Genomic DNA, 48,169 nt, shown 5'->3' on the forward strand with positions numbered 1-48,169 from the left:
CCCGAGGCCGCGTCCATGCACGAGCACAGGTGTTCCTCTCGCTGTGCCTTCGCCTCGTCGTCGCTATCACCAACTACGAACGCGGAGACAATCCGGGAAGCACGATCATCACGGTGTGACAAGAGTTCTATGACACCCTCTTACCTAATTACGCGTCTCTTTCACGCGCTTTCGGATATCGGCGACAAACGGATTGAACTGAGGATTACCATCCTCATGGACCCACCGGTACGTGACAATCCCATCCGAATCGATAATAAATACACTTCGCTGAGCGGATTCAATCGACCCGTACATATTGTTGTAGACGACGTCATACAAGCTGATGACCTCGTGACTCCAGTCTGAGAGCATCGGAACATTGAGTCCTTCCTGAGCTATCCAGACGTTTTGAGCAAATGGGAGGTCTACGCTGATACCGTACACCGAGGCATTAAGCGCCTCGAAAGAATCTAATTCGCTCCCAAAGGAGCACATTTCCTCAGTACAGCCGCTTGTGAACGCGCCTGGAACAAATGCGAGTACGATAGGTCCATCTCCAACCACCTCTGATAATGTGAACTCAGACACATCGTTATAGCTGTTTCCACCAGCCAGCGGGACAGTGAAATCCGGAGCGTAGTCGCCTTTAGAAACCATGGCGAGCTGTACGGCAGAAGGCGTTGTAACGTTGACGGGTTGCTTATCCTCAATAGGCTGTGTTGAATCGCTGTAAGGCGGAGAGATTTATTATTTGACTAAGCGTTTGATGTTATATCGACACACATCAGCGCGATGTCGCGGAACTCACGGAACCACGACCGCGCTCTCATGCCGAAGCGCTCGCTCGGCGATGTCGTGCGAGTGCTGGGCTGATATTGGCAGTTCCGTGAAATCGTCTTGATGTTCGGCATCACCAACATAGACCACTGTGTGAAGCGTTCTAACCGTGACTCAGCACCTATTCAACACGGCAATCCGGACACCGTTGAAGAGACAGTCACAAGTTATTTTACCGTGTATCTTGATAATATAATTGTGCAAGTTTTTCTACTCTCTACCGCGATATTCTGGACGCGAAGTATAGAGTATAGTATAGATGCTTGTGATTGTTTTTCGTGTGATATTCTACATTTGGTAGGCGATTTTAGCGTGATCATCCTTGCTATCAGTTCCGGCCTAATTACAATTGCTACCCTATCATATATACGAGACGCACGTGAGGCGTGCCAGCAAGAGCAAGGCCGAGTGATTGATGAATGCGCTGCATTCACAAAATTTGCCGACCGCATCGAACATCTAGATTCTTGTTCAGGTAAATCGCATTTAGATGAGCCACCTGTTAGCCTTCACCGGAACAGCATGTGCGACCAAGTGACTGATGTCTCAGTACAGCGTATACTCAGATCATACGATGATACAATAATATCTGTTTCTCACTATGATACTGAATACAACGAGGCGATAGCTGAAAATATGTGTAAAGAGTTAGGACCAGATGTCGTTACAGCACTTGGAAGTGACAAGACAGTTTCACCATCTACACAACAGGCTCTCATGCATCGTAGTACTATAATAGCCGTTAGAACTTTTTCACAGAAAATCATACACATAATGGACCACCTCAACAAGATCTCCGTCGAAGAACTTCAAAAAGCGCTTGCTAACGTCGACAGAAACAAGCCGACTCAACGGTTGTTAGCTGCGATTGCGCACAAAACGGCGTCACGCAGACTGAGCTTGCCGAGTGGCACGATACCGGTCTACGAACGATCTACAGTGGGCCCAACAGACTTGATACTGACGAGCCACTGGAAGAGGCTGTAATTGATGCTCATCGGTCTGGTCGAAAGCGAAAATTATCAGTAAAACTGTAGCAATAGTTTGAACAGACAGTTCACAAATCACCCAAAGAGATCGGCTACGACGCGCTGGCGTGGACGCCGGCGCTTGCCAACGAATTTCTCGAAGAAACCTACAATGTCGAGTATTCACTCCCGAGCTGTCGGCGGCTATTGAAAGAGTCAGGATTGAGCTATCAAAACCACGCCGTACAGCGGCCGAGTCCGACAAAAACGAGCAAGAAGCGTTTCACGACAAAATCAAAAAAAAAAACGACCAGAGACGGATGCCACATTAGTCTGTATTGATCAGACAAAGAAATAAATTCAATTTGAGCCGCGTTCTGCATGGTTTCCGCGCGGCACGCGACTATCCGTCGAATTATCTGGCCAATAGAAATAGATATTCTTGTTAGGCGCGATCACCGAGGACGGCGATCGCTTTTCTTTACGACTTACCGAATACATTACCGCTGATCACGCAAAAAATTTCATTTTAGTACTATGTGAAGAATTTGAAGAGGATTTGATTGTCGTGCTTGATAACGCACCGTATTTTCAGGCATCGGCTGTCACGGACCTCGCGGCCCGTGACAACCTCGATTTTGTGACGCTTCCATCGTATCCGCCGGAACTGAATCCTGCCAAGGAATGCTGGAAACAGCTCCAAGCAGCGCTTAGCAACCGCTTTTTCGACTCACTTGACGAACTTACGACGGCGACCGACACCGCTCTTGATCAAATATTTATCCCAAATGTAAGCAATTACTTCTACGTATACTATGTTTAAATATTATTTTTAAAGTTGACAGAATTTGTATTACCTTTCAGCCGATGCAGAGCCCACGGCAACGCTACCGGTTTGACCCACGCGAGGATGGACTCGGCTAGTGGCGCATTCAGGATGAGTGGACTGGGTGCACGTGGCGGCCATTCGGCCGTGAACCGGTCACCGACGTGGCCGTGCACCCACATAATGCGACCCAGTGACCGCCTATCCTCGCCGTAGCCGCACTGACGACGTGCGTGAAGCGTCGACTAAGTCAGTCTTTACTATATCTGCAGCCACCAGCGTGCAGTAGCTCGGTGAGTGGCATACTTGTCCCCACAATATGGATATAACAACTGCGTATTGATGAGCACTTTGTACCCATCGTGATCGAGCTCGTCATTGTTTGATAACGTCGTGAGCGACGTATCAATGACCGAATTTAGCTGTCCTTGGAGACTTTCGATGGCGTTGATCCGCTGTTCGATCTGGTTACCTTCCTCCGTCGGCAGCGTTGCATCGCGAACTTCCGTTAGATACGTGTAAACTATTTGGTGTGTAACAAATTCGGCCTCGACTGTGTCGATACCGTGTCGTTCGAGTGCTCTGCATTCAGCCACCTCGTCGCTGGCGCTGTCACTTCTCAGATCCGCGTACAACCGCTGTATCTCCCGGTCGGTCTGTGACGCGGCCGTATCCTCAAGCGCCGCTGTCAGGGCGGCCTGATTAAACCGGTCGGCGAGATCACGGAGGCTTGTCCGCTCTCCCGCGTCGCCTGCCCACGCTCGTTCAAGCTCCCGTCTGAGTTCGCCCAAATCGTAGGCTGCAATCACTCGCTCAATTTTTTACTTGTAGCGCGGCATTGTTGTTAACTACGATACACGCCATATTACAATAGTACCGATGTAATGCTACGGCGTATGTGATCGACGTGTGCCCGGGCCGGGAACAAATCATATCTGTCCGCCGGCGAGCTGCTACTGACGACGGATGTGCCTCCTCCGCCGGATGGCTGCACGAATTACAGACGAACGAGTGTCAACTATGCTATTGACTCTATGTACTGGTACTCGGCGGGGAGTTCGGCGGCATCCTCTGTGAGTAGCGCCACGACAAGATGCGGGGCCTCAGATTGAAAATGGTCGATCAGGGTGGCAATGCGATCGCGATCGATTGCCTCGAGTGAGTCTAAGATCACAAACGGCACTGTCTCACCGACGTCGTGGACAAGATAGCCGATAAGCGCAAACACTAATCCCGTTACTTCACGTTAACTTTCTGAGACGTGCTCGATCGTGTTTTCGTAGACAGCCTCGGCATCAGTGGCCAGAACCACGTGAAAGTCAAAAGTTGACTCCGATGTCTTTCGGCGTCCCCTGCGTACCTCTGTCTCCTTGCGTTCAATCCAGATACGCTCGAGACTCTCGTAGCCGAGCAACCTGAGTATGGTTCCCATCTGCTCATTAAATTTGGTGACCGCCTCCTGTTCAATCTGGTTGACCCGATTGCGGAGCTCTGTGAGCTGGTCTGTCACTGCCCCCCGCTTTGCCTTCAGATCCGGCAGTGTCGCAAACTTCATGTGGAAAAGAGTACATCTAGAAATGGTCCAGACTACCCTCGTCCATATTCAGTTCAAGCTCTATCAGATTGGCTACGCGAGTGATTTTTTTAGGGAGTTCCTCATTAAATCGCGTTTCTCCAATCAAACTTTTTGGGCCTGATACACTAACAGCTCCAAGCGATCCATCAGCTCTGTCGCGGACGGGTGCACCGACCGCACGAAATCCGACTACCTCCTCTTCATCGTTCTGTGAATACCCTTGTTTCCGGATTTGTTCTAATTCTTTTTTAATCCTGTTTATATCAGTTATTGTGTTCGGTGTTTGTCTTGTTAACTCGTGTTGATCAAGAATAAGTGCAACTTCTTCTTCTGGGAGTGAAGCTAATATCGCTTTTCCCGTAGCGGTAAAGTGAAGTGGCTCCGGATGTCGCACTTTGTTGTTCTGATATTTATATCTGCTAATTTCATTTCCTTTTATTTGACATATATTTATGTTTTTATGATGCTCTTCAACGGACAAGTGTGTGTAAAGACCGGTCTGGTCGGCTAGCTCTTTGAGTTCATCTCTCCCTGCAGTAAACAGCCGACTCTGGTCTTTTACAGACTCTCCAAGCAATGAAACCCGAAACGCGAGACAGTACATTTCATCTTCTCGAACAATATATCCACAGGACACCAGAGTTTTTAGATACGCATGGACAGTGCTTTTTGCCAGGGTCATTTCATTAGCAATCTGTGTAACCCCAAGGCAGCGTTCCCTAGCCAGTAATTCAATTATTTTTATGGATCTCACCACTGTTTGTCTAGTGTCAGTTGAATTGTTATTATTTCCCATAGTAATCGCTTCTAGTTATGTATACTTAATTGTTCCCATATAATGAATATTATACCTTGGTGCTACTAATATCAGCAGGTGTCTATGACAAAGTTTATTGTTTGAATAGAAATTGTTGTCATAAATTTTTTTATTGTATTAAACGACAACATCCTCTGTATTCTATTCAGGATTGCTGAACGATTATTATGCCCTCGTTGCAGGGTTGTTATTAACCGTGAGTTTATAAATTCTGCAACAATTCAAACATTACTTTAAATTCGATACGATTCTTGCTAGTGAATGACTGTGAATTGTATTTATACTTTAGAAATAAAGTTGTTCACGTTAGCTGAACAAAAAGATACATCTTTAGATCAAATTGTTCTCTTATAATACGAGACAAACGCATACTCCGTCCTCAGGCACAGGGGGGTTAACACTCTATTTTGCTGTTTAATATAACTGTGCGCAATAGAATCGTATGAATTTGTAATGATATGCGATAAAACTAAATCATCACGCCCCGATTTCCTCTCATATGGCAGTGCGTCTAGACTCAGACAGACTTGCTAGCACGATGAAAAAGCAGGCAGAATTTGGTCAAACACCAGAAGGGGGATTACAGCGAGTAGCGCTCTCAGATGCAGATATGAAGGTCCGGGATTGGTTTGTTAGTGAGCTGCAGGATCTTGATCTAAATGTCAGAGTTGACAGGATGGGGAACATATTTGCTCGCCGGCATGGGACCGATCCGTCTGTCTCTCCAGTGTTAGCTGGTTCACATCTTGATTCACAGCCAAACGGGGGTATTTACGATGGAGCCCTTGGGGTGGTAGCCGTTCTTGAGCTCTTTCGCACACTTGATGAGAAGGACATTCAAACAGAACACCCGATAGAGATAGTAAATTGGACAAATGAGGAGGGAACTCGATTCCAACCGGGACTTCAAGGTAGTGGAGTCTGGACCGGCCAATTTGATCTGCAACATCAATACACACGTGAAGATGACCATGGTATTTGTTTTGAAAAAGAACTTAAACGCATTGGGTATAAAGGAGATGAGCCTGCAAAACCCACAGAAGAATATGATGCATATTATGAACTCCATATTGAGCAGGGACCGTATCTTGAACAAGAAAAAAAGGACGTGGGGATAGTCAACGGTGTTGTAGCCCGCTCGTGGGGAGAGGTAACTTTTCAGGGAGATGCAAACCACGCGGGAAGCACGCCGATGCATTTACGTGTTGATGCTGGGGTTCCCGCCGCTGACTTTGCACTTTTTGTCAGGCGGCTTTCAAACACACTTGGAGAAAAGACCGTGAGCACAGTCGGATCTATTAATGTACAGCCAGACTCAATTAATATCATCCCAAGCACGGCGACCGTAACCTGGGACATTCGAGACCCCAGTGATGCAGTAATTGAAAGAGCTGTATCCCACCTCCGATCTAAAGCCCGTGCAATATCACAGAGGGAAGGAGCTGAGTACACCCTCAAAGAAACGACGAGGACTGACGGCGTCACATTTGACAGTCGTTGCACCAATAATATCAAAAAAGCTGCGACGACACTTGGGTATGATAATCTCCACTTGTTGAGCGGTGGCAATCATGATGCTTCGCATTTGTCGGACGTTTGTGACGTTGGCATGGTGTTTGCGGTCAGTGAGGATGGTAAGAGCCACTCACCTAAAGAGTACACAAGCTGGAATGACTGCTATCGGGCCGCTAATACGCTTGCCAATGCAGTTATCGCTACGGCAGGAAGATGAACCGCCTCGGGTCAATCCCTGGGGACTCTCCCTGTTTTCTCTGTAGATTTTTATTAAATACCGTTCTTAGTCCTTACCGTACGGCATCACAATGGCATGTGGCTGGTTACTTATTATTCACTGAGTACATCGCTAATATTATGCATCCATCTGATCACGTCTTCATCGGCACCGAATTTTCCGGAACACTGAATCCCAATTGGAAGTCCTTTATCAGATGTAGTTGCCGGCACAGTGACTGTTGGGAGCCCTGAATGTGTCCACGGTAGGTTCATTACTGGATCCCCGGTTGAATCAATCCCTCCAGGCGCTGGGCCAGGGGCTGCGGGGGCAATCCACATATCTACATTGTGTTCATCCATAGTGTGAAAGAGATTTTCTCGAAGTTCTTTGCGGCCTCGCCGCCCAACTGCTATCGTCTTCGCCGTTGACTCCAGCCCCTCCTCTATGAGCTGTTTAGTTTCTTTTGCGTACTTCTCGTTGTGAACTCGATACCAACCCTCGTGAGCAACCGCGGCATCTGCTGCAATCAACTCCTCGTGTCGCGTATTTATGTCTTTGATATTTTCAAGCGTGTTCAACCGTACAATGTCGTACCCTGCTTTAGAAAGGACATCCAGAGCACTCTCGTACGCTTCAAGTCCTACTTCTTCTGCTTGTTCTAAATAGGAGCCCTGTGGGACGCCAAGTCTGGGTTTGTTCGCGGGGGAAGGGAGTGACCTCCATGAATCACATAGTAGAGAAGCAACGAGCTCTGTTCCTTCTGTATCCTGAGTGAATGTTCCAACATGGTCCACAGAGGTTGAAAGAGGAATAACGCCGTTTTTTGAAATCCGTCCATACGTTGGCTTGTACCCTACTATACCACAAAACGAAGCTGGCCTGATCACCGATCCAATCGTCTGCGTTCCGAAAGCCATGGGACATAGTCCAGCCGCTACAGCCGCTGCAGAACCACTACTTGACCCACCCGGGGTGTGGTTTTTATCATGTGGATTGCGCGTAGGGCCGGGTGACATATGAGCAAACTCTGTTGTTACCGTCTTACCAAGTACTACTGCACCTGCGTCCTTCAGCGTTGTAACGGCGGAAGCTTCCGGTCCTGTCAGCAGGTCAGCCGGGAGTCCCGAACCGGCTCGGGTGGACATTCCACTTACATGGAATATATCTTTCACACCAATTGGGACTCCGTACAGCGGTGGTCTACTTTCTACCGTAGGATACTGTTCTTGGAGTAATTCCACTCTTTGATCTATTCGGCCCCACCTATCCTCTTCAGAAACAAACGATTCAAGCGATGGATCTATTGAGCCTATGCGATCCTTTATATTCTTTAGATAGGTGTCTGTATCAATGTGTCCTAATCGCAACTTGTCTGCAGTATCGGCAAGTGGTTCTGTATGTAACACAGAGTGATTTGTATGAGCGCCCAATATATGTGCTTTGATATGGAATGATTTTGCCTAAATATATTTTTGAGGTTGTAATGTGGCCTGTAGTCAGCAGAATAGTGACGATATTTTGCAAACTATTTTATCATACTCTTTTGTACTTGACGTATGGTTCATATTGACCAACAGGAGATACGATTCCTCTCTCAAAATCAAGTGCGAGAGGCTGGAGCACTACATATGCGAGAGTGTATCGATAGAATGGAGCTAGTGTTCGAATTGTATAATCAAAAAAAGGTTGTCATGGGTGAAAATGGGCAGGACCTCCATGGACACATGACCACCTTCCCATCTAATCTATCTGATCCCGAGCGCAGCCGCCTACGATCGGGGAGCCGATTTGGGGCGATGCCTGCTTACGTAGGTGGTAAAATAGATACAGTTGGTGTCAAGTGGTATGGGTCGGTCACGCCTCGGCCTGAAGAATTAAATGCACCTTGGTCAGGCCCACTAATATTACTAAGTGATTCTGATTCTGGTCGGCCAATAGCCATCATGGATGGTGAAATAATAAGCAGTATGCGAACTGGCGCGATGGCTGCGCTTGGTGCCAAGCACATCCATCCAGACCCAGAAGTGGTAACAATACTGGGACCGGGAGCCATTGGTCAAACCTCAGCTATGGCAATGGATACAACATTCAGTTCGCTTAACGAGATGCGTATTTACCACCCAAATATTCAAAAATCTAAATTGTTCAGGAGTAAAATGGACGAGAAACTTGATGTAGATATTAACGAAGATGAGGACTTAGAACGGGCTGTAAAAGACTCAGATATCATTGTAGCCGCTGCATCACGTAATCCCTGTGTGAAAATTGATTCTTCTTGGCTCACATCTCACTCAACAGTTATCCAACTCGGAGACTTACAGATGGACCTGAGCGGTTATGATTCAGATCAGATCATCTGTGACATTCGGCGGCATCCATTACAGTTTCATCGCCAGGTTGGATGGAAATTTACCGAAGCATTTGTGACCAAGTTCAAGAACAGTTCAAATAGCTATATAAGTAACCTAAGAGCACTGCACGAAATTGTGGGTGGTGAAGATCAGGTACCCATTCGTGAGATGACAATTTTTTCATCATTAGGACTGCCAATTGAGGATGTCGCTTGGGCTTCTCACGTATACAATAACGCGATAGCATCTGGAATCGGTCAGCCGATTAAAATAAGTGATGGCCCGTATTTTGAAAAACCTACGCTTGATTGACTTTTGAACTCAGTCAATTGTTCGCGTAGTGTTTAGCACGGCAAAGAGTGTTTGGTCCTATTCTGTCATGTCCGATTACAAGATACACTGGTTAACAGTTTCATAACCCGCTATTCAGCTTATGTGATGATATCCTCGGGCACAATTTATCCAATTAGCCTGGTTGCTCATGTGAGGGTTTGACCGCTAATCCTTCTATAACAGATTGCGCTCTTGTGGCGGAGATTGTTGGTGAGTCATAGCGCAGTTTCGAGGATGGTTTTGAGCGCTTCTTTCCCCGGTTTGCGGAACACTTCTCGACGGAGCTGAAACGCTCGGATATACGGTGTGAGTCTGTCTTTAGAGACACTTCGATGCGGCGAGAGCCACCGTCGCGCCAGCGACGCGTGGCTCTCGCAATTGTTCACGTGCACGTCTCCATCAACGTACTCGCCGTCACTGTGAACGACGCATTCACCCGTGAATGCGTCGTCCTCCTCAAGTGGATCGTATGCCCGAAAGCCGTCTGTGTAGACGGTTAACGACTCCTGCTGGCGGTCGGCCAGCAGGAGTCGAATCTTCGATTCGGTCGCGGCTTTCGCCGGGATCACGTACCGTTTACCACTACTTCGATCTGCGAGAACAAAGACGGGGAGCTTGTCCTCAGCGTATGTTTCACGTCCGCGCGTGGATAGGCCACGCGAGCGCGACCAGCTGTCGCGCTTGCGGTCTCTGAGTCCAGCTTTCATGTAGATTCATCGATCTCAACCGGGCCTTCGACTTGTAGCCGAAGTGCGTCCAGCGCTCGCAGAAAGCGCTGGACGCGCCGGTAGATCGTCTTGTAAGAAACGTCAATCTCTACGTCTAACTGCCTGAGACTCGTGTTGAAACGGATGTACGTGTAGACCGCGAGGAACCATTTTCTGAGTTCCACCGCAGAGTGTTCGAACACCGTGCCTGTTTGATCGTTGAACGTGCGGTCGCAATCCTTACACAGATACCGCTGCAACACCCGATAGCTGCTGTACCGAATCACAGATTCGCGGCCCGACGCTCCGAGACGAACGTCTTGATTGGGAATATCGTTCGTCAGGTGACGCAGTCGCGTCACCCTTGCCCGCTGTGACTTCCAGCTACTGCTGAGAGCTGACCATCAATCCTCTACCCAAGAGCGAACAGTGAATTAATCTAGGCAAAAATAATTGAGGATCTGTCATAGGCTATGTGCACTATGCTGATCATACCAACATAATATAAGGCTATATGATCAAAGAGCTTTTAAATAACAACCACCCTCACGATAGTGATGGAAATCGTCCAAAAAGTGGTGGACAATCCAATTGTTAGAACAATAACTGATCGAGATAAGGGCATGTCAGTACGGGACTCGTACATTCTCAGGAATCTACTGGGAGGTGTCCGTAACATGATAAGCGATCGAATGACCGCAGCGTATTTTGGAATTCTGAGTACAATACTAATGATGGGGTTATTTGGTCCAATGCTGGCCCCGTACGGAATTGAACAAATACACTTTGATAAACAAAGTGGAGAGATGTTGCGAGCGGCCTCTCCATCTCTGGCTCATCCACTTGGAACGACATTTAACGGGTACGATGTGTTGAGCCGCTTACTGGTTGGTGCGCGTCCAACAGTAATTACAGGAATTCTTGGAGGAGGAATGATTCTTTCAATTGGCACTGTCATTGGAGTTACTGCCGGTTACGTTGGGGGACGGACAGAAACCGTTCTTATGCGGTTCACTGATTTTGTCTACGGTGTCCCCCTTATTCCATTCGGTATAGTCCTTATCACCTTCCTGGGTGTGGGATTTATTCCGTCAATTGCAGTAATTGGATTGATACTTTGGCGTGGGGCGGCCCGTGTCATTCGTGCACAGACGCTGAAGGTCAAGCAGTATCCTTTCGTTGAGGTCGCAAAGGCTAGTGGAGCAAGCACTCCAAGAATAATCTTCAAGCACATACTGCCAAACGTGGCGCCGATGGCTATCTTCTTTCTCTCTTTAGGAGTAGGGTACGCGATAATGCTTCAAGCCAGCTTGACCTTTCTTGGAGTCGCTGACCCATTCATTCCCTCATGGGGAGTAATGATACGGAACGCATTCAATTCTGGATATATGTCGACGGCATGGTGGTGGTCAGCCCCTCCAGGATTTCTTATTGCTCTTACCGTATTGGCCACGTTCATGTTCGGCCGGGGTTACGAGGACGGTGACAGTGAAACGGATACAGATGTGATAGCAGCTTAGTATGAGTGATCCATTACTAGAAGTTGACAACCTGACAGTACAGTATGAAACTGAAGAAGGGATGCTTACAGCAGTTTCTAACGCCTCGTTCACGATTTCAGAAGGTGAGTTCTTTGGGCTTGCAGGCGAGTCGGGGTCAGGCAAAAGCACCATGGCTAAATCCATCATCGGTGGCTTAGATGACAACGGGGTCATTTCTGAGGGCTCGATTAAGTACCGTGGAAAAAGAATCGACCAACTATCTGACTCGGAACTGAGTGAACAAATCCGCTGGAAAGAAATTTCATGGATCCCTCAAGGCGCGATGAGCAGCCTAGATCCTCTTCAACGCGTCAGTGAACAGGCGCTTGAGATTGGTCAGGTGCACACCAATCTCCCAGATGGTGAGATACGTGATAAACTTAAGACGACATTCGATATTGTCGGATTACAAAAGAGCAGAATCGATGATTATCCGCATCAGTTTTCAGGTGGCATGCAACAACGCGCTATTATCGCGTTAGCACTATTCCTGGAGCCGGAGCTGGTTATTGCGGATGAACCTACAACGGCCTTGGATGTAATTATGCAAGATCAGATATTTAAGTATATGGATCAATTGAAGACCGAATTAAACGTTAGTCTACTACTCATTACACATGATATTAGTGTTATATTTGAATCATGTGATAGCGTTGCGATAATGCATGCCAGTCAAATTGCTGAGAGAGGAACAACAGAGGCAGTACACGAAAATCCGCGTCATCCGTACGCGTTTATGTTTAAAGAAGCCTTCCCAGATGTTCGTGAACCGAAACGTGACTTAGAAATTATTGAGGGATATCCCCCGGAGCTGATCGGCGAAGTCGACTTCTGTAGCTTTGCTGACCGCTGTCCGTGGGCCGCACCAGAGTGTCGAGCTGGTGAACCCAAAACCGAATCAGTCTCTGATGACGACCCGACTCATAAGGCTGCATGCGTGCGAAAGGAGGAAGCGTACGATATGTATCAGTCTGAGCTGACGGACAGAGAAAACGATCACATGGAGAACGATGTAGCACAAACCGGAGAGGTGGACTAATCATGAGCGAGCAACCCGTACTCGAGATCAAAAACCTGAAGAAATATTTTGAGGGTAACAGAGATATCATTGATGTTATCATGCGGCGAAGTCCGTCGCAGATACAAGCTGTTGATGATGTTTCAATGACCCTGCAAAATAATGAGTCGGTTGCCGTTATTGGGGAAAGTGGATGTGGAAAATCAACCCTTCTCCGCACACTCATTGGACTTGAGGATATCTCTTCGGGCGATGTAATATACAAAGGAAAACCCGTATCTCAGTTTAGCAAAGCCGACTGGAAAGAATACCGTCGTAATGTACAGGTCATCTTTCAAGATCCGTTCAACTCGTTAAATCCGAAGATGACTGTCCGCGAGTCTCTTGCTGAACCGCTCAATATACATGGACTTGATAACAAAGATGAACGAATACGTGAGGTTCTTGAGCAAGTTGAACTGCAACCTGCTGAAAAATACCTAAATCGGAAACCATCCAATCTTAGCGGTGGAGAAAAGCAGCGGGTTTCGATAGGCCGCGCTCTGATACTTGATCCTGACGTAGTGCTTGCAGACGAGCCAGTATCAATGCTTGATGTCTCAACACAGGCAGCGGTGCTGACAAAAATGAAAGAATTAATAAATGACTTTGGCGTATCAATGATTTATATTTCACATGACCTTTCAACTGTTTCATATATTGCCGAATCTGTTAAAGTAATGTATCTTGGAAGGTTTGTTGAGTCTGCTAAGACAGAGCAACTTTTGCAATCCCCGAAGCACCCGTACACCGAGGCCCTTGTTTCCGCTATCCCAGTTCCTGATCCAACATATGACAGAGAGCGAACAGAGATGTCTGGTGCCCCTCGGGATCCCATCGACATTGGTGAGGGTTGTCGGTTCCGCGATCGATGCCCAAGCGTCATACCACCTGAGGATATTGACATCAATCAAACTGTGTATCGTGAAATAATGAGCTTCATGCAGTTATTACAGCGAGAACAAGTAGGACTTGACCGCATTGAGAGTATGATCGGCACCAGCGAACGAACAGCAATGGCTGACGCGATACAAAGTGAGTACTTTTCTGAAGAACTCACTGGGAAAAACGAATCGACCTTACGTGCTGCACTTACATCCCTTGCAGATGATGAACAACAAATTGCTATTGAGACGCTTCAGAACAGGTTTGAGAGCGTCTGTGAAACGACTCCACCAGCCATAGAAGCTGAACTAGAATGGCACGTAGCCTGCCACCACTATGACGAGACGAGCGGCACTGGCAAGCAAGAAGCTCCACTCCAGTACACCGATGATTAGTTACAACACTCCACAGAGCACCACACAGCTGTTTAGTATGGCAGTAGTACACAGTACCAGCGAGAAACGTGAGGGAAGCAAATGAGTTCACTAAGACGATACTTCGCAGCCCGCACCCTTCAGACAGTCTTCATGCTTGCGCTTGTCATGACTGCTCTATTTATCCTTTTCCGATCAATGCCAGGAGACTTTACTGCCCAGATGGCGGCATCGGGGGCCAATGAGGAAGCGTTACAGGAAATTCGTGAGCAGTGGAGACTTGATGAACCGATCTACATACAGTATTACCACTACGTTGCGAATCTTGCTCAGGGGAACCTCGGTGAATCCCCGGTGTACCGCGTTGATGTCTGGGAATTCACCAAAATGAGAATTTTTAACACGTTCATTCTTGTTGCCCCTGCAATGACATTCACCTATATTCTTGGCGTTGTTATCGGAACAATCGCAGGAAACAGTCGGGGTAGTCGATTTGAACGTTTTGGTACCATCCCAGTTATTGCTGTCGGGTCAGCCCCGGCATTCTTTACCTCAATTATTTTGGTCGTCGTGTTTGCTGTATGGCTTGACTTCTTTCCTACGTCTGGAATGCTTTCAGCGGGTTCAACAGAAGAGCTGGCTTGGTGGGAGCCCTACCTCAGCCAAGACTTTGCGATTCATTACATTCTTCCATTTACGGCCATCGTCTGCCGCTATTTGTTCATTCCAACACTAATAATGAGAAATAGTGTTGTTGAAGTGATGGGTGAAGACTTCACCGAGTACTACCGTCTCACCGGTCTGCCAACAATAAGCCGGTTGAAGCATATTGCTAAACATGCTAGTATCCCAGTTCTCACGATATACCCGGTGTCACTTGCACGAGCACTTGGTGGACTCGTCCTGATAGAAACGGTGTTTAATTGGCCTGGCATCGGATTCACACTTGTTGAGTCGGTGCTCGCCAGAGATTACCCTACCGTGCAGTTTGTTTTCTTTGTCGTTGCAGCATTTGTGATTACGTCTAATTTTGTTGTCGACCTCGTCTACGGAGTCATTGATCCGCGTATACGGCTTGAGGGATAGTCCGATTTTAGTTTCTACATGAAGATTCGATATATTCCTGATCTTCTGTCTACTACTTTCGTGTATCTTCTTTAATCTGTATTGGTTTTTATCCTATTCCCACAGGTTTATAATATGTTAGTATAATATAACAGTATGGCTGCTAATAGCAGGCAAGACGAGAGTCGGGAGCAGACAATTGATCGAAGAAGTATTATACAAGGACTCGCCGGTGCGTCGGCGGTTGGCCTGGCTGGATGTTCGGAAAGCGATTCCTCGTCTAGTGAAGACCTAGGAGAGCGTGTATCAACGATTCAAATGGAGTACTGGTCTGACTATGGCGGCTTCACCACTACTCAAGAACAGATGGCACCGCTTATCCGACAGGGAATTGAGTCACTTGGGACACAGGTGGATATCGTCCCAAAAGATCTCGGAACCCAAACAGGGCAGATGGCTAATGATGAAAATCGAGCAAACAATATCTCATTTACGTGGTGGGTTCCTGCAGCTGATCGACTGGACCCACAAGAGCTGCTCAACAATATGCGGCTGGATTGGGCCGGTGCTAACGGAAAGAGCAATACCTCGAATTACGCATCATGTGAATACACAGAGCGACTGATTGAACAGACAACTGCCGAAACTCCTGAAGAGCGAACTACTGGCCTTCACGAGACAGTCGCATACATGTCTGAAGACTGTGCGATTGATAACCTGTGTCCTGTCGCAAACATCGGCGCATGGAGAACCGATATGGTCGATATTGATGGAGTGGGCACTGGTGGGTTAGCCCGTTCAAATGCAGAGTGGATGTTTAAGTCGGAACTAATGGAAGACGGGGAACTCATTGTTGGGATTGATCCCATTGCGACTGAAACAACTAATTGGATGACCCACACCGCCTCAATGCCCGAGGCGATGTGGCAGCACATGATAAACTCTCCAATACATAAGTACAACGAGAATTATGAGGTGACGGAACTGCTTGGGTCTGTAGACGTAGTCGACAGTCAGGAAATTGTTGTTGAACTGTTCGATGATGCTGTGTTCACCAACGGAGACCCTGTCACTGCCGAGGATGTGAAGTTCACCTTTGAGCAGATACTCCGAGGTGGAGATGCTGGTGCATACCCAGGTGCGGCACCAGTTCCGTATGATGCGATAGAGGCTGTTGATGAGAAGACAGTCCGATTTACCTTCACCGAGCCATACATCCCGTTCGCTGAAACTACGTTGATGAGATGGGGTATTCTTCATAAGGCTTCGTTCGAAGAGGCTGGAGCGGTTGAATCCCCGGGTGATGCTACTTTCGAGACCCCAATTGTGTCCTCTGGGCCACTAAGAGTCACGTCAATTGAGCAAGGTCAGAGAGTTGTAGCAGAGCCTCATGACGGACATCCACAGTATGAAGCGGCTCAGCCGGTTGTGTTTGAAGCATACCGGAACGAAGAGTCCATGATCAATGCGCTTGAGGCAGGAGAAGCGCACATCGGCGTTGAGATCTCTCCTCCTAATGCTACCCGTGTCAATGAGGAGATCGAGAACGCTGAAGCGAGATTTGAGGGAACCCATACTGCATATAATCTGCAATATGTGTGTCACACCGCTCCTTGTAAATTCACCGAATTCAGAAAGGCTATCGGTGCATCGATCAACCGGGAACAACTTGTGAATACAGCGTTTGACGATCGTGTTGGTGTAGAAATGTTTCCAACCTACATTTCGACGAATCATCCAATATTCCCCCCTGAGGATATGCTTTACGAGCATCCTGACCCTGCCGGCGATATCGAAGCGGCAAGAGCTATGTTAGAAGAAGAAGGGTGGAGTTGGGACTCTGATGGAAACCTCCATTACCCACCAGATGCCGATCTTGAACCGCTCTGGCCTCAGGGAGAAGTCCCCTCTGAAGATCAGTTCGGTTGCATTGATAATTCCAGTATTAATCCATAGCTGCACCACAGCAGCGAATTGCCGAGAAATATTAAAACTATTATATTAACTACCAATGACAAGTAATTCGGACATGTTAGATGGATGGATAGCTTCGGGAGCATTCAGAATTGTGAATAACGAAATCATCCCAACAGATGAGTTCCTCTCAGATCTGGACAAAAAACGACAAAATGAGTTGAGTGAGAACAATATCCATGGTGAGGAAATCCCGCAAGTAGTTCAGGAAGCTGAATTGGGCCCTGTACTCAACGCGACATACGCAACATTATGCGATTGGAACACAGATGCCTCGCCAGGTCAGGTATTAGTAACCGCAATCTTGCTCGCTACTGACGAAGAAGACTTAGCTGAATCAGACGGAACGCCAGACGGGTTCGTTCCTCTCTGCTGGGAAGAAGCAGACACACTCGTTAGTCTCTGTGATCGGTGTATTGTATACATATGGCGTGATGACTGCCCGTCTTGTGAAACAATGAAAGATAACTTGAGTGAAATATTCGGACAGGACGCACCTGAGGATGTTCTAGCGTTATCTGTCTATGGACCAAACAATGTTGCTAAATTACAAGAAGAATATGATGTGAGTATCGGGCCGACAACTCTATTTACGCTTAATGGAAGCATTGATAGCCGCTTCGTTGGTGCTGCAGATTCTAGTGCCATTGAAGATGAAATTGATGTGCTTCGGAAGAGGCTAGTTTCGCAATAATGAATACACATCATTCTATATCACCTAAAATACACTATAGCTAGCTGATTATATGATGTTAACCTACACTATCAGTCGAGTATGTCCAGCAAAATTTAAAAATAGTGCTTTTTTTACTTTAGAGGAGTACCACAACGATAATTAATGCTCTTTAAAAATCACAAAAAGTATGATGCATTGGTTCTCGTGTCATTAATTTGGTTTTTAGCAAAATTCGTCCGGTACGCCTTTCCACCATTATTCGACTCATTACAATCAGCTTACGGTGTCAGTAATGCTGTACTTGGAACTGCATTCACATCACTTATGATCATATACGCATTGATGCAGTTTCCTAGTGGCATGATTGCAGACAGCCTCGGATCAGTGTATGTAGTAGCAAGTGGAGTTGCGGTAGCAGGACTTGGAGCTCTTAGTTTGTTTTTAGATCTCAGCTTTGCGTTTCTAGTGGCGGCCATGCTGGTCATCGGTGCTGGAACTGGGGTTCACAAGACAGTCGCAATTCGGCTAATTGCCCGCATCTACTCCGACCGGCCGGGGCGTGCACTGGGTGTACATGATACTTTTGGATCCTTTGGAGGTGTCGCAGCCCCGAGTATAGTTGTTGTCTTTTTATCTGCCCCTACAGTTCTTTCTCCGTTTTTTGCGTTTATGCCAACATCGGAATGGCGCGGCGTGTTTTTGCTTACTGGGATTGCAGGCCTCATTTTGTCTGGCGCTTTTATCCTTCAGAACCATCGGAAGCCCTACATTAGATCTAGCTCTAGTAGTGATACTGCTTCGAGCCGATCTCCAGCTAAATTGGCTGATTATATCACATTATTTTCTAATATTCGTTTCACCGTTTTTGTTATAGCAACCATTGGCATTTCATTTGCACATAACGGGCTTGTTGCTTTTCTTCCACTATATCTGTCACAAGTTTCTGCAGTATCAAATACGACAGCAAGTTTGTTATACTCAGTCTTTTTTTGGGTGACATTTGTTCAGCTTGTGACCGGGGATATCTCTGATCGATTTGGTAGACTTTCATTGATGTCTATGTTAGGTATCACTGCTACTGTTGCAATGTGGGGGATCGTGTTTGCACCGAACGCTGGGATTGGATTACTTGCATTTCTCATCGCAGTTGTTGGTATCGGTGCCCATGGATTCCAGCCGGTTCGTGGGGCGTATCTGATGGACCATCTTCCCGAGCAACTATCAGGAGGAGGGCTCGGGATTGTACGTACGCTACTTATGGGCATCGGTGCGCTTGCCCCCACTGTGGTGGGGATAACTGCTGATCTGCTTGACTTTCGTGTTGCATTTGGCGTGTTAGCAGGTGTAATTGCCGTATCGACTGTAGGGTTAATTGGTCTATGGGCAGTGGACGCTAACAGTCGTCTTAATCTACTTAAATCCGACAGTAATATGTAATAATACTATTTATCATGAATTTATTTTGTGTAAACACACGGTGGTTAGAGCTCCCTTATCCTGACGGCCTGAGCTCCGTCTTGGAGAGTTTTCTCTTCAACCGATTTCAATTTGTTATGCGGACTGATACTCGCAAAGTGATTTCCAGCAAGCTCTCCAGCAGGGCTCTTGAAACACGTGGGGCCACATGAAATCAGAATTTCTGGCTCGTTACGATAGCCGGGATAAAGGAGTATATCACCACGTGATGGGTATACTGTGTGATTTTCACGCGGGATATGTACAAGATTTTCTTTATCTAATCGTATCCAAGTGGCGATACCGCTCCACCGCACATGCATCAATTCCGACTCAATCGGAAGGAGATCTCTTACAGCGGCGACTGACTCTGGGGCTTTTGTCTCGTGTATAGTCGCTTCAAATACGTGACCGTCAAGTTCAATGGAAAGCATACATATCTATACTTTCGTTTAATATATAAACATGTGTACTTTGCAATGTGGCAAATTTATTGTATTCTATACAAGATCGATCAGTTATATTTGATTATCACCAACTATTTAATAAAGCGGTTTGAATCTCAACTATGTCGACTGATTTGTTACTAGACAATGCCAAAATTATTGACGGTACTGGATCACCTTGGTTTCGAGGGGCAGTACGAATTAATGATGGACAAATTGTTGGCGTGTCACGTCAAAAAAATAGAAATTTGAACAACGAAACACGGGTTGATTTAGATGGTTTAGCGATTTGTCCTGGATTTATTGATTTACATTCTCATTCTGATCTCCGGTTATTCTCATCTCCTGAATTAAAACCAAAGACCATGCAGGGAATTACGACGGAAATATTAGGTCAAGATGGTTTCTCAATGGCCCCGATGTACAGGGAGGGAGGAGATAAAGTGTGGGAAGATCATCTCAGTGGGCTCAACGGCCGTGCGAATAAGGAGTGGACATGGGGGTCCACGAGTGATTATCTAAATGCTATAAAAAACAATGATGTCGCCCCAAATGTAGGGATGTTGGTGGGCCATGGAACTGTTCGGTTCAATATTATGGGCATGGCTGATAGACAACCTAATAGTAAAGAACTTGATGAGATGAAAGAGTTGATACTCGAATCCTTAGAGCAAGGTGCACTCGGGTTCTCTACGGGCTTAGTTTATACCCCTCAGGTCAATGCAGGTACCGAGGAGGTTCAAGAGTTAGCAGGTTGCCTATCTGGGTATGGGCGACCATTTGTGGCACATATCCGTGACGAACACTCAAATATATGGAGTGCGCTTGATGAATTTATCGATGTCGGTTCCGCAGAGGATATTCCGCTGCACTTGTCGCATTTCAAAACCGCAGGGAGCAGGCAACATGGCAAATCTCAACGCGCTATTGAAATTATAGAGTCTGCACGTGAAAGGGGAGTAGATATGACGGCAGACCAATATCCGTACACAGCGGGCAGTACGATGCTAGCGTCATTTCTTCCTTCGCGGGTACGGTCTGGGAATGCTGAGTCTACAATTAACCAACTTCGACAAAGTCGAGAAGAGGTAGTAAATTATCTCGACACAGAAACCGAGCCTTCATGGGACGAAATGGTGATCACAAGCGTTCAAACAGAAGCAAATAATAGCTACGTCGGAATGAGCGTTACTGATATTGCAGCCGACATGGACGTGACGCCGCCAAATGCAGTTATTGACTTACTTATAGATGAGAAGCTTGAGGTCGAACAGTATTCATATCATTCCATTGAAGAAGATGTGACTAACATCTTAGAGTATAAAAACTCAGCAATTGCAACTGACGGCCTATTAGGTGGTAAGCCGCATCCACGAACATATGGGACGTATCCTCGTGTGCTTGGCCGATACTCGCGTGAATTAAACACATTCTCAATAGAAGAGGCAATTCGTATGATGACTTCGTTACCAGCTCGGATTATTGGGATTGAAAATAAAGGTATTATTCGTACAGGTAATGACGCAGATCTTGTTGTGTTTGATCCAGAGGAAATAGACTCTCAAGCTACATATGAGAATCCCAAAAGGTTTCCGAGTGGGATCCACTATGTGTTCATAAATGGGACAGCAGTTGTTAACAAGGGAAAGCATACAGGTCAGACACCGGGAACAGTTTTATCGAAGAGTCTGTGAGATACATTTACTAGCTAGTAGTTTTCATATACTTTGAGTAGATATTAAATAGGATGTAGCTCTCACACATAAGCAAGGTGAGTGGCTTAGGGCTTGACCACAAGACCGTTCACGTAGTACAGGTATGTCGGGTAACCACCATGATGAATGTCCATGATTTATATGAGGCGAAATGAGGCAGTGAACAAGAGAAACTGCCTCGAAATCTCCCACAGCCGCACATTTCAGAGCATATTTGTTGGCAATGCTTGTTCAGTTCACACTGGAGACGAGTACTTAGCTCATGAACAGCCGTCGGTTGGCATTCTCATGACTCATTCCCATCACGTCGGCAAGTGGTGCAAACGAGTACATCTCTCTATGATCGGCGTCGTGATACCGGTCACAAACGGTTTCGACTACCGGAGACAGTGCTGAGAGTTGTCCTTGAATGTCGGTATGGCCGAACCGGCCGAGTCGCTGGGCGGCCCCCAAGAGTCCAGTCACCGTTGAGTACGCACTGACCACTGCCGCCTCCGATCGGCTAATGCCCGCTTGCTCGCAGACCAGCCCGAGAACAACTGGATAGTGACCGTCAGTTCGACTAGCCTCATGAGCGGTGATGTAGTCGTCGACGATACCATCAGCCACAAGCCCACCGAACGGATAGTCGTCAGCATCGGCTAGCAGTTCCAGGAGTTTTCCCCCGGCCTTTCGTGAACTCTCACGGAACTCGGCTGGGAGAGTTGCAGCCCCAAGTCGTTCGTCGGCTTCGATGATCCCGTCGATGTTACCGCTGGCTGTTGACCCGTGAGCATGGCCAAGGGCGACCACTTCTGCAGGCCCAATCACTCCCCGGAGATACCCTTCGATCAGCTCACCCAGTTCGTCGATCGTTTGGACATATCCCTCATTGAGGTATTGTTCAATGCCGTAGGAAGCGGTGTAGGTACCGACTGGTAACATTGAATCCGAAAGCCGCAACGCGGTGAAAAAGGCTACTGAATCAGTCATGATTGTGTCCCTCGTCGTTGCTATAGCCAGTCTGCTGGTGGTGACTGTGCTCGTGACCGTCCTCGTGGCTATGCTCGTGGTCTACCCCATGGCTGTGGCTTGGTGACGCGTCATTCATAAACTGCTCGGCGTCGACAATTTCATACCACGTCTCAGTGTCGTCCGGGAGGTACGGCCCGAGAACGTCTTCGATGATTGTTTTATCGGCCTCGACCGGGACGTACACCGTTTGTTTCTCAACAGAGATGTCCCAGTGTTGGTTGCCGATCCGGTGGCCGAGTTCAACGATCGTGGCTAGCAGTGCTGATTCAGGGAGTTCAATCACAAATGCTTCGCGTGACTCAAAAGTAACAATTGCTGCCCAGTCGTCCTCGAGCACGAGTATATCGCCTTCAGAGAGTTCGGGTTTGTCAACCAGCACGCCGAGATCGGTTCCGGCATCAGATTCAACGCGAAGTCGAGACCTTTGTCGGTCAACATTGTCGAGTGTGACCGTCTCGAGTGTGCCTGCGGCCTCATGTGCTGCAATTTTATCGCCGAGATCGGGGTCATTGGTGCTGCCGACGATGCCGTCCACGCGTTTCATCGTTTGTCACCTCCGACCGGCGCACCAACATCAAGCAGTACCAGCCTACTCTCGTCCCATGCGGCATCGATTGCAGCAGTCACATCGGCACTTCTATCTCCGAGGACACGAACCGTCACGCCGGCGTTATCTTTTAACGCTGAAGTGCCAGCTGTGACGTCATGAACTGAGTCGGCTAGTCGGTCGTAGATTGCGTCAGCCAGTACGCTGACCTCCGTGCCGGGTGCAAGCACATATAATGTTCCGATAACGCCGAAATCACCAACTGTCGCCAGGTTGCGTGGGTCGCGCTCACTAGGGCGAAGTTCGACTGCGTCTGCACAAACTAGTGAGTCATCAACACTCGCTTCGGTGAGGGTATGAAAGTGGTCAAAATCAAATGCTTCGTGATGTGTAAGTCCATTCGGGACGAATACATCGCCAACAATGACCGTCGCATCTTCGGCCATCTTGATTGATGTAGTCTGAAGACATCGGGCGTCTTCATTGAGAATTGTTGGACCCGGCAGGTATTCAACATGCGCTCCTGAGTCGGCAATGAGTGTCGCATCAAGATGGGCATAACTAGCTTTCATGCTCTGAACCTTTGTCGCGCTCTGTGTTGCCACGTGCACGCGCGAGTTTGGACGGGCCTCGACTGAGAGGGTATGGCGGTCGCCTTGAGTAACGGCACCGGTCGGATCCTGCAGACAAACTGTTGTCAACCCTGGTGCTGGGTCGCTATCGAGGGTTCCGGTGAGGTGGTACGGCACCGTCACATAATCTGACAACATTCGAGTCGGATTCGTGCCTTCACGAGCAAAAACTAATTCGGCGACTCCATCCTTTCCGTGTCCGAACGCCGGTGATTGCGGCAGGCGTTGTTCTGCATACTCCTGAAAAGCTGATGGAACGGTTGGGTCGTCGACGGTAGCTCTCACGCGAACAAAACGCTCCGTTCTATCAAGTTGGCAACCTCGTCGATCCCCTCTTCTGTCTTGCAATTTGTAAAAACAGTCGGCTCTTCACCACGGACCCTGTCGGAGTCGCGTGCCATCAGATCGAGATCTGCGTCGACGTACTGTGCAAGATCCTTTTTATTAATCACAAGCAGGTCGGCTTGCGTAACCCCTGGTCCACGCTTGGCTGGGATATCGTCGCCTTCGGCGACCGAAATGACGAACATAAAGTAGTCAGCAAGTTCGGGATTAAACGTTGCCGCCAAATTGTCACCACCTGACTCAATCAAGACTACGTCAAGGTCTGGATGTCGCTCGGTGAATTCGTCGATTTTAGCGAGATTCATCGACGGATCCTCACGAATCCCAGTATGTGGACACGCGCCTGTCTCAACACCAGCAACGAGGTCAGTCGGCAGTCGACCAGCAAATGACTCCTGCAGCTGTTTTGCATCAGCTTGTGTCATAATGTCGTTGGCGATAACCCCAACATTATACCCTGCATCATCGAGGCGCGGTACGAGCTGTTTGACCATCGCTGTCTTACCTGAACCGACTGGTCCTCCAAGACCCACAGTCGCGACGTCTCTGTGGCCCATTAGTCGAGTTGCTCCGTGCTGTCTGCTCGGATCGGTTCGTGAACCGTTACGAGTTTTGTGCCATCAGGAAAGGTTGGCTCGACTTGCACCATGTCTACCATCTCAGGAACGCCTTCCATGACGTCCTCTCGAGAGAGGAGGCTGGTTGCCTCCTTCCGTATTTTAGCAACACTCATTCCCTCTCGGGCTCGTTCACAGACCCAGTCAGAAATGTACGCAACTGTTTCCGGGTGGTTGAGCGCAATGCCTCTGTCTTTCCGCCGTCTGGCCAGTTCAGCAGTCATGAAGATTGTGAGCCGTTCGTTGTCCTTTGGTGAGAGTTTCATAGAGTGTACCTCTGAGCGAGTGGAACCTCTTCTGCGGGTTCACAGGTAACGTGTTCGCCGTCAACTTCGACCTCGAAGGTTTGGGCATCGATATCGATATCGTTCGGGCAGTAGTCGTTATGTAACATATCGCTCTTTTCGACATCTCGAGTTCCCTCTACGGGGCGGACCGTCGAGTCGAGGTCAAGTTTTTCTGCAATACCATTCTCATACGCGGCCTGACTGACAAACGTGGTACTTAGTGCGTTCTTTGCTTTGCCGACTGCTCCAGCGCGAGAGCGCTGCATTACCGGCTCGCAGGTCATTAGCGATCCGTTGGCCTCACCCATTTCGGAGTGAACCGGGAAACCACCCTTGATAACGTACTTTGGTTTGATACCGAAGAACTCGGGCTCCCAGAGCACAATATCTGCCATCTTCCCTGGTTCCAGCGAACCAATGAAGTCGTTGATGCCAGCGACCCTCGCAGGGTTGAGGGTGTACTTAGCGACGTACCGTTCAATTCGGGCGTTGTCAGCTTCAGTTCCTTCATCAGCTGGCAGCGGCCCCCGCTGAGCTTTCATACTGTGGGCAGTCTGCCACGTCCGCGCGATAACTTCAGCCATCCGCCCCATTGCCTGTGAGTCTGATGTCATCATGCTGATTGCGCCCATATCGTGGAGCACATCTTCAGCGGCGATCGTTTCGGAGCGGATCCGTGACTCAGCAAAGGCGACGTCCTCTGGCACATCTGGGTTCAAATGGTGACACACCATCACCATATCTAGGTGCTCATCAAACGTGTTGACTGTGTAAGGCATTGACGGATTCGTTGATGATGGCAGCATGTGTTCGAAGCCGATGAGTTCGAGCACGTCAGGAGCATGGCCACCACCAGCACCCTCAATATGGAAGGTGTGGATTGTTCGTCCGTCAACGGCTTCAAATGTGTCTTCAACGAACCCAGATTCGTTGAGCGTGTCTGTGTGTATACACACCTGAACGTCTTCTTCATCAGCTACAGTGAGCGCTGTGTCTATGACAGCCGGGGTCGATCCCCAGTCTTCGTGAAGTTTAAGCCCACAGGCCCCGGCCTCAATTTGCTCGACAATCGGCGCTGGAGCACTTGAGTTCCCCTTTGCATAAAAGCCGACGTTCATTGGCCACTCCTCAGCAGCTTGTAGAAATCGCTTGATGTTCTCTGGACCGGGCGTGCAGGTTGTTGCTCCGCCGCCGTACCCGCCGCCCATCATCGTCGTCACGCCACTAGCAAGTGCGTGTTCAAATAGCTCCTTGCTATTGAAATGGACGTGGATGTCGAACGCACCGGGGGTCGCAATGAGCCCGTCAGCTGGGACTGCATCGGTACCTGCTCCAATGATCAGGCTCTCGTCGACACCGTCCATCGTATCAGGGTTTCCGGCTTTTCCAAATCCAGCAATTTTGCCGTTCCGCACGCCAAGATCACCCTTCTGAATACCTAGAACCGGATCGATGAGGACAACATTCGTATAGACGTAATCCAGCGCTCCTTCAGCTTGGGTGGTTCCTGGTTGCATACCCATGCCATCCCGCATCGTTTTGCCACCACCGAAGACTGCTTCGTCACCGTAAACAGTGTGATCAGTCTCTATTTTGGCCAAGAGATTGGTATCGCCGAGCCGAAGACGGTCACCCTCCGTGGCTCCAAACAGACTCGTGTAGTTTTCGCGCGTGAGTTCACGGCTCATTTGTTGGTCCCCATGTAACCTGTCTCACGGGCGCGTTCGATCGCATCCTGCTTGACTGCCTCATCGTCAAGATCGCCCTCAACTAAGCCTGCCATCCCATTCATAATCCGGTTTCCGCCGTATGCGACGAGTTCAACATCTTCCTCACACCCGGGTTCGAATCGAACTGCAGTTCCAGCGGGAATATTTAGTCGCATCCCAAAAGTAGCCTCCCGGTCAAACTCAAGCGCTGGGTTACATTCGAAGAAGTGAAAATGCGAGCCAACTTGTGACGGCCGGTCACCAGTATTTTCCACAGTGACCGTCGATGTCTCTCGGTTAGCGTTGATCCTAACAGGCTCGCCAGCGGGGAGTAATTCCCCCGGTACGAGTTCGGTCATCAACAATTACCCTCAGTACCTGTTAATCCGGTAGTGAGTGTCTGTACTTCCATGACAACAGGTGATTTGTACAACATAAGTAAAGTCCTTTCTATCAGTGTAACTCTAACAACTAAATCGAATAATCGAGTGTTTAACGCTAAAATACTGCGCTAAAACTGACCGTACAAATAGTTATTATTTATTATGCAATTGTAATCGGATGTATACCCGGGAGAGAGGCAACCCGTGCTGGGCTACCCTACTCGTGGGCTCTATTCAGTTTTGATTTCCTTCTATGGCTGAAGTCGTGGGCCCCTTCCCGTATTTCTGGTGGGGCCTAGCGGCCTCAAATACAGCTATACTGCGTCCAGTCGATCAGACCTCGTGCCTCTTCAATTGTTAGTGGCACTGATTCGTTGTCATCAAACAACTGTACTACCTGTGGAGGGCGAAGATTGCACGTAGCCAATAACGACGTATTAGTCAGAATCTCTCGTGTCGGTCCAGAGGCAACAACCGAACCACTGGTATCTAGTAATCTGACTCGGTCTGCGAGGTATGGAAGCAACTCTGTGTCTGGCGTTGAGGTGACAAGGGTGACACCGTTAGCCGAGAGTTCATCAAGCATATCCACAATCGCGCTACGGTTTGCAGCGTCGATGTTACTTAGTGGTTCGTCGAGCAACAATACGTCTGGGTTAACAGTCAACGCGCTAGCCAGGGCGGCCCGGCGCTTTTCCCCACTACTGAGTCGGTGCGGGGGTTTTGAAAGTAGCTGTGTGAGGTCGAACTGCTCAGCAACGGTCTCAACCCGACGATCAACCTCTGCTTGTGAGACACTCTGCTGGGTAGGGCCATACGCCAAGTCCTCCCTGACTGTCGGATTGAACAGGTAGTCGGTGGGGTTCTGTGTAAGTACACTGAGACTATCTCAGACTGAATCCGCATCGGTTGTTGATTCGAAGTATCTAAGCGACCCAGTATCTGGCCCGATCAATCCACCAAGCAATTGGAGTAACGTTGATTTTCCAGCCCCATTTGGTCCGACAAGTGCGACCCGCTCACCCCGGTGGATCTCAGCGTCGAGGCCACTAACGGCTGTCGTTCCGTCAGGGTAGCTATAGGACAGATTACTCGGTTCAATTACCGACTCGGCGGTAGCCACGTGGTCTTCGCCTGTGCTCATGCGATCATCACCGTAAGCACAGTCCCAGTAACAATCAGTCCGAATGCTATATCAGCGAGACCGAACTGAACCGGTGGTCGATGGGGTGTCTTACCAGTGCCGCCACGAGCCCGGGCAGCACGACCAACATCTTCACCACGCTCAAGACTCCGTAACAGAAACGTCCCGAGGAAGTTCCCAGAATCGCGCCACGTTCGCCCGAGTGTACGCGCAGTTAGTGTACGGCTCTGACGAGCCCGAACCATCCGTTCGAGCTCAGCAAAAAATACCAAAAGATATCCATACGTAATAGCTAGTAACAGGAGCACGATTGTTGGGACACGTAAAATGTCGAATCCCGTCAGTAGTGCCGAAAACCGGGTAGTCAACAAGAGGAGCGATAGAAAGCCAACACAGGCGGCTACCCGGAGGCTAAATGTCGCGATGTAATTGAGGCCCGTATCGAGTGGGAACAGCAGTACGTCGACCGATAGTACATTGCATTAGGGCTCAGGACTGGAGTGAAGCTCACTTTCTGCCGGTACTGAAGCGAAAGCGCACTTGCAGCCTTCCTACTCTGCTGGGTGGGTCAACGTTAATTTCCTCACTGTCATCCAAACACGTATGAGCGCATCTGCCACTGATTCCGACCTTTCGATGGACGAACAAGATGCTCTTGAGCTCATCCGTGACCGTGGCGGGATCCACCAGAGTGACTTCTGGAAAGAACTTGATGTCTCTTCGAGAAAGGGTAGCCGGCTCGTTGAGTCCCTCCAGCAGGCAGGCCTCATTGAACGTGAGAGTGTCGTCTACAACGGCCACACAACTTACTATCTTGAACCGGCTCCTCAGGATCTCAACTTCTCGTTGCTCATGGCCGGCGATATGCTCACTCCGTTCATTGGTGAGGAAAACGTCGATTCACAATCTGACGCCCTCTCACAATGGCTGATGAACCTCGCGTATGAAGAGTACGAGCAGTGACGGCGTATGTAGCAGTGATCAATCCCAGCGGTTCGCGATGATTTTTTCCTTATCGGAGCTGATGTCATTACCATGAGTTGACGCCTCTTCTGTCTTGACAGTAGCCGTGCGGCCGGAATCGGTACCATCGTCGATGTCACTTGACATACGCGTAAACCCACGAACCCGTATCACAATCTGCTCTGGGCGATTGTATCGGCGATAAGCCGAATAGCACAGATTCCCGGCGATGGGAACGAGTACTAGGAACAAGAGGTGCCATCCCCACGCACCTCGCCATCCACGTTCGACAGTAGTCCGGCCAGGAGAGCGCTCAACCACATCCCACCCCATGTGTTGATAATCTAGTTCAGCTGCTTCAAGTTCATTCGTAGTGTCGACAAGTTCCCGTCTCATACATACTCCGTCTAACTCTGTTTTGTTTATTAATTGGGATGGCGTGGGATCAATCTTTATTATTGGTGGGTTGTCATATTTTCATAGAATTGCCTGCAAGCGCCGCTATAGCTAGACACGCTCCGTTCTTCTTCAGCTACGTCAAAAGCATCTGACATTGGATCGTCGCTGATTGGTTTAGTGCTGGTTGCGATGATAGTTCACAGCACGCCTCGATAATCTCATCGGTGATCTCAGCACTTTCGCCATCGTCGAACTGACCAGCGCCGACAAGAGTAAAACAACGTCAAGAACGGGGATCTGCGACCGCGTCGTTAGTCGTCAGCTGGGGCCACGCCGCTGCGAGAGGCGGAGCCGAGGCCGGACGCCATATCAGCGACCGTCCGCTCATTCTCGACGACCCAGCGCAGCAGGAGGAACGCAAAGAGGTACTTCGCGATGATATCCATCCCACTGTATGCCCACGAGGTGATAGCGACATCGAGGACCGCGAGGCCCTCAGCACCGAGCGCCCAGAAGATCGGGTAGCCGAGCCAGAGGACCACGGTGAGCACTTTCAGGGTGTTAAATATCTCCGCGGTGCCGGCGACCTCGGCGTCTTGTGCCCATTCGGCGAGCAGGATGTAGAGGACGACGACGAAGAACGCACAGCTGATGCCGTACCACACCCAGCGCAGCAGGTAGGAGGACGTGGTCAGCGCGGCTGCGAGCCCGGTCACGCACATACCGATGTCGGCCACAACGACTGTGAACAGCTTCGACATGTTTGTGCCGGCAAGCAGGCCGAGCGCGATAAGGATCATCGGCGTCGACAGGGCCCACGTCAGATACCGACCCCACGGGGTGAGCACCTCCTGGCCGGCCAGCGCGTGGCCGGGCGGCATCTCGAGGAAGCTCACTGTGAGCCCGGAGACGAGCCCGGTGTAGCTGGAGATCGATACCAGTGGTACCATCAGCGCGGCGACGAAGATCAATTGAGCGCGGGGATCCTCTACGTTCCGTCCCATGTACACGAACAAGAGGATGGACAGGCCCGCGAGGGCGATATTGATCCAGAGCGACGCGCTTAGGAGCGAGTCGGCTTGGACTGCTTGAAATACCTCGGCCTGAGTGATTTCTAACGGGACTGTTCTGCTTGCCAGTACGTCAGCCGCTGTTGTTTCGATCATTCGACAACCGGCAAATGGTGTTGTCAAGTGAAAGAACCCACCCATTCCTGATGCTTTTCTAGTATTTTTATGACACTTACCCGTGCCCATTTCCTGATATTTTCAGGCATCGGTGAACGAGCGTATTGTAATGACTCACGACCGGCGCTCAATCCGTGGGTTCGGCCGGAACGGACGATTATCGGGTTGTCCGTCCGGCGGTCCAGCAGCGACGTCGGTGCAGTGTTTGCCGCTCAAAAGGAACTCGGCACGCCAACTCTGGATGGGCTGGTAAGGCAAATACGAACAATCGACGACATACGAGACCGCAGTAGCGACGCCTCAATCGTCTAGATGACGACACAGTGCTTTAATTGGATTCAAAATGCCCGTAAACAGCCGGCAGAGCAGAAAACCATGCTTGGTAGCATGTGTCGATTCACGACCTGCGGCGCACTCAGGCAACATCGCGAGCTCCATCATCAGACGGGCATCGACGCGCATACGGCTGGGTCATGAGTAACCGACCCCACCCTACTTCGCTCGGCCTTGTGGCCTCGCTTGTTGAGGGTGTCGTCAGAACGTGTCGCGTTCTGACTGCTAACCAGAAATCGGAGATTTCTGGTGATGGGGCTTTGATGTGGTTTTCGCCCTCGGTTGGCGCGACGGGGCGTCTTGTGCGCCCCGCCTACCGGACGCCCTTCGGGGTCGACAAACCCACCATTCAGGGCCGGGCTACTGCGGCCCGTACTGCGCGCCACTTGTGGACGCACAGCACTATCCGGCAGTAAGATATGGTGTAAGATAGTGGTTGCGAACGCCCGTGTCGGCTTCCTCTCCCTACTCGCGTCGCGCTCCCGACTGAACGTCGGAACCCCTCGCTCCTTGAGGCCGGAAGCTCCGCCTCGAAAACTGCTGAACAGCCTTTGTGAATGATTCACTTAGTGGGGACTGTTGAGATGTGCGGACTGTTCTATGACTCCCTTCTGTCATACCAATAAGTACGTCGTGAGAGCACAACGGCCCTCCGTGGTGTCGCGTTATCGAGTAACAACGTTAGTGTTTTATTGATGCTATCGTGACAGGGCGGTATGACGAGCGATCACCTCCATCGCATAGATGAGCTGCTTGATGAGGCATTGGCAGACGCAGCCGACCCAGACGTCCGATACAACCTCCGGACTGCACAACAGCATCTGGTCGCGAGCCGCCAGGACACGTCTGAGACGTGAGCGTGACCGCTGGCGACGCCGAGCGGGTACCGCACTTCTGCACTGGTAACGCTCTGATCACCACCGCCACACTCTCAGGAATCTCGTAGGATATGCCATTCTCGGGCGGGCGTGAACAGCTCGGTACACTTCTGCGGGGAGTACTCACTTTCACCCCGGTCCCCTCAGCTTTTATCCGGACTGTTGCGTAGCACGAAGTGGAATCCCTGGGTCTGTCACACGCTCCAGGTGATTCCCTCCCCCTATGCCAGATGTGACGTCTGATAGTGGTCGGTGCCCGTTCTGCGACAGCGACCTGAGTGCTGGGGCCATTCTCATCGCCTACAAGATCGACGACGAGCGGCGCGTCTTCATCGAGTGTCCTGACTGCGAACAGCCTGTTTCGCCATCATAACCGTCGCGAGCCACCCAGCCTCTGTGGGTGTGTTCCCCAAACATTTTGTTAATACAAAAGGACATCTGAGTGAAACAAGGAAACATCGATCATGATTGGAGGGCCCCTTGCTTCATTACCGCCTGTCTGCGGTACAAGCTATGGTACACCGACGGTCGCAGTGCGCTGTGGCATTCCCGCTGCGGCCGTTTTGACACACAGTAATAGAGAGTTGCTGCTGAGATCGGCTGCGCTGTAGGGTCTCAGCACCCGCCGTCAACGGGACAGGCGTCTTTCTCGTGAGAAGGGTATCAGTTTCACCTGCGGCAACAGTCGTCGGGCGGAGAGACACACGCTACACAGGAGTACAGAGCTTTTGCTATCCTCCCGAGAGCGAGAATTGCTCCTCTTCAGACGGAGGAGAGAATCAATCTGCGATCTCGTTAAGTGAGCGACGAACGGTATACTGACCGCGAGCACCCTATGAGGAACGTCACGAGTCGTTCATCCTGTGTGGGTCACGTTCCCAAATATTTATGTCGATGTGAAAGAATGAATAATTGAAGCAAGGGGTGCCAGTCATGACAACGAGCCCTCCCTTGCTTCACTGCCGTCTGTCGGGGAAGGCAGCCATGTTCCACCTGCGGCCGCAATGCTGTGTGACATGCTTGCTGCGGCCGTTTTGATCCTCAGCGCAGATACTTACCTACCCAGCAAAATCGTTCTGTGGGCAAGCACGTACAACCTTGCAATCGCAATATTGTATTAGTCGTGTGGATGAAACCGGCCAACCGCTTTCTTCACTGCTGTGGAATCCCCGAGGAACGTGATTCGGTCGCCGTACTCTATCGTTTCGTCGGCATCGGGGACGTGAGCGTCCTCGCCACGGCCGATCTCGGCGATGAGACAGCCACCTGGGATTTCATCGGAGAGTTCTCGGATCGATTTACCGGCGATGTGTTTGGCGGTCACCTCGGTCTCGATGATATCGTGGCCGTCGCCGAGGTCGTTCATCCAGCGCGCCAGCGATGGCCGCTCGATTTGGTTATCCAGCGCGTAGGCGGCCGCCTGCGGTTCATCAACGGCGGTCACGCCAAGCGACTCGAACTTTTCGACGTTTTCGCTGTTATTGACGCGAGCATACACGTCATCGAGATCGAACTTCGTCATCGCTGTCTGACAGACAAGCAGATTGATGTCGTCGTCGGCTGTGACTGCGACCAGCCCTTTCGCCTCTTCGATCCCGGCACGTTCAAGTGTCGCGGTTTCGGTGCCGTCGCCCTCGAAGACCCGAAAGCCTGCTTCGCGAGCCGTCTCACCCTGTTCTGGGTCGTTGTCGACGATGACAACGAACTCGTTTCTATTCTCCAGTTGGGTAGCGAGCGACCGACCGACCCGGCCGCCGCCAACGATTATCATACGCATTGGTGTCACTCCGAGTCGATCGCCGATCTGTCTGGCAAACCCCGCCTCGATGGCATCGGTCGCAAAGATGACGATGAAGACCGCCCCAAGTAGTGTCGCTGCCGCGGCGTCGTCACCGCCGGCAGCCAACTCGATCGCAAACAGCGTCGCCACGCTCGCCGGGATGATCCCCCGTGGGCCGACCGCGGATAAAAATAGTCGTTCCGGCCAGGTGAACTGCTCAATACCGGCCGTCGAGATGAGCGCAACCAACGGCCGGAGCACCACCATGAGCACCGCTACAAGCGCGAGCCCGGCGACCCCCAGGCTCACCACCGCATCGACATCAACCAACGCTGCTAATGAGACGAAGACGAACGCGAGCAACAGCAGCGTCATATCCTCGGTGAACGACTCGATGGTCTCCCGATGGGGAATATCGACGTTAGCGAGGACAAGCCCGGCGGTTGCGACTGCTGCGACCCCGGCTTCAGCAGAGACCGTGTCGGCGACACCGTAGGCACTGATAGCCGCCAGCAGGACAGTAAACCGCGCCGCCCGGGTGCCCTCGCCCGGCAGTAGTTCCTCGCGGAGCAGGTAGTAGGTCGCCCCGGCGACCAGCAGCCCACTGGCGACGCCGACCCCGAGCCGTTCGGCGAAAGCGATGATCGTGTTCGGCCCGAAGGCCTCCCGCAGCAGGATCTCCTCGAAGATAACCACGGCCGCGATCGCTGCGGTCACGTCGTTGACGATTCCCTCTGTTTCGAGGGCTGCCGAGACGTGCGGTCGAAGACGCACAACGGAGACAATCGGCGTGATGACCGTCGGGCCGGTCGCAACGAGTAGCGCACCGATGAGGAAGGCGAGATCCCATGCTGTGCCGGTCAACAGGCGGAGGGTCACGGCCGTCCCGACCAGCGTGATGAGTGCGCCGATCGTCACCAGCCGCAAAGAGGCTGTTTCGGCCGCGCGGATGCGATCGAGTCGCAACGCAAAGGCCCCGTCGAAGACGATAACCGCCACACTGAGGCCGACGACCGTCGTCAACCCGTCCCCAAACGTCTCGAGGCTGATCAGTCCGATCCCAACTTCCCCGAGGAGTAGCCCGCCACCTAAATAGAAAATAACACTCGGCACGCGCAGCCGACCGCCGAGCAGCTGGCCGGCGATGCCGACCGCAAAGATAGCAACGACTGTCAGCAGTAGACTCCCGGCCACACTACTCGGTTCGGCCGTGAGAACAAAACTGTTCACTCTTGTAGCGTGAACTGCCTCGGGGGCAAGTGGTTCGAGACGCGTCGCGTCTCGTCATCACGGAAATCTCCGATTTCCGTACGACCCCGGGGCACTCGCCTTGTTTATTGGTCGCCAAGATGCAGCGTCGGTGCGCGCGTCCAAACAGGTGCTTGATCAGGGTGCGGAACTCGCTGAGAAACTCGCTGAGCTGTGAGTATTGTCGTCGATACGAGCGCGTTCATTTCGCTCTCTGTCGGTGGCGTGCTCAACCATACATTGACATCCTCCCCGCGCTGAAGCGCGAGGATTCCCACGGCACCGCACCGCTGAGTTGGGATATTGTGGTTTACGACGTGATCTGTTCTTGAGGTGCGAACGCACCAGTTTCCGTGTCAAACAGGAACGTCGATGGCTGTGCCAACCAGCCGTTACTCCTATTCACCGACAGACTCGGTGAACTCGGAGGTACTTTCTGTCGGATATTCTCAGCCCCGTTCATATCAGCGTTCGCTACCGTCCCGCAGTCGTCGCACACGTACAACCCGCGTTCGACACGGTTCGCATCACGCTTGCGGCCACAGCACGAGCACGACTTCGACGTGTCCTCCTCGGGGGCTTTTTCGACGACAATACTCTCCATCTCCGCCTTGTATTCGAGAAGGTCGGTGAACCGGTCGAATGCCCACGAGTGCAAGTCGAGGTTGCCGTGTTTGCCCCAGTTTTTCGACTTGTTGGTGTCATCGTCTTCGCGGACCCCCGAGAGATTGCCCACCACGATGGTTCCAACGCCTTGCTCAACACACCGTTCAACAATGTGTTTCGAAAGCGTATGGAAATAGTGAGTGCGACGAGCCGACTTCTTGTAGTTCAGCCGGGTGGCCTGCTCGGAGTTCGAGTCATCACACCGGGCAATCCGCTTGCTCAAGTAGTAGTCGTCCTGCTTCAGACAGTTCAGCGGATACAGCTCGCTGTGGCCGTCTTCATACGCGAGCGCGGCGAAGTTGTTGATCCCGAGATCAACGCCCACCGTCTTCTCACCGGGGGTGTCAGCCACGTCGATTTGGACCTTACAGACGAAGTGTAGTGTCCATTCGTCGCCCGTCCACACAATCTTGGCTTGCTGGACGTTCTCCACGGCGGAGAGGTCAACGTCGGGGCGAGTTTGGTACTTACACAGGACAAAATCCGACCAGTACTCCTTCAGGTTCGATCCTTTTGAGAGTCGGACGCGGTTATACTGAGTATCGAGTTTGAAGCCAGCAGCTTCGAACGTTACCGTTGAACGCGGATGCTCGTCGCCATGTTTGCGGTAGCCGGGCGGGTTCGCTCTCGTGTCCCCGTTGCGTCGTTTTCCGTACCAGCCGTTGAACGCTTCAGCGAGTTCTTGAAGGACTCGCTGACTTGACTGCGAATGCAGGTCATCATAGCGGTCGTGGGTTTTGAGGTACGTGGTGAGTTCGTTGTGGTTCGGGATGTGTTCGATTTCATCCCAAATCCGACTGCATGTCCGCCGTCCGACGTTCCAGAGTTTCGAGGCGGCAAACCCGAGCGAATCAAGATCGTCCTGCAGCCGAGACTGGTTCCGTATGGAAGCAGTGTAGGTGCGAGTGACGACCTGTTTCGCCATACGTAATCTATGTAGACAAACTAACTTGAAGGCTTGGGTTGGAGTAGCGTGGAATATCCAGCTGTACCATTAGCCGGTGGAGTGTGAAAGGATGTGTCGGATTCATCCCCGCGCTGAAGCGCGAGGCTTTCTCCTCGGCTTTCCGTAATTTCTAAGATATGATTTGTTAAATATTGTCGGATTCATCCCACGAGTAAAGTCGTGGGTTTTCTCCTTGATTCTCTATAACAGACTACGAAAACCATGACCGAGTCATACGGTCGTGCGAAACTATTTACCGATATAGCTTCGACTTCGTGTAATGAGTCGGTTAGACGGTATCACTCTGGAAGAACTTCAGGAACTGCGTGAGCAAACAGAAGGAGAGATCCCTCGGGAACGGGTGCTGGCTGCGATCGGACGAAAGCAAGGCGACGACCTTGAGAGACTGGCTGAACGCCACGGCGTCGTTGAGAAGACAATCCGCAACTGGCTCGATCGGTTCGCGCGCGAACCGATCGAGCGGGCACCCTACGACGACGATCGACCAGGCCGCCCCTCGAAACTCGATCAAGAACAACGCGAGCAGTTGTTCGAGCAACTCCAGCAGCCACCGACCGAACTCGGCTACGAACAACAAGCGTGGTCGTCAACGCTGCTGATAGACCACGTCAAAGATGAATACGATGTTGAATACAGCAAAGGACACGCGCGCAAACTCATGAGCAAGGCCGAGCTGTCCTACCGGACAGCACGGCCGCGCAATCACGAGGCAGACCCGGAAAAAGAGGCAGAGTTCCAAGAGACAGTCGAAAAAAACGGCCGGAACTGACCGAGAAAACTGTCGTTGTCGTCGATCAGTTTACCAAACGCGTCGGCACAGTTCAACGACGTGGCTGGTACCCGATCGGTTCAAATCCGACGATAAAGACATCAAACTCGTGGGATAAAGTGACCGTCTTGGGTGCTGTCACCGACGACGGTGACAGCTTCTACTGCTGGACCGAAGAGAATCTTACCTCACAGCAAGGAATTTGGCTGCTTGGTGCGCTCCAAGAACGGTTCGGTGAAGAGTTAGTGGTGTTTCTCGACCGTGCGGGGTATTTCTACAACAGGGATCTCTGGGAGCACGTCAGTGGTGAGCGCGCGACCGACACTGTCGGAGACAGTGCGGTCGCGTGCGTGCGCGGAGATGATGAAGGTGAGGAGCATCTCGATGTGTGGTACTTTCCGCCGAAATTACCGGAGCTCAACCCGGTCGAAGGATGCTGGGATCGACTCAACGAATGGTTCAAACACCGTCTCATTCCTGATCTTGCGACGCTGAAACAGCAGATTCAACGAGGACTCCCTACGGTTGATGAACCGAATATCTGGAACTATCTCTGTCCATAACTGCCGGTAACAACTAACGCACGACCGTATCAGAGACGGAGATACTGGAGCGATTTGTTATCGAAGTCAGTCAGATAGGGACCGTCGACCATATCGTCGATGTGGAAGCAGAACCAGTCGGCAGGTCGACCTATTCCCCTCGTCAGGAGTTGCCCGGCGAGAAGCTATGTGATCGGAGTACGCGCTCACCCGCAAGTGAATACATCGATTTACCACGATACGTTGACTGGAAAGGTATTGACAAGACGGCATTCGAGGGCGACGCGCCAGATGAGATCTGTTCGTATTGCTGGGCTGCAACACTTGAGGAGATCGACCAACTGAGGCAGGATACAAGCATGGAGGCAGACTCTCGTATCGGCACCACCGGCTACCGTCTTCGCTGGAAGCAGAAGGGTCGCGCTCGCGAGGAGTGGTACGATATCGTTGTTCGACCGGAAACGACCATAGCGGAACTCGATCGGCTCGTGTGTCGATTCAGTACGCTCGATGATCTTCACCTCCGGATGTACGGCCTTGAAGACGAGTACTTGGACTCGTCACTCAACGTTCTCCCGGACCACCAGTATGAGGAGATCGACGATCCCTCGTACACGAACGCGAGTGACGTGACGATCGGAGGCATCGCTGAACGTGTGACGCTCCGAGAAGGGGATCGGCTCAGCATGGTCTACGACTTCGGAACGCCGTCACAGTACTACTGCATCGTCAAGGAGGTCTACGATCCAGACGAGATCGACGACCTACTGGCAGAATCCGACACAATCGCCGGGACAGATACCGCCGGCATCATTGACGAAAAACGACTGTAGGCGTGATAATCACCTGCTACTCGTCCATATCGGGATACTGGGACGGTGCGTCCCCCCGTTCGTCGACGACCACGGGCCTACTGTCCAACGGTGCGTCGCGAGTATCCTGGAGTTCGATGTAGTGTTCCCAGTTGTCACCCATGTCGAACGTATAGGAGAGCGCTCCCAGCTCTTCCGGATTCAACTCGTCGATCGTGGTGTCGGCGGCGTTACCTTCCGGCGGCGGATCCGACTGGAGCTCGCGAAACCGCGCTTTGGCGTCTTCGGAGGCGTCGTCGGGCACGGCTTGATCGATGAAACGGTCGATCTCTGCGTCGTCCATCGCTCGCCAGCTCGGGCCGCCGTCGTAGAGCTGTGGATTGAGGTAGCTCCGAAGTGCGATGCCGTCCTCGTTGCGCGTGATGAACTCGTAGGCGTGGCTGTCCCAGCGCTCGAACGCTTCGAAGATCGCCTCGTGGAATTCGGCTAGCGTATGTGACCCGTCGACTTCGATGTCCCGCCAGACCTCCTCGTCGGGTTCGAACTCCAGTGGCGGATTCGGGAGCAACCATACACGAAACACGTAACTCGTCATATGTGCATCTTCCATGGCCGGGACTGTCAGTGTTCCTCAGAATAATAGCGTGGTTCCTTGATGAGTCCCGATTACGGGAATTGTTCGAGAACTTATTCTAAAAAAGGGTGTCATAGAAGAGTTCTCATGGTTTGCTGAATCAGCTCTAACGAATTGAAACCACTGTGCACTTGATGCACGCTATTTTTAGCTTGTCGTAGCTATAGCGAAAGAGAAATTCGGAGTCGCTGTTGACGAGCAACTCGTGCGAGAAGTAGATGAACTAATCGCCGAGTGTGACGGTCTCGGAGTTAGCCGCTCCGAGATCGTTGAGGCCATCCTCACAGCGTTCGTTCAATCCGAGTCAAACCACGCTGAGCGAGTAAGAGAAATCATAATTCCGAAGTGAAAAAACACTCTCTAAACAGCCTAATATGCCGTGCATCAAGTACACAGCTTTCTAAGTTAACTCAGCTTTGAACGTTGAAGTAGGATCGTGACGTAGGCGGTAGCGAACACGGATGATGCCGATTACGGACTTCTTGTCGTGCACGCGTGTATTCGACGAGTTCGAGTCGCTGTCACCCGCACAACGTCAGCACGCGAAAACTTACGCCACAGGTCTTGTTGCGGCCAGCAACAAGACCGTGGCAGGCATCGCACGCGAAGTCCTTCCAGCTGGAGACAAACGCGCTCTCAACAAGTTCCTCACCGAGTACGACTGGGACGAACAGCAATTTAACCACGAACGCCTCGAAGAACTCCAAAAACACGGCGAAACACGTTGGTCGAAGGATGGTTACATCATCCTCGACGACACGATCACCGAGAAAGCCGGGGACGAAGTCCCCGGCGTCGGACACTTCTATGATCACGCCGAAGGTGACACTGTCTGGGGCCAAGACCTCATCTACGCCTTCTACGCTGACGACAAAACTGCCTACCCACTCACTTTCCGCCTCTACGAAAAACAGGACGAAGATGACCAAAACCACGACACCAAGTACGATCTCGCCCGTGAGATTGTCACCGAACTCGAAGACGAGGTAGGTGTCCCAGCGGACACCTACCTCTTCGACTCGTGGTTCGCTCACGATTCTGCCCTCGTCGAACACATCGAATCCTACGGCAACGACTGGATCGGCCCGCTTCGGAGCAACCGACAGGTAACCTACGCTGGCGAAGAGATCAGCGTCGATGCGCTGGCAGAGCGCATCGACACCGTCGAGCGTAACGTTGAGGACGAGACCTACCACATCTGGACGAAGAAGCTTCCCGTCTCCCAACTGGGAGACGTGAAGCTGGTCATCGCCGAGAAAGAAACTGACGAAGACGAAGAGAACCCGGTCAAATACCTCGCCACGAACAAGATCGACGCACCGACCGAACACGTGATCCGCTCCTACGGGATGCGGTGGCGCATCGAGACGTTCTTCGAGGACTCGAAGCAGGATCTCGGCTTGGGAGACTGCGAGATGCAGACTGACGAAGGTGCCAGTCGGCACTGGCACCTTCTGATGGCTGCCTACAGTCTCGTTCGTCTTGATCCCGATTCGAGCGCCTTGGGAACGGTTCTCTCGAAAGCGTCATCGCTTCGAGCGAACCTCGAACATTCCCTGAAGGAAGCCGTTTACAACCTGCTCTCGTGGGTTCGAGACAACGATGATCGTGGCGTCGATGACCATATGCAAGAGATCGACCACCTTTTCGTTCACTCAACAGCCGACGCTAACGTTCAAAGCTGAGTATAGTATAGAGAATCCACACACCCCATCTTCGAAATGAAATCTAGGTTGAGATTGCGTTGAGTACTCTTTTCTACCGGTTCAAGCCTTCTGTACCGCGTACCTAAGCCATTAACAGCGATTTCAAATAGAACGTAGCCAGCAACAACGGCATCACAGAGCACAATCCGGCCTCCTCTGTGACGGCGATATCTAATTTCATTTCGACGGTGGGGGGTGAGACAGGAAGGATACGCACTTGATGTCGCCTGTTTCACTATTTCATTTCGACGGTGGGGTGAGAGCGTCGGATATTAAGTTCTCACTTCGACTCTAGCCACTTCATTTCGATGTCGGGGTCCTCACTTCGAAGTTGGTTTCCCACTACATAAGTGGCTGATATGATTCATATCGACGAAGGGGTCATCATATCGAAGGACCCCCTTTCATTTCGACAAAGGCTATTGGTGAGGCCTACACAATGCGTGGTATGACAGAACGTGGGGCCGATCCAAGTCAGCCCGTCACCGAATCAGAAAAGCTTGACTCATCTGATTCGTCTGTGGTGGACAGCATTCTCGATGGGGAAGTACAATCTGTATTCAAAGACAAGGGACTCGTGGACTCCAGCACGATTGTCGATCAGGACAGGATATACGGCAGAGACGAGCAACTAGCAGCCGAGGCCCGCGCATTCCGGGATACGCTTGATGGTGAGCGGCCACCAGACCTCCTCTTGTATGGTCCGAGTGGAACTGGCAAGACGCTCACGGTGAAGGCCGTCGCGAACAAAGTGAAAGAACGGACACACGAGACGGGAATCAATTTCGATTTCGTCGCGGTCAATTTCAAGATGATGGAGTCTCACACCCTTGATCGCGCCGTATGGAAACTAGGCCGCCAAACGGCCAGAAAGGCCGGTGTCGTCTGGGATGTGCCTCGCACCGGCGTCTCAACGGATATGAAGTACACGCGATTGTATGAGATCGTTGACGACCACTTTGACTCGCTTGTCTTCATTCTAGACGAGATTGATGCACTTACCGGAAGTACGGGCCAGGATGAACCCGCATACTCCCGTCTACTGTATAGTCTCAGCCGCGTTATGTCTGAACAGCACGTCGACACACAGCTTTCAACGGTAATCGTCACGAATTACCCCAAGTTCCGAGAGAACCTCGACAGCAGAACTGATAGCTCGTACAATCCGAACGGGATCCACTTCTCTGACTACGATGCGAACGAACTCATCGAAATTCTTGAGCGCCGCCGCGATGCATTCAAAGACGGAGCACTTCAGGATGGTGTGGTCGAGATCGTAGCTGCGTACGGCGCTCAAAATGAAGGTGATGCTCGTCGAGCCATCGACTTACTGCGTGACGCTGGCGAAATAGCCAACCGGCAGGGTGACCCGATGGTGACACAAAGCCACGTCAGAACGGCAAACGATTCCGTCGTAAAAAATCGAGTACTTGAGATTGTTGATGGGATGTCTGTCCAAAAGAAACTCTCTCTATACGCTGCGTCCTTGGTCGCAAAAGAGAATGATGATGTGGCACCGAGCCCCGTGGTTTACGATATCTACAAGATTTTGTGTGAGGGCAGTGACGCAGAAATGTATACCCAAGAGACTGTTAACAGCCATATCAACAAGGCAGGTACCTACGGAGTTCTTGAGAGCGAACGGTCTAGCGGGGGGTTCAAATCAGGCGTTCACCTGTTGTTCAAGTTTAATGAACCGGTTGCAGCTGTTCTCGAAACACTTAGCGAGGATAGCCGGCTCAAGAGTATTCCTGCTGAGGAGCTCAGTGAGGTTGTGAAACGACGCCTGCGTTAACATCCGCTGTCGGCTGGTATCGCATGTTCCTGATTCCCTCAACGACAATACATGGTATAGCTTCCTCGCTCAACATCCCAGCATCGCTTGTACTGCTTAACCAACACAGCGTCGCAGTAACAGCGCTTGTTGGTTAATAGTTCGAACTTGGCGAGTGGCGTGCTCCCCAGTAGAGACCGACACAGCCGAGGGCGGTCATATACGTTTGTTCTTGCAGTAGCAGTCGGCTACCAGCACACCCATCTCGGTCTCACTGGCCGCGATTGCTTCTATAGCAAAGTCGATGCGCTCGGTACCGATCTCAAGCCAGACGCGGGTTTCACCTAGTGGATCACCGTCGCCGTCATTCGAAATCAAAACGGCGAGTCTCCTCAGGATGAGTGAACCTACTCAGTCGTCGTCTGTTGATGCTTGCATACTCTGATCTGTCTCATCTTGGAACTCGTCACGAGACGGGATCTCGCACCCCTCGTTGATGACGTGCTCGGGGGGGACGTCAATGGCCTCAGACTGGTCAAAGAAGTTGTCCGGCGTCAACTTCAGATTCGCCATCTGAACGGGTAACACCGGCCAATCTTCGGGTCGGGTGACATGGTTTTTTCCTAGCGTGTACCAGACCACGAGGTCTTCATGATCAATATCACGATTCTGTTCAGTCGAGTTGACCGCCACGAAGTGCGTTTCTTCCCTCTCGCACTTGTATTCGAGCAACAAGAGGAACGTCCGCCACGCGGCAGACACCGTGTTGCGGCTGTTCGACGGCGACTCCATCAGTTGGTTCTTGCAAAAGATTTCGTTGAAACAGGAAGACCACGCTTGAGGAGTGGGTCTTGAAAACGGCGAGTAGGAAGAGAAATTCACACACTGCATCGGAACTGACTCAAAACAGAACAGTAACAGCACGATACTACACCGCCACCAGACTCGCTGGTGCGTAGGAGCTGAACCGTGCTAGGCGAGATATGCGGGCACGGATTCCCACGCGTCCGGTGCGAGCGTGACGATGTCTGGCCGGATCACCGACCCAATCTCGACGCTGCCACGATGCGGGTCGACTCTCGCAACCTCAATCGTTCCAACGCGACTGAGATGCCGTTCCACCCGGGCCGCCGAGACGTCGGCGTTTGCCAACACGGCAACCATCCCGCCGTACCCGTCACGGAACGCCGTCTCTAGTCGGTCGCGCAGATGGACGACCGAGGTCTGGTACACCACCTCGATCACCAACTGGATGGGCTCTCGAATCAGGACGTCTGCGACACGGTACCCCGACGGCGGGCCAACGTGTGTTTCCACGTCGATCGCAACGTCCTGTGGCGCGACGGGCACCATGTTACAGACGTGCTGGCTGATCAGTTCCTGTCCCACCCGGTGATACCGTGAACTGCCGCCTGCAGGCAGACACGGTGGGCCCTCAACGTGGGTGAAGTAATCGAACCCGTCGCCACCGGCTGGCTCGTACGCGAGCGACCTCCCACAGAATAGACACTGGTGGGTGTCGCTTGAGACGGCTGTGTCGGGACGGCAGTCCGGCCCGGTGACGACTCGGTCACGACGGGTATCAACCGCGATGAACATCCATCTCCTCCTCTGTGCGTTGGATGATTCGGTCACACTGGGCTTCTGTCCGCTCGGTAAGGCTGATGACCAGCGACTTTTCGTGTGGGGTCTCATCAACCGGGGAGAGGGATTGACGGAAGAACCTGAGATTTGACTTGAGCTGCCGGACGTCACGGAGAAGCGCCCTGTAGGCGTGGCTACATGCGGCGTCACCAGCAATACCATCTCCCCCGCCAGCCGACTGTGGCAGCTCTGCTCCGGACGGCCCGGGTTCAACCGCCTCGGACCCAGCCGTTGTGCTGGCAGTGCCTCCATCCGAGGTCGCATCTAGCGTCTCGGCGGCAGTATGCGTCTCCGTAGTCGTCTCCGCGGCGGCCTCAACGCCTTCCACTGTCTGGCCGTCAGTATCGGCTGTCTTCTCTGTAGAGGGCTCATCGCCGGCCGGCTGGGTTGTCGCCTGGCCGGCGTCTCGGCTCGTCTGCCCACTCTCGTCATGCTCATCACTGGTGGATGAGAATGGTGGACTTGCCGTCATCACCCCGTGGTCGTCAGTCGGTGCCCCCCAGTCGCTATCAAGTCGTTCGGACGTGGTGGAGGGTTCATCCTCACGGTCCGGCGTAGCGTGTGTCTCCTCTGACGACCCCACGTTGACCGGGATCTCGTCGAGATGCCCGCTGTCGACGAGTTCCTCGACCTGCGTAGCAGACAGCTCGTCACGCACGATTGCAGCAAGGGTCTCTCCTTCGGCCTGCCGGTCAGTGAAGTCGTCTGCGAGATACTGCCGTCGTTCCATCACCTGTGGCGGGTAGCTCGCTGCACAGCCGACTCGGTCGGCAACCTCTGCGATCGACGCTTCCGGAAGGGTGAGGTTCGCGAGGATGACTGCTTGCTGAAGGACAGGAATCTCGCTGAACGACTCATCCGTAGGCATCGACGACTCATGCGGGTGGTAGAACGCATCAAGCGCGCGTCGGACCGTCCAATCGGCGGGCGGCTCACGGTCCGTGCCGGCCAGCTCTTCTCCGATGAGTTCAGTCAACTCCGTTCGTGTCGTAACGTCTGGATGGTGGGCAGCAACCAACACGGCATCTCTACGTTTTGACGTCATATCGTCGGGAAAGTCATCACGCGTGAGTGTCGAGAGATCGATCGCGTCTGGCTGTCGCGTCCGGTGGTCGATGACGGTTCCGTCGTCATCAACGACCTCGATCTCACACTCGGGCATGAGCCCGTTACGGTTCGCGTGTTGGTCGTCGTCAGCACGCGTCACGTGCACGCGCGTGATCAGTTCGTTGTCGTAGACGGTGCCACAGTGTGGACAGCGGTAGTGTTCAGTCGTCATTGCTGGAGGTGTGATGGTCGCGTGTGGTTGATTGCGCGATACTGAGTGTCGGTCAGTGTGTTGTCGTGTAGACACATTGGTAGCTGTGTTCCGGTCGTGTGGTAACTGGGCGTATGCATCCCGTACTCGTTGTTAATCGGTCATTTCAGTCGTGGTGTTTGGTGGTGACCACTGAGTTGTCTGTTCTAACGTCCACAGCAGACGTCCGGTGTGAAGCAGCAATACTGCGAGATCAAACTGTGGGCCAGGGGTGAGCTGTTGACACTCGCTGTCAACACAGACCACCTCCCGTTCGGACAGCGCCGGCACGTGTGTCTGCTTCATCGACACGATGACGTTTTTGTACGTGTCCCACGCGACGTCGTCCACGCGACTGCCGTTGAGTGCGGCGGCGACGTGTTTCGACACCTCGTGGACGTCGTGTGGGGGACTCTCTTGAGCCATGAGCAGTATGAGATAACACCGCCGCGGCTGACGGAGGAGGTGATACAGCCCACACAGCTCTGATGACACCGGCTGGATGTGGTCGCTCATTGAGTGTCCTCCTCTCGGTGGGCAGTGTTACTGCGCTGAGAGCGGTCGCCGATACGCGGCATGGTATCGGCGTGCACGTCGCTGTCTTGGGCCAACCGCGCTCTCTGAGACGGGTCGACTTGAGTTGCGTCGCGACTGGGCGACGTTGCGTCGGCCAGTATGTGCGCGTCCGTTGTTCTGGGGCGGCTCTCGACAACCAGCTTTGGAGCCAGCAACACTCGCCACGACGACTGAGTCGCCACATCAGTACACTGGCCAATGCGACCGGTTACGATGAGTTCGTGAACGCCTCGGATGAACTCCGTCGGGTGTGCGTGGGTATCCGCCCCACACATGGTATATCCAACGTCGAAGCCAGCGGTTCCCGCTGCCCGGTAGGCATACACGGTGGCTGTGTCGCCCTCTCTAAGATCACGCTTGCAGATTTGACACGGTATGTTGTCTTCGCCGAGATCTTGGTACTCAATCCGAGATGTGAGTTCACGTAGTTGATCGGTGCGCTCTTGAGTGTGAGTATGCTTCTCTTGCATGGGTTCTTCTTTTGCACGGTGGAACCCGGTCCGCGTGCGTCACCACGCGGGCATTTGTAGCCTGTCTCCTCAGACCGGGTGTGCAACTGTTCATCATGTGCCCACACACTTATTCTTAACGACTAGTAAAGATATATCGCATTTACTGTCTCAGACAGGTGGAGATAAGGGGCATTAGCAAAGAGGTTCGCTATCATGCCTCTGCGCATCGACGCCAATACAGAGAAGGTCATTGAGGAGTTCCTCACACACGGTAATCTGACGACAGGCGCACTCGTTGATTTTACCGGCTTGTCACGACCAACAGTGACCAAGCGGCTCGATAGGTTGTATGCCGCAGAGTACGTTGAGTATCTTCACGAGCCAACCGCACTGTGGCAGCTCACTGACGACCCACGGGCGGCGTGAGCAATTCGTCTCGTGGGCACAGTGTAACAGTCATTCGGCAGCTCTACATAAGAGCGATAAAATTCAACCAACAATTACGCCACTATCGCCGTATGTTGGTTAACGTACCAAGAAACCATCCACCGGCAGGACACAGCGGTTTTCCCGAGTTCCTGCCCACTCAATCGAAGCCACACAGCAGTTTTCCCGAGAAATTTTTGCCCTCTATCGTGGACACACAGCGGTTTTCTTGAGTTATCAAAGCCAATCAAAAGACCCGCGTCTTCAGGTGTGGAAGGAGGTTAACGGTCGACGCCACGTGTCTTGATTGATTTCCAGTTGAGGCCGCGCTCCTCGTATGCTTCTTTGACTTTTGCCGGGTCGACGTCGTCACTGAATTCGTGCTCGTTCCACTGGCCGCCCCCAGCACCCTTATTTCGGTCGATGGTATTTACAAAGCCAAACATCACTAACTTCGAGAGATGGTTGAACATCCCACGTTGCGTGAGTGGGTCCTTAGCACCATCCTCATTATAGCCCTGGACCACCCGTGAATAGGCTCGATGGACCGTACGGGTTCGGGCTGGAGTTTTATTAAGTAGGTCTAAATGAGCAATTGCTTTGAGGATATACAGTTTCTCGTCGTCTTGATCTGCGATCGATTCGACGATGTTGCCATATTCAATCTTCTTGTCTGCCTTTCTGACGTGACTCTCAGCAATCTGTTCTGCACCCTCACCCTCAGCGATTTCTGCGGACCCACGCAAGAGTCGAATCGCACGCCGGGCACTGCCGGAAGCTTCCTTATACGCGAGTGACGACGCCAAATCGATAATGCCTCTACTGTAAGCGCTGTCATATAACGCCAACTCAGCGCGCCTCATGAGGATCTGTGTGAGTTCGGTGGCATCATAGGGTGCGAACTTGATTTCAGTCTCACAGAGACTGTCTTTGACCTTTGGTGAGAGGTTCTTACGGAAGGTATAGTCGTTGGAAATTCCGATCACACCAACCCGGACATTATAAAAAATCGAGGAGAATACCTGACCCTTTAGGGTCAGGATGAATCTGACACATCGGAGGCAATCCACGTTCGACTGCTAACCCGAGATTTCTAATCAGTAGTTTCAACTGGCGGG

At 51.4% G+C, this 48,169-nt stretch carries 43 protein-coding genes and 7 pseudogenes; 22 read left to right on the top strand and 28 right to left on the bottom strand.

Annotated elements, in window-relative coordinates; genetic code table 11:
* A pseudogene (locus ACWUI7_RS12575) lies at nt 1-119 on the top strand (IS5/IS1182 family transposase); the annotation flags it as partial.
* Nucleotides 120-144: 25 nt separating this feature from the next.
* On the opposite strand, the gene ACWUI7_RS12580 reads toward ACWUI7_RS12575, so the two are convergent.
* Together ACWUI7_RS12580 and ACWUI7_RS12585 are read right to left on the bottom strand one after the other, a co-directional pair.
* Nucleotides 145-639, bottom strand: coding sequence for a redoxin domain-containing protein (locus ACWUI7_RS12580; RefSeq protein WP_496642559.1), 495 nt, complete (start codon nt 637-639; stop codon nt 145-147).
* A gap of 90 nt (nt 640-729) precedes the next feature.
* Nucleotides 730-818, bottom strand: a pseudogene (locus ACWUI7_RS12585) (IS5/IS1182 family transposase); the annotation flags it as partial.
* 64 nt (nt 819-882) lie between these two features.
* Here ACWUI7_RS12585 and ACWUI7_RS12590 point away from each other — a divergent pair.
* Together ACWUI7_RS12590 and ACWUI7_RS12595 are read left to right on the top strand one after the other, a co-directional pair.
* A pseudogene (locus ACWUI7_RS12590) lies at nt 883-1,539 on the top strand (DUF7260 family protein); the annotation flags it as partial.
* 54 nt (nt 1,540-1,593) lie between these two features.
* Nucleotides 1,594-2,610, top strand: a pseudogene (locus ACWUI7_RS12595) (IS630 family transposase).
* 263 nt (nt 2,611-2,873) lie between these two features.
* Here ACWUI7_RS12595 and rdfA read toward each other — a convergent pair.
* The 4 genes from rdfA to ACWUI7_RS12615 form a co-directional block, all read right to left on the bottom strand.
* Nucleotides 2,874-3,422: a rod-determining factor RdfA gene (gene rdfA / locus ACWUI7_RS12600; protein WP_496642560.1), complete on the bottom strand. Its 549-nt coding sequence runs from the start codon at nt 3,420-3,422 to the stop codon at nt 2,874-2,876.
* A 209-nt stretch (nt 3,423-3,631) separates the two neighbouring features.
* Nucleotides 3,632-3,841 (bottom strand): hypothetical protein, encoded by a 210-nt coding sequence (locus ACWUI7_RS12605; protein ID WP_496642561.1) that lies wholly within the window; start codon nt 3,839-3,841, stop codon nt 3,632-3,634.
* Between the two features lie 18 nt (nt 3,842-3,859).
* On the bottom strand, nt 3,860-4,168 hold the full coding sequence (locus ACWUI7_RS12610; RefSeq protein ID WP_496642562.1) for a hypothetical protein: 309 nt from the start codon (nt 4,166-4,168) through the stop codon (nt 3,860-3,862).
* Between the two features lie 16 nt (nt 4,169-4,184).
* The gene (locus ACWUI7_RS12615) at nt 4,185-4,985 is read right to left on the bottom strand and encodes an IclR family transcriptional regulator (protein WP_496642563.1); all 801 of its coding nucleotides are present in this window, start codon (nt 4,983-4,985) and stop codon (nt 4,185-4,187) included.
* Between the two features lie 520 nt (nt 4,986-5,505).
* Here ACWUI7_RS12615 and ACWUI7_RS12620 point away from each other — a divergent pair.
* Nucleotides 5,506-6,738, top strand: coding sequence for a M20 family metallo-hydrolase (locus tag ACWUI7_RS12620; protein ID WP_496642564.1), 1,233 nt, complete (start codon nt 5,506-5,508; stop codon nt 6,736-6,738).
* A gap of 113 nt (nt 6,739-6,851) precedes the next feature.
* On the opposite strand, the gene ACWUI7_RS12625 is transcribed toward ACWUI7_RS12620, so the two are convergent.
* Nucleotides 6,852-8,147 carry an amidase gene (locus tag ACWUI7_RS12625; RefSeq protein ID WP_496642565.1) on the bottom strand — a complete coding sequence of 432 codons (1,296 nt, stop codon included), beginning with the start codon at nt 8,145-8,147 and terminating at the stop codon, nt 6,852-6,854.
* Nucleotides 8,148-8,297: 150 nt separating this feature from the next.
* Between ACWUI7_RS12625 and ACWUI7_RS12630 the strand changes: the two genes are divergently transcribed.
* On the top strand, nt 8,298-9,404 hold the full coding sequence (locus ACWUI7_RS12630) for a Rossmann-fold NAD(P)-binding domain-containing protein (protein WP_496642566.1): 1,107 nt from the start codon (nt 8,298-8,300) through the stop codon (nt 9,402-9,404).
* A gap of 236 nt (nt 9,405-9,640) precedes the next feature.
* On the opposite strand, the pseudogene ACWUI7_RS12635 reads toward ACWUI7_RS12630, so the two are convergent.
* Nucleotides 9,641-10,466, bottom strand: a pseudogene (locus ACWUI7_RS12635) (IS1595 family transposase).
* Between the two features lie 223 nt (nt 10,467-10,689).
* On the opposite strand from ACWUI7_RS12635, the gene ACWUI7_RS12640 reads away from it, so the two are divergent.
* The 7 genes from ACWUI7_RS12640 to ACWUI7_RS12670 all read left to right on the top strand — a co-directional run bounded on the left by ACWUI7_RS12640 (nt 10,690) and on the right by ACWUI7_RS12670 (nt 19,141).
* On the top strand, nt 10,690-11,652 hold the full coding sequence (locus ACWUI7_RS12640) for an ABC transporter permease (protein WP_496642567.1): 963 nt from the start codon (nt 10,690-10,692) through the stop codon (nt 11,650-11,652).
* 1 nt (nt 11,653) lies between these two features.
* On the top strand, nt 11,654-12,712 hold the full coding sequence (locus ACWUI7_RS12645; protein ID WP_496642568.1) for an ABC transporter ATP-binding protein: 1,059 nt from the start codon (nt 11,654-11,656) through the stop codon (nt 12,710-12,712).
* 2 nt (nt 12,713-12,714) lie between these two features.
* Nucleotides 12,715-14,010: an oligopeptide/dipeptide ABC transporter ATP-binding protein gene (locus tag ACWUI7_RS12650; protein ID WP_496642569.1), complete on the top strand. Its 1,296-nt coding sequence runs from the start codon at nt 12,715-12,717 to the stop codon at nt 14,008-14,010.
* A gap of 81 nt (nt 14,011-14,091) precedes the next feature.
* Nucleotides 14,092-15,075, top strand: coding sequence for an ABC transporter permease (locus tag ACWUI7_RS12655; protein ID WP_496642570.1), 984 nt, complete (start codon nt 14,092-14,094; stop codon nt 15,073-15,075).
* Nucleotides 15,076-15,210: 135 nt separating this feature from the next.
* A complete protein-coding gene (locus tag ACWUI7_RS12660) occupies nt 15,211-17,010 on the top strand; it encodes an ABC transporter substrate-binding protein (protein ID WP_496642571.1) in 1,800 nt (599 codons plus the stop codon).
* A gap of 55 nt (nt 17,011-17,065) precedes the next feature.
* On the top strand, nt 17,066-17,722 hold the full coding sequence (locus tag ACWUI7_RS12665) for a thioredoxin family protein (RefSeq protein WP_496642572.1): 657 nt from the start codon (nt 17,066-17,068) through the stop codon (nt 17,720-17,722).
* 144 nt (nt 17,723-17,866) lie between these two features.
* Entirely contained in the window at nt 17,867-19,141 is a 1,275-nt protein-coding gene (locus ACWUI7_RS12670) for an MFS transporter (RefSeq protein WP_496642573.1), read from the top strand.
* Nucleotides 19,142-19,185: 44 nt separating this feature from the next.
* Here ACWUI7_RS12670 and ACWUI7_RS12675 read toward each other — a convergent pair whose 3' ends face one another.
* Complete coding sequence (locus ACWUI7_RS12675; protein WP_496642574.1) at nt 19,186-19,593, bottom strand: DUF3830 family protein; 408 nt, start codon at nt 19,591-19,593, stop codon at nt 19,186-19,188.
* Between the two features lie 134 nt (nt 19,594-19,727).
* On the opposite strand from ACWUI7_RS12675, the gene ACWUI7_RS12680 reads away from it, so the two are divergent.
* Complete coding sequence (locus ACWUI7_RS12680; RefSeq protein WP_496642575.1) at nt 19,728-21,299, top strand: N-acyl-D-amino-acid deacylase family protein; 1,572 nt, start codon at nt 19,728-19,730, stop codon at nt 21,297-21,299.
* A 276-nt stretch (nt 21,300-21,575) separates the two neighbouring features.
* On the opposite strand, the gene ACWUI7_RS12685 is transcribed toward ACWUI7_RS12680, so the two are convergent.
* The 9 genes and pseudogenes from ACWUI7_RS12685 to ACWUI7_RS12725 all read right to left on the bottom strand — a co-directional run bounded on the left by ACWUI7_RS12685 (nt 21,576) and on the right by ACWUI7_RS12725 (nt 28,456).
* Nucleotides 21,576-22,292 (bottom strand): urease accessory protein UreF, encoded by a 717-nt coding sequence (locus tag ACWUI7_RS12685; protein ID WP_496642576.1) that lies wholly within the window; start codon nt 22,290-22,292, stop codon nt 21,576-21,578.
* Entirely contained in the window at nt 22,285-22,878 is a 594-nt protein-coding gene (ureE, locus tag ACWUI7_RS12690; RefSeq protein WP_496642577.1) for an urease accessory protein UreE, read from the bottom strand. Before ureE ends, ACWUI7_RS12685 begins: the two co-directional genes overlap by 8 nt.
* Entirely contained in the window at nt 22,875-23,798 is a 924-nt protein-coding gene (locus ACWUI7_RS12695; protein WP_496642578.1) for an urease accessory protein UreD, read from the bottom strand. The genes ureE and ACWUI7_RS12695 overlap by 4 nt, the downstream gene beginning before the upstream one ends.
* Entirely contained in the window at nt 23,795-24,415 is a 621-nt protein-coding gene (ureG, locus tag ACWUI7_RS12700; protein ID WP_496642579.1) for an urease accessory protein UreG, read from the bottom strand. Before ureG ends, ACWUI7_RS12695 begins: the two co-directional genes overlap by 4 nt.
* Nucleotides 24,415-24,741, bottom strand: a complete 327-nt coding sequence (locus ACWUI7_RS12705; RefSeq protein WP_496642580.1) for an urease subunit gamma — start codon at nt 24,739-24,741, stop codon at nt 24,415-24,417. The genes ureG and ACWUI7_RS12705 overlap by 1 nt, the downstream gene beginning before the upstream one ends.
* Nucleotides 24,738-26,450 carry an urease subunit alpha gene (ureC, locus tag ACWUI7_RS12710; protein WP_496642581.1) on the bottom strand — a complete coding sequence of 571 codons (1,713 nt, stop codon included), beginning with the start codon at nt 26,448-26,450 and terminating at the stop codon, nt 24,738-24,740. The genes ACWUI7_RS12705 and ureC overlap by 4 nt, the downstream gene beginning before the upstream one ends.
* The gene (locus tag ACWUI7_RS12715; protein ID WP_496642582.1) at nt 26,447-26,830 is read right to left on the bottom strand and encodes an urease subunit beta; all 384 of its coding nucleotides are present in this window, start codon (nt 26,828-26,830) and stop codon (nt 26,447-26,449) included. The genes ureC and ACWUI7_RS12715 overlap by 4 nt, the downstream gene beginning before the upstream one ends.
* 328 nt (nt 26,831-27,158) lie before the next feature.
* A pseudogene (locus ACWUI7_RS12720) lies at nt 27,159-27,998 on the bottom strand (energy-coupling factor ABC transporter ATP-binding protein).
* A complete protein-coding gene (locus ACWUI7_RS12725) occupies nt 27,995-28,456 on the bottom strand; it encodes an energy-coupling factor transporter transmembrane component T family protein (RefSeq protein ID WP_496642596.1) in 462 nt (153 codons plus the stop codon). The pseudogene ACWUI7_RS12720 and the gene ACWUI7_RS12725 overlap by 4 nt, the downstream one beginning before the upstream one ends.
* A gap of 145 nt (nt 28,457-28,601) precedes the next feature.
* Here ACWUI7_RS12725 and ACWUI7_RS12730 point away from each other — a divergent pair, with 145 nt between their 5' ends.
* Nucleotides 28,602-28,961: a helix-turn-helix transcriptional regulator gene (locus ACWUI7_RS12730; RefSeq protein WP_496642583.1), complete on the top strand. Its 360-nt coding sequence runs from the start codon at nt 28,602-28,604 to the stop codon at nt 28,959-28,961.
* Between the two features lie 710 nt (nt 28,962-29,671).
* Here ACWUI7_RS12730 and ACWUI7_RS12735 read toward each other — a convergent pair.
* The gene (locus ACWUI7_RS12735) at nt 29,672-30,472 is read right to left on the bottom strand and encodes a bacteriorhodopsin (protein WP_496642597.1); all 801 of its coding nucleotides are present in this window, start codon (nt 30,470-30,472) and stop codon (nt 29,672-29,674) included.
* A 1,124-nt stretch (nt 30,473-31,596) separates the two neighbouring features.
* Between ACWUI7_RS12735 and ACWUI7_RS12740 the strand changes: the two genes are divergently transcribed.
* The gene (locus ACWUI7_RS12740; protein ID WP_496642584.1) at nt 31,597-31,737 is read left to right on the top strand and encodes a hypothetical protein; all 141 of its coding nucleotides are present in this window, start codon (nt 31,597-31,599) and stop codon (nt 31,735-31,737) included.
* A gap of 244 nt (nt 31,738-31,981) precedes the next feature.
* On the top strand, nt 31,982-32,131 hold the full coding sequence (locus ACWUI7_RS12745) for a DUF7837 family putative zinc-binding protein (RefSeq protein WP_496642585.1): 150 nt from the start codon (nt 31,982-31,984) through the stop codon (nt 32,129-32,131).
* Between the two features lie 744 nt (nt 32,132-32,875).
* Here ACWUI7_RS12745 and ACWUI7_RS12750 read toward each other — a convergent pair.
* Nucleotides 32,876-34,732 (bottom strand): NAD-binding protein, encoded by a 1,857-nt coding sequence (locus ACWUI7_RS12750; protein ID WP_496642586.1) that lies wholly within the window; start codon nt 34,730-34,732, stop codon nt 32,876-32,878.
* 364 nt (nt 34,733-35,096) lie between these two features.
* Entirely contained in the window at nt 35,097-36,377 is a 1,281-nt protein-coding gene (locus ACWUI7_RS12755; protein WP_496642587.1) for an RNA-guided endonuclease InsQ/TnpB family protein, read from the bottom strand.
* Nucleotides 36,378-36,678: 301 nt separating this feature from the next.
* Here ACWUI7_RS12755 and ACWUI7_RS12760 point away from each other — a divergent pair, with 301 nt between their 5' ends.
* The 3 genes from ACWUI7_RS12760 (at nt 36,679) to ACWUI7_RS12770 (ending at nt 38,563) form a co-directional block, all read left to right on the top strand.
* Nucleotides 36,679-37,188 (top strand): winged helix-turn-helix domain-containing protein, encoded by a 510-nt coding sequence (locus ACWUI7_RS12760; RefSeq protein ID WP_496642588.1) that lies wholly within the window; start codon nt 36,679-36,681, stop codon nt 37,186-37,188.
* Nucleotides 37,185-37,751, top strand: a complete 567-nt coding sequence (locus tag ACWUI7_RS12765; protein WP_496642598.1) for an IS630 family transposase — start codon at nt 37,185-37,187, stop codon at nt 37,749-37,751. Before ACWUI7_RS12760 ends, ACWUI7_RS12765 begins: the two co-directional genes overlap by 4 nt.
* Nucleotides 37,752-37,825: 74 nt before the next feature.
* Nucleotides 37,826-38,563, top strand: coding sequence for a hypothetical protein (locus ACWUI7_RS12770; RefSeq protein WP_496642599.1), 738 nt, complete (start codon nt 37,826-37,828; stop codon nt 38,561-38,563).
* A gap of 16 nt (nt 38,564-38,579) precedes the next feature.
* On the opposite strand, the gene ACWUI7_RS12775 is transcribed toward ACWUI7_RS12770, so the two are convergent.
* Nucleotides 38,580-39,137 (bottom strand): IS1096 element passenger TnpR family protein, encoded by a 558-nt coding sequence (locus ACWUI7_RS12775; RefSeq protein WP_496642600.1) that lies wholly within the window; start codon nt 39,135-39,137, stop codon nt 38,580-38,582.
* Nucleotides 39,138-39,637: 500 nt separating this feature from the next.
* Between ACWUI7_RS12775 and ACWUI7_RS12780 the strand changes: the two genes are divergently transcribed.
* Nucleotides 39,638-40,861, top strand: coding sequence for an IS701 family transposase (locus tag ACWUI7_RS12780; protein WP_496642589.1), 1,224 nt, complete (start codon nt 39,638-39,640; stop codon nt 40,859-40,861).
* 544 nt (nt 40,862-41,405) lie between these two features.
* A complete protein-coding gene (locus tag ACWUI7_RS12785) occupies nt 41,406-42,677 on the top strand; it encodes a Cdc6/Cdc18 family protein (protein ID WP_496642601.1) in 1,272 nt (423 codons plus the stop codon).
* Between the two features lie 390 nt (nt 42,678-43,067).
* Here ACWUI7_RS12785 and ACWUI7_RS12790 read toward each other — a convergent pair.
* The 5 genes and pseudogenes from ACWUI7_RS12790 to ACWUI7_RS12810 all read right to left on the bottom strand — a co-directional run.
* Nucleotides 43,068-43,451, bottom strand: a pseudogene (locus ACWUI7_RS12790) (copper amine oxidase); the annotation flags it as partial.
* A 177-nt stretch (nt 43,452-43,628) separates the two neighbouring features.
* Entirely contained in the window at nt 43,629-44,255 is a 627-nt protein-coding gene (locus ACWUI7_RS12795; RefSeq protein ID WP_496642590.1) for a hypothetical protein, read from the bottom strand.
* On the bottom strand, nt 44,239-45,579 hold the full coding sequence (locus tag ACWUI7_RS12800; RefSeq protein WP_496642591.1) for a hypothetical protein: 1,341 nt from the start codon (nt 45,577-45,579) through the stop codon (nt 44,239-44,241). Before ACWUI7_RS12800 ends, ACWUI7_RS12795 begins: the two co-directional genes overlap by 17 nt.
* Nucleotides 45,580-45,711: 132 nt before the next feature.
* Nucleotides 45,712-46,113 (bottom strand): DUF7344 domain-containing protein, encoded by a 402-nt coding sequence (locus ACWUI7_RS12805; protein ID WP_496642592.1) that lies wholly within the window; start codon nt 46,111-46,113, stop codon nt 45,712-45,714.
* Nucleotides 46,110-46,643: a DUF8112 family protein gene (locus ACWUI7_RS12810; RefSeq protein WP_496642593.1), complete on the bottom strand. Its 534-nt coding sequence runs from the start codon at nt 46,641-46,643 to the stop codon at nt 46,110-46,112. Before ACWUI7_RS12810 ends, ACWUI7_RS12805 begins: the two co-directional genes overlap by 4 nt.
* A gap of 195 nt (nt 46,644-46,838) precedes the next feature.
* Here ACWUI7_RS12810 and ACWUI7_RS12815 point away from each other — a divergent pair, with 195 nt between their 5' ends.
* The gene (locus tag ACWUI7_RS12815) at nt 46,839-47,051 is read left to right on the top strand and encodes a winged helix-turn-helix domain-containing protein (protein ID WP_496642594.1); all 213 of its coding nucleotides are present in this window, start codon (nt 46,839-46,841) and stop codon (nt 47,049-47,051) included.
* A gap of 281 nt (nt 47,052-47,332) precedes the next feature.
* Here ACWUI7_RS12815 and ACWUI7_RS12820 read toward each other — a convergent pair whose 3' ends face one another.
* Nucleotides 47,333-48,121, bottom strand: coding sequence for a Cdc6/Cdc18 family protein (locus ACWUI7_RS12820; protein WP_496642595.1), 789 nt, complete (start codon nt 48,119-48,121; stop codon nt 47,333-47,335).
* Between the last annotated feature and the right edge of the window lie 48 nt (nt 48,122-48,169).

Source organism: Halorubrum orientale (assembly GCF_059623105.1).

What these genes read in the sequence shown, in the direction of transcription:
- ACWUI7_RS12755 (WP_496642587.1), bottom strand. Translation starts at nt 36,377, where the DNA reads ATGGCGAAACAGGTCGTCACTCGCACCTACACTGCTTCCATACGGAAC.
- ureG (WP_496642579.1), bottom strand. Translation starts at nt 24,415, where the DNA reads ATGGGCCACAGAGACGTCGCGACTGTGGGTCTTGGAGGACCAGTCGGT.
- ACWUI7_RS12660 (WP_496642571.1), top strand. Translation starts at nt 15,211, where the DNA reads ATGGCTGCTAATAGCAGGCAAGACGAGAGTCGGGAGCAGACAATTGAT.
- ACWUI7_RS12815 (WP_496642594.1), top strand. Translation starts at nt 46,839, where the DNA reads ATGCCTCTGCGCATCGACGCCAATACAGAGAAGGTCATTGAGGAGTTC.
- ACWUI7_RS12640 (WP_496642567.1), top strand. Translation starts at nt 10,690, where the DNA reads ATGGAAATCGTCCAAAAAGTGGTGGACAATCCAATTGTTAGAACAATA.
- ACWUI7_RS12610 (WP_496642562.1), bottom strand. Translation starts at nt 4,168, where the DNA reads ATGAAGTTTGCGACACTGCCGGATCTGAAGGCAAAGCGGGGGGCAGTG.
- ACWUI7_RS12795 (WP_496642590.1), bottom strand. Translation starts at nt 44,255, where the DNA reads ATGTTCATCGCGGTTGATACCCGTCGTGACCGAGTCGTCACCGGGCCG.
- ACWUI7_RS12760 (WP_496642588.1), top strand. Translation starts at nt 36,679, where the DNA reads ATGAGTCGGTTAGACGGTATCACTCTGGAAGAACTTCAGGAACTGCGT.
- ACWUI7_RS12775 (WP_496642600.1), bottom strand. Translation starts at nt 39,137, where the DNA reads ATGACGAGTTACGTGTTTCGTGTATGGTTGCTCCCGAATCCGCCACTG.
- ACWUI7_RS12580 (WP_496642559.1), bottom strand. Translation starts at nt 639, where the DNA reads ATGGTTTCTAAAGGCGACTACGCTCCGGATTTCACTGTCCCGCTGGCT.
- ACWUI7_RS12615 (WP_496642563.1), bottom strand. Translation starts at nt 4,985, where the DNA reads ATGGGAAATAATAACAATTCAACTGACACTAGACAAACAGTGGTGAGA.
- ACWUI7_RS12655 (WP_496642570.1), top strand. Translation starts at nt 14,092, where the DNA reads ATGAGTTCACTAAGACGATACTTCGCAGCCCGCACCCTTCAGACAGTC.
- ureE (WP_496642577.1), bottom strand. Translation starts at nt 22,878, where the DNA reads ATGAAACGCGTGGACGGCATCGTCGGCAGCACCAATGACCCCGATCTC.
- ACWUI7_RS12705 (WP_496642580.1), bottom strand. Translation starts at nt 24,741, where the DNA reads ATGAAACTCTCACCAAAGGACAACGAACGGCTCACAATCTTCATGACT.
- ACWUI7_RS12745 (WP_496642585.1), top strand. Translation starts at nt 31,982, where the DNA reads ATGCCAGATGTGACGTCTGATAGTGGTCGGTGCCCGTTCTGCGACAGC.
- ACWUI7_RS12630 (WP_496642566.1), top strand. Translation starts at nt 8,298, where the DNA reads ATGGTTCATATTGACCAACAGGAGATACGATTCCTCTCTCAAAATCAA.
- ACWUI7_RS12645 (WP_496642568.1), top strand. Translation starts at nt 11,654, where the DNA reads ATGAGTGATCCATTACTAGAAGTTGACAACCTGACAGTACAGTATGAA.
- ACWUI7_RS12650 (WP_496642569.1), top strand. Translation starts at nt 12,715, where the DNA reads ATGAGCGAGCAACCCGTACTCGAGATCAAAAACCTGAAGAAATATTTT.
- ureC (WP_496642581.1), bottom strand. Translation starts at nt 26,450, where the DNA reads ATGAGCCGTGAACTCACGCGCGAAAACTACACGAGTCTGTTTGGAGCC.
- ACWUI7_RS12675 (WP_496642574.1), bottom strand. Translation starts at nt 19,593, where the DNA reads ATGCTTTCCATTGAACTTGACGGTCACGTATTTGAAGCGACTATACAC.
- ACWUI7_RS12800 (WP_496642591.1), bottom strand. Translation starts at nt 45,579, where the DNA reads ATGACGACTGAACACTACCGCTGTCCACACTGTGGCACCGTCTACGAC.
- ACWUI7_RS12805 (WP_496642592.1), bottom strand. Translation starts at nt 46,113, where the DNA reads ATGAGCGACCACATCCAGCCGGTGTCATCAGAGCTGTGTGGGCTGTAT.
- ACWUI7_RS12780 (WP_496642589.1), top strand. Translation starts at nt 39,638, where the DNA reads ATGATGCCGATTACGGACTTCTTGTCGTGCACGCGTGTATTCGACGAG.
- ACWUI7_RS12730 (WP_496642583.1), top strand. Translation starts at nt 28,602, where the DNA reads ATGAGCGCATCTGCCACTGATTCCGACCTTTCGATGGACGAACAAGAT.
- ACWUI7_RS12715 (WP_496642582.1), bottom strand. Translation starts at nt 26,830, where the DNA reads ATGACCGAACTCGTACCGGGGGAATTACTCCCCGCTGGCGAGCCTGTT.
- ACWUI7_RS12680 (WP_496642575.1), top strand. Translation starts at nt 19,728, where the DNA reads ATGTCGACTGATTTGTTACTAGACAATGCCAAAATTATTGACGGTACT.
- ACWUI7_RS12670 (WP_496642573.1), top strand. Translation starts at nt 17,867, where the DNA reads ATGCTCTTTAAAAATCACAAAAAGTATGATGCATTGGTTCTCGTGTCA.
- ACWUI7_RS12665 (WP_496642572.1), top strand. Translation starts at nt 17,066, where the DNA reads ATGACAAGTAATTCGGACATGTTAGATGGATGGATAGCTTCGGGAGCA.
- ACWUI7_RS12620 (WP_496642564.1), top strand. Translation starts at nt 5,506, where the DNA reads ATGGCAGTGCGTCTAGACTCAGACAGACTTGCTAGCACGATGAAAAAG.
- ACWUI7_RS12740 (WP_496642584.1), top strand. Translation starts at nt 31,597, where the DNA reads ATGACGAGCGATCACCTCCATCGCATAGATGAGCTGCTTGATGAGGCA.
- ACWUI7_RS12685 (WP_496642576.1), bottom strand. Translation starts at nt 22,292, where the DNA reads ATGACTGATTCAGTAGCCTTTTTCACCGCGTTGCGGCTTTCGGATTCA.
- ACWUI7_RS12810 (WP_496642593.1), bottom strand. Translation starts at nt 46,643, where the DNA reads ATGCAAGAGAAGCATACTCACACTCAAGAGCGCACCGATCAACTACGT.